The sequence below is a fragment of the Peribacillus sp. NJ4 genome (genome assembly GCF_030348345.1).
Taxonomy (GTDB): Bacteria; Bacillota; Bacilli; order Bacillales; family DSM-1321; genus Peribacillus.
Map to the genome: position 1 here is coordinate 113,957 of NZ_JAUCFQ010000006.1, position 57,671 is coordinate 171,627.

General features: G+C 42.3%; 40 protein-coding genes and 6 rRNA genes (2 of these 46 running past the window's edge). 30 read left to right on the forward strand and 16 right to left on the reverse strand.

The annotated features are described in order from the left end of the window. The 5 genes from QUF94_RS26700 to QUF94_RS26720 all read left to right on the forward strand — a co-directional run. Positions 1–57: the final stretch of an ABC transporter ATP-binding protein gene (locus tag QUF94_RS26700; protein ID WP_289318704.1), read on the forward strand. 1,053 nt of this gene lie to the left of the window's left edge; only the last 57 of its 1,110 coding nucleotides appear in the window; its start codon lies beyond the left edge, outside the window; its stop codon occupies positions 55–57. After that, a complete protein-coding gene (locus QUF94_RS26705; protein ID WP_289318705.1) occupies positions 47–850 on the forward strand; it encodes an ABC transporter permease in 804 nt (267 codons plus the stop codon). The genes QUF94_RS26700 and QUF94_RS26705 overlap by 11 nt, the downstream gene beginning before the upstream one ends. A gap of 1 nt (position 851) precedes the next feature. Continuing rightward, entirely contained in the window at positions 852–1,655 is an 804-nt protein-coding gene (locus QUF94_RS26710) for an ABC transporter permease (RefSeq protein WP_289318706.1), read from the forward strand. Further along, positions 1,652–2,725: an ABC transporter substrate-binding protein gene (locus tag QUF94_RS26715; RefSeq protein ID WP_289318707.1), complete on the forward strand. Its 1,074-nt coding sequence runs from the start codon at positions 1,652–1,654 to the stop codon at positions 2,723–2,725. Before QUF94_RS26710 ends, QUF94_RS26715 begins: the two co-directional genes overlap by 4 nt. 315 nt (positions 2,726–3,040) lie before the next feature. Beyond that, entirely contained in the window at positions 3,041–3,931 is an 891-nt protein-coding gene (locus QUF94_RS26720; RefSeq protein ID WP_289318708.1) for a peptidylprolyl isomerase, read from the forward strand. A gap of 57 nt (positions 3,932–3,988) precedes the next feature. Here QUF94_RS26720 and QUF94_RS26725 read toward each other — a convergent pair whose 3' ends face one another. After that, complete coding sequence (locus tag QUF94_RS26725) at positions 3,989–4,513, reverse strand: YtxH domain-containing protein (RefSeq protein WP_289318709.1); 525 nt, start codon at positions 4,511–4,513, stop codon at positions 3,989–3,991. 167 nt (positions 4,514–4,680) lie between these two features. Between QUF94_RS26725 and QUF94_RS26730 the strand changes: the two genes are divergently transcribed. Further along, positions 4,681–5,145 carry a MarR family winged helix-turn-helix transcriptional regulator gene (locus QUF94_RS26730; RefSeq protein ID WP_289318710.1) on the forward strand — a complete coding sequence of 155 codons (465 nt, stop codon included), beginning with the start codon at positions 4,681–4,683 and terminating at the stop codon, positions 5,143–5,145. Further along, positions 5,146–8,262 (forward strand): MMPL family transporter, encoded by a 3,117-nt coding sequence (locus QUF94_RS26735; protein WP_289318711.1) that lies wholly within the window; start codon positions 5,146–5,148, stop codon positions 8,260–8,262. 116 nt (positions 8,263–8,378) lie between these two features. Here QUF94_RS26735 and QUF94_RS26740 read toward each other — a convergent pair whose 3' ends face one another. The 4 genes from QUF94_RS26740 to nagA form a co-directional block, all read right to left on the reverse strand. Next, entirely contained in the window at positions 8,379–9,101 is a 723-nt protein-coding gene (locus QUF94_RS26740; protein WP_289318712.1) for an SIS domain-containing protein, read from the reverse strand. Positions 9,102–9,184: 83 nt separating this feature from the next. After that, positions 9,185–9,907 carry a GntR family transcriptional regulator gene (locus QUF94_RS26745; RefSeq protein WP_289318713.1) on the reverse strand — a complete coding sequence of 241 codons (723 nt, stop codon included), beginning with the start codon at positions 9,905–9,907 and terminating at the stop codon, positions 9,185–9,187. A 15-nt stretch (positions 9,908–9,922) separates the two neighbouring features. After that, positions 9,923–10,657 carry a glucosamine-6-phosphate deaminase gene (nagB, locus tag QUF94_RS26750; protein WP_289318714.1) on the reverse strand — a complete coding sequence of 245 codons (735 nt, stop codon included), beginning with the start codon at positions 10,655–10,657 and terminating at the stop codon, positions 9,923–9,925. After that, positions 10,657–11,835, reverse strand: coding sequence for an N-acetylglucosamine-6-phosphate deacetylase (gene nagA, locus QUF94_RS26755; RefSeq protein WP_289318715.1), 1,179 nt, complete (start codon positions 11,833–11,835; stop codon positions 10,657–10,659). Before nagA ends, nagB begins: the two co-directional genes overlap by 1 nt. A gap of 305 nt (positions 11,836–12,140) precedes the next feature. Here nagA and nagE point away from each other — a divergent pair, with 305 nt between their 5' ends. Further along, complete coding sequence (gene nagE, locus QUF94_RS26760) at positions 12,141–14,051, forward strand: N-acetylglucosamine-specific PTS transporter subunit IIBC (protein WP_289318716.1); 1,911 nt, start codon at positions 12,141–12,143, stop codon at positions 14,049–14,051. 349 nt (positions 14,052–14,400) lie between these two features. Here nagE and QUF94_RS26765 read toward each other — a convergent pair whose 3' ends face one another. Genes QUF94_RS26765 through QUF94_RS26780 form a run of 4 tightly spaced genes read right to left on the reverse strand, consistent with a single transcriptional unit; the run spans position 14,401 to position 18,251 of the window. Further along, the gene (locus QUF94_RS26765; protein ID WP_289318717.1) at positions 14,401–15,222 is read right to left on the reverse strand and encodes an ABC transporter ATP-binding protein; all 822 of its coding nucleotides are present in this window, start codon (positions 15,220–15,222) and stop codon (positions 14,401–14,403) included. Positions 15,223–15,237: 15 nt separating this feature from the next. Beyond that, positions 15,238–16,260, reverse strand: coding sequence for a FecCD family ABC transporter permease (locus QUF94_RS26770; protein WP_289318718.1), 1,023 nt, complete (start codon positions 16,258–16,260; stop codon positions 15,238–15,240). Next, the gene (locus QUF94_RS26775) at positions 16,253–17,260 is read right to left on the reverse strand and encodes a FecCD family ABC transporter permease (RefSeq protein ID WP_289318719.1); all 1,008 of its coding nucleotides are present in this window, start codon (positions 17,258–17,260) and stop codon (positions 16,253–16,255) included. Before QUF94_RS26775 ends, QUF94_RS26770 begins: the two co-directional genes overlap by 8 nt. Before the next feature lie 22 nt (positions 17,261–17,282). Then, complete coding sequence (locus tag QUF94_RS26780) at positions 17,283–18,251, reverse strand: iron-hydroxamate ABC transporter substrate-binding protein (RefSeq protein ID WP_289318720.1); 969 nt, start codon at positions 18,249–18,251, stop codon at positions 17,283–17,285. A 487-nt stretch (positions 18,252–18,738) separates the two neighbouring features. Between QUF94_RS26780 and QUF94_RS26785 the strand changes: the two genes are divergently transcribed. The 3 genes from QUF94_RS26785 to QUF94_RS26795 all read left to right on the forward strand — a co-directional run bounded on the left by QUF94_RS26785 (position 18,739) and on the right by QUF94_RS26795 (position 21,459). Beyond that, the gene (locus QUF94_RS26785) at positions 18,739–19,608 is read left to right on the forward strand and encodes an alpha/beta hydrolase (protein ID WP_289318721.1); all 870 of its coding nucleotides are present in this window, start codon (positions 18,739–18,741) and stop codon (positions 19,606–19,608) included. 190 nt (positions 19,609–19,798) lie between these two features. Further along, the gene (locus tag QUF94_RS26790) at positions 19,799–20,008 is read left to right on the forward strand and encodes an MbtH family NRPS accessory protein (protein WP_289318722.1); all 210 of its coding nucleotides are present in this window, start codon (positions 19,799–19,801) and stop codon (positions 20,006–20,008) included. Then, positions 20,005–21,459 (forward strand): DHA2 family efflux MFS transporter permease subunit, encoded by a 1,455-nt coding sequence (locus QUF94_RS26795; RefSeq protein WP_353957644.1) that lies wholly within the window; start codon positions 20,005–20,007, stop codon positions 21,457–21,459. The genes QUF94_RS26790 and QUF94_RS26795 overlap by 4 nt, the downstream gene beginning before the upstream one ends. A 161-nt stretch (positions 21,460–21,620) precedes the next feature. Here QUF94_RS26795 and QUF94_RS26800 read toward each other — a convergent pair whose 3' ends face one another. Continuing rightward, positions 21,621–23,354, reverse strand: a complete 1,734-nt coding sequence (locus QUF94_RS26800; protein WP_289318723.1) for an AAA family ATPase — start codon at positions 23,352–23,354, stop codon at positions 21,621–21,623. 243 nt (positions 23,355–23,597) lie between these two features. On the opposite strand from QUF94_RS26800, the gene def reads away from it, so the two are divergent. Further along, complete coding sequence (def, locus tag QUF94_RS26805) at positions 23,598–24,176, forward strand: peptide deformylase (RefSeq protein WP_061461156.1); 579 nt, start codon at positions 23,598–23,600, stop codon at positions 24,174–24,176. A gap of 42 nt (positions 24,177–24,218) precedes the next feature. Here def and QUF94_RS26810 read toward each other — a convergent pair whose 3' ends face one another. Further along, a complete protein-coding gene (locus QUF94_RS26810) occupies positions 24,219–24,920 on the reverse strand; it encodes an SGNH/GDSL hydrolase family protein (RefSeq protein ID WP_289318724.1) in 702 nt (233 codons plus the stop codon). A gap of 116 nt (positions 24,921–25,036) precedes the next feature. Then, complete coding sequence (locus tag QUF94_RS26815) at positions 25,037–26,551, reverse strand: MDR family MFS transporter (RefSeq protein WP_289318725.1); 1,515 nt, start codon at positions 26,549–26,551, stop codon at positions 25,037–25,039. A 134-nt stretch (positions 26,552–26,685) separates the two neighbouring features. Between QUF94_RS26815 and QUF94_RS26820 the strand changes: the two genes are divergently transcribed. From QUF94_RS26820 to QUF94_RS26835, 4 genes are all read left to right on the forward strand, one after another. Then, positions 26,686–27,165 carry a MarR family winged helix-turn-helix transcriptional regulator gene (locus QUF94_RS26820; protein WP_289318726.1) on the forward strand — a complete coding sequence of 160 codons (480 nt, stop codon included), beginning with the start codon at positions 26,686–26,688 and terminating at the stop codon, positions 27,163–27,165. 189 nt (positions 27,166–27,354) lie between these two features. Continuing rightward, entirely contained in the window at positions 27,355–28,200 is an 846-nt protein-coding gene (efeO, locus tag QUF94_RS26825; protein WP_289318727.1) for an iron uptake system protein EfeO, read from the forward strand. Continuing rightward, positions 28,201–29,487: an iron uptake transporter deferrochelatase/peroxidase subunit gene (gene efeB, locus QUF94_RS26830; protein ID WP_289318728.1), complete on the forward strand. Its 1,287-nt coding sequence runs from the start codon at positions 28,201–28,203 to the stop codon at positions 29,485–29,487. It begins immediately after the preceding gene. A gap of 86 nt (positions 29,488–29,573) precedes the next feature. Further along, the gene (locus QUF94_RS26835; RefSeq protein WP_289318729.1) at positions 29,574–31,328 is read left to right on the forward strand and encodes an FTR1 family protein; all 1,755 of its coding nucleotides are present in this window, start codon (positions 29,574–29,576) and stop codon (positions 31,326–31,328) included. 42 nt (positions 31,329–31,370) lie between these two features. Here the strand turns inward: QUF94_RS26835 and QUF94_RS26840 are convergent, their stop codons facing one another. Then, positions 31,371–31,796 carry a DUF4395 domain-containing protein gene (locus QUF94_RS26840; protein ID WP_289318730.1) on the reverse strand — a complete coding sequence of 142 codons (426 nt, stop codon included), beginning with the start codon at positions 31,794–31,796 and terminating at the stop codon, positions 31,371–31,373. A gap of 374 nt (positions 31,797–32,170) precedes the next feature. Here QUF94_RS26840 and QUF94_RS26845 point away from each other — a divergent pair, with 374 nt between their 5' ends. The 5 genes from QUF94_RS26845 to QUF94_RS26865 all read left to right on the forward strand — a co-directional run bounded on the left by QUF94_RS26845 (position 32,171) and on the right by QUF94_RS26865 (position 39,663). Then, positions 32,171–32,737, forward strand: coding sequence for a MerR family transcriptional regulator (locus QUF94_RS26845; RefSeq protein ID WP_289318731.1), 567 nt, complete (start codon positions 32,171–32,173; stop codon positions 32,735–32,737). A gap of 187 nt (positions 32,738–32,924) precedes the next feature. Next, positions 32,925–34,223, forward strand: coding sequence for a hemolysin family protein (locus QUF94_RS26850; protein ID WP_289318732.1), 1,299 nt, complete (start codon positions 32,925–32,927; stop codon positions 34,221–34,223). Between the two features lie 340 nt (positions 34,224–34,563). Beyond that, positions 34,564–37,365 carry a response regulator gene (locus tag QUF94_RS26855; protein ID WP_289318733.1) on the forward strand — a complete coding sequence of 934 codons (2,802 nt, stop codon included), beginning with the start codon at positions 34,564–34,566 and terminating at the stop codon, positions 37,363–37,365. A gap of 36 nt (positions 37,366–37,401) precedes the next feature. Further along, the gene (locus tag QUF94_RS26860; RefSeq protein WP_289318734.1) at positions 37,402–38,235 is read left to right on the forward strand and encodes a CheR family methyltransferase; all 834 of its coding nucleotides are present in this window, start codon (positions 37,402–37,404) and stop codon (positions 38,233–38,235) included. Positions 38,236–38,520: 285 nt separating this feature from the next. Then, positions 38,521–39,663, forward strand: coding sequence for a PP2C family protein-serine/threonine phosphatase (locus QUF94_RS26865; protein WP_289318735.1), 1,143 nt, complete (start codon positions 38,521–38,523; stop codon positions 39,661–39,663). 116 nt (positions 39,664–39,779) lie between these two features. Here QUF94_RS26865 and QUF94_RS26870 read toward each other — a convergent pair whose 3' ends face one another. Both QUF94_RS26870 and QUF94_RS26875 read right to left on the reverse strand, forming a co-directional pair. Further along, positions 39,780–39,950 carry a CsbD family protein gene (locus QUF94_RS26870; RefSeq protein WP_289318736.1) on the reverse strand — a complete coding sequence of 57 codons (171 nt, stop codon included), beginning with the start codon at positions 39,948–39,950 and terminating at the stop codon, positions 39,780–39,782. Positions 39,951–40,032: 82 nt separating this feature from the next. Further along, positions 40,033–40,791, reverse strand: a complete 759-nt coding sequence (locus tag QUF94_RS26875) for an alpha/beta hydrolase (protein WP_289318737.1) — start codon at positions 40,789–40,791, stop codon at positions 40,033–40,035. Positions 40,792–41,589: 798 nt separating this feature from the next. On the opposite strand from QUF94_RS26875, the gene QUF94_RS26880 reads away from it, so the two are divergent. The 7 genes from QUF94_RS26880 to QUF94_RS26910 all read left to right on the forward strand — a co-directional run bounded on the left by QUF94_RS26880 (position 41,590) and on the right by QUF94_RS26910 (position 52,960). Continuing rightward, a 16S ribosomal RNA gene (locus tag QUF94_RS26880) occupies positions 41,590–43,140 on the forward strand. Between the two features lie 175 nt (positions 43,141–43,315). Continuing rightward, positions 43,316–46,248, forward strand: a 23S ribosomal RNA gene (locus QUF94_RS26885). A 64-nt stretch (positions 46,249–46,312) separates the two neighbouring features. Further along, positions 46,313–46,428: ribosomal RNA gene (rrf, locus tag QUF94_RS26890) — 5S ribosomal RNA — on the forward strand. Between the two features lie 551 nt (positions 46,429–46,979). Beyond that, positions 46,980–48,530: ribosomal RNA gene (locus tag QUF94_RS26895) — 16S ribosomal RNA — on the forward strand. A 175-nt stretch (positions 48,531–48,705) separates the two neighbouring features. Next, positions 48,706–51,638, forward strand: a 23S ribosomal RNA gene (locus tag QUF94_RS26900). Between the two features lie 64 nt (positions 51,639–51,702). Continuing rightward, positions 51,703–51,818, forward strand: a 5S ribosomal RNA gene (rrf, locus tag QUF94_RS26905). Together the 16S, 23S and 5S rRNA genes form the textbook arrangement of a ribosomal RNA operon. Before the next feature lie 302 nt (positions 51,819–52,120). After that, positions 52,121–52,960, forward strand: a complete 840-nt coding sequence (locus tag QUF94_RS26910; RefSeq protein WP_289318738.1) for a tyrosine-type recombinase/integrase — start codon at positions 52,121–52,123, stop codon at positions 52,958–52,960. 303 nt (positions 52,961–53,263) lie between these two features. On the opposite strand, the gene QUF94_RS26915 is transcribed toward QUF94_RS26910, so the two are convergent. After that, the gene (locus QUF94_RS26915) at positions 53,264–56,392 is read right to left on the reverse strand and encodes an efflux RND transporter permease subunit (RefSeq protein WP_289318739.1); all 3,129 of its coding nucleotides are present in this window, start codon (positions 56,390–56,392) and stop codon (positions 53,264–53,266) included. Positions 56,393–56,582: 190 nt separating this feature from the next. Between QUF94_RS26915 and QUF94_RS26920 the strand changes: the two genes are divergently transcribed. After that, positions 56,583–57,461, forward strand: a complete 879-nt coding sequence (locus QUF94_RS26920) for a TetR/AcrR family transcriptional regulator (RefSeq protein ID WP_289318740.1) — start codon at positions 56,583–56,585, stop codon at positions 57,459–57,461. A gap of 171 nt (positions 57,462–57,632) precedes the next feature. Continuing rightward, positions 57,633–57,671 carry the start of a diacylglycerol/lipid kinase family protein gene (locus QUF94_RS26925; protein WP_289318741.1) on the forward strand. It continues 855 nt past the right edge of the window, so 39 of the gene's 894 nt are visible here — the first part of the coding sequence; its start codon is at positions 57,633–57,635; its stop codon lies beyond the right edge, outside the window.

Consider the following 57,671-nt stretch of genomic DNA (forward strand, 5'->3'; position numbering starts at 1 on the left):
GAAGAATTCGATAAGCGTTTGGAAGCGTATCATGATGGGGAAAGTCATGCAGAATAAAATATCCCGGAATATTTACTTCATACCCTATGTCTTATGGATTGCTTTATTCGTGATTGCACCCATTTTGTTAATCCTTTACTATTCCTTCTTTGACATTGAAGGCAATCTATCTTTGATTAACTATCAAAAGTTCTTTACGCCAGTATATTTAAAAATGACTTTAAGTTCATTTTGGTATGCTTTCCTGATTACGGGAATATCCCTTTTAGTGGCTTACCCGACAGCATATCTATTAACGAAAACCAAGCATAAGCAGTTGTGGCTTTTGCTGATTATCGTACCTTCTTGGATCAATTTACTTTTGAAAGCTTATGCCTTCATTGGTATTTTTGGCACGTATGGTGTGGCGAATGGTTTTCTGGAGGCTATAGGGATTGGAAAGCAGCAGATTCTCTTTACGGATTTCAGCTTCATCTTCGTTTCGGTTTATATTTTCATCCCGTTTATGATTTTACCGATATTCAATGCGCTTGATAAAATGAATCCAACCCTTTTGGATGCGGCCAACGACTTGGGAGCGTCCCGATGGATGACATTCCGCCGCGTCATTTTTCCATTGACGTTAGATGGTGTGAAGACGGGATGCCAGGTAGTCTTCATCCCGGCACTTTCATTGTTCATGCTTACAAGGCTGATTGCCGGTAACCGCGTCATTACGCTTGGTACGGCTATCGAGCAGCACTTCCTTGTGACACAGGATTGGGGCATGGGTTCCACTATCGCGGTATTTTTGATTATTATAATGTTCCTGATTATGTTTGTGACGGGTAACCGAAAGCAGGGTGTGTAAATTGGGCAATAAATTATCACCAATATCAAAAGCGTTTCTCGTGTTGATTTTTCTCATACTCTATGCACCGATTTTCTTTTTAGTCTTTTACTCTTTTAACAGCGGTGGAACGATGTATGATTTTAAAGGGTTCACGATGGAGTGGTACAAAGAGCTATTCCAAGATACAAGGCTGTTGATCATTGTATTGAATACACTTGTGATCGCTTTATTATCTGCACTGATCGCCACTATCATAGGGGTGATAGGGGCCATTGGAATTCGGTCCTTTACGAGCAGTAAAGCTAGGAATACGGTATTGTCATTGAATAATGTATTGATTGTCAGTCCCGATGTCATCATTGGTGCCTCCTTCCTGATTTTATTCACAATGGCCGGGATCAAGCTTGGATTCTACTCGGTACTGTTGTCGCATATCGCTTTCAGCATCCCGATCGTTGTGCTGCTGGTCCTTCCGAAACTTCAGGAAATGAGCCCTACCTTAATTGATGCGGCCCGAGATTTAGGGGCAAGCCGGTGGGATGTATTGACGAAGGTCATCCTGCCATACATCTTACCAGGTATCTTTGCTGGTTTTTTTATGGCATTGACTTATTCCCTTGATGATTTTGCGGTTACGTTCTTTGTGACCGGTAATGGCTTTTCCACTCTATCTGTGGAAATCTATTCATTGGCCCGCCGTGGAATTTCATTGAATATCAATGCCCTATCGACACTGCTATTCGTCGTGACACTACTGTTGGTTGTCGTTTATTACTATATAACTCAACGTGTAAGGCAAACGGGAATGGGGGGGAAACGATGAAAAGGCTGGTCCAAATGTTTTTGATCATTTCCCTCGTATCCGCTTTGCTGCTATATGCGATTTCCAGATTGAATTCATCGCAGGGGTTTACTAGCAGCAATACGCTTACCATCTATAATTGGGGCGATTACATCGATACGGATTTAATCGACCGTTTTGAAGAAGAAACAGGTATAAAGGTCATTTATGAGACGTTCGATTCCAATGAGGCAATGATGACGAAAATCGAACAGGGCGGTACGACTTATGATATTGCCATTCCGTCTGAGTATATGATCGATAAGATGAGGCAAGAGGACTTACTGGTTCCCTTGGATCATTCCAAGCTACCAAATTTGAAAAATATCGATGAGCGATTCATCAATCTGCCATTCGATCCGGAGAATAAATATTCCGTGCCGTATTTTTGGGGAACGGTTGGAATTGTTTACAACTCCAAGATGCTCGGTGGCAAAGAGATAACGGCTTGGGCGGATTTATGGGATAAAGATTTAAAAAATGAAATCCTTTTGACGGATGGGGCTAGAGAAGTGATAGGCATGGGACTGAACTCTTTGAACTATTCATTGAATGATATAGATGAAGAACACCTTCAAGAGGCAAAGTCCAAGCTTGATGCACTCACCCCGAATATTAAAGCGATCGTTGGAGATGAAAGCCGCATGCTATTGGAAGCCCAGGAAGCGGCGATTGGTCTTGTTTGGTCTGGAGTGGCCTCTGAAATAATGGCTGAAAATGAAGATCTCGAATACGTAGTTCCAAAAGAGGGGTCCAATTTATGGTTTGATAATATGGTCATCCCGAAAACAACCAAAAATGTCGATGCGGCTCACCAGTTCATCAACTTCATGCTGGACCCGAAAGTTGCAGCACAGAATGCTGAATATGTAAGCTACTCGACACCTAATAAGGAAGCGTTGAAATATATGCCTGAAGAAGTGGTGAAGGATGAACGTTTCTATCCATCACCGGAAATGACAAAGAAACTGGAAGTATACGAAAACCTTGGCAAGAAAAACTTGGCCCATTACAATGAACTCTTCCTTGAATTTAAGATGCATCGTAAATAAAACGAAAAAGCATGGTGTAAAGGAATTCCCCTTACACCATGCTTTTTTCTGGTTTTGACGAGATTTTCTCCCACAGCTTCACCTCTGTAACCTATATGGTCAAAGTCAATATAACGGTATAATTTAGATTGATACTGTATAGCAATGTAAGTTGGTAGCAGGTCAGTTTTGTTAATAATACTCTAAAATTTCAGTAGGGATATAAATATGTTAGTATAATGATTGAATTGATGCATACTGCAGGTGGAATTAAAATCTTAAGGATTAATTAATATTCCCAAGCTATGATAATAGAAAAAATAAGGGAGACTATTCATGAAACTATTAAGAAGCACGAAGGCATATGTTTGGGCAGGGAGCATTTTAATCATTGCCGGGATCATGGTTTTTGCGATGATTTCGTCCACGGATAAGACAATGGCAAGTATCGATGGTGAGAAAATCAATAAGGATGAGCTGTATGACGCGCTTGTTGCAGGGTACGGAGCAGATACTTTAGACCTGTTAATTACGAATAAATTGGTTGAATTGGAAGCGGAAAAAGAAGGAATTAAAATTAAGGATGAAGAAATCCAGAAAGAAATCGATACGATGGTTGAGTCCTACGGTGATGAAAAGGCATTAAAAGAGCAATTGGAAGCAAGCGGTTCGTCCATGGAAGCCTTGAAAAAGGACATCGTGGTTTATCTGCAAACGAAAAAACTGATTGAACCGAGAATTACCGTGACAGACGATGAAATCAGTACGTATTTTGAGGATAATAAAGATACATTTGCACAAGCGGAACAAGTGGAGGCTAGTCATATTTTAGTCGAAGACGAAAAAACGGCTAAAAAAGTTGCGAAGGAAATTGCAGACGGCGGTGATTTCGCTAAATTGGCAGCTAAATATTCCACTGATACAGAAACGGCAGATAAGGGTGGAAGCTTGGGGTATTTTGGGAAAGGTGATATGGTGGATGAGTTTGAAGATGTTGCCTTTGATCTTGATATCGATAAAGTCAGTGATCCAGTCAAATCCGATTATGGTTACCACATCATAAAGGTAACCGGTAAGAAGGAAGCAAAAAAAGCTAATTTAGAAGACAGTAAAGAAGTGATCAAGGAAACACTGATTTCTGAAAGATTACAAGAGGAATATCCCGTTTGGTTAGCTGAAGTGAAAAAGGACCATGAGATAACGAATAAACTAGAGGGTTCTGAGTAAGGTTATTAAATGATATAAAAAAAGCTGGGGCATATTGCCTCAGCTTTTTTTTAAATATTAAAAGTTGGATGAAATGGATTTTTTATTGGATAAACCTGATTTGGTAACGACTTCATCACTCTCTTTTTCACCTTTTTTATTATCGGATTTCAATGATTGTGATGGCGTTTCTTTCAGTTGTTTACCGGCAACGACCACTTTTGAACTGATGTCTTTTAATTCACTTGTTGCGTCCTTAGCTGTACCAAGGGCATTAGTGGAGATATCCTTTACTTCGGAAACATTACCCACCACGTCTTCATTGACAGTTTCATATAAGGTTTCAACGTCGTTGATGGCTTCTTTAATCGTCTCTGTTGCCCCTTTGACTCCTGATACCATCTGTTCCTTCATTTCGCCGGGATTTTCCTTGACCTGTTCAATCATATTCATGGAGTTGTCTTTTAAAAGGACGGCTGAACGCTTCACTTTATTTCTTGTGTTGGAGTCAAGCAAGGTTAACGCACCACCAACAAGTCCCCCGATTAGAATCCCTTTTAATAGTTTGCTATTCGTTTGAGTTTCGATAGTTGTTTGAGTCATTTATATTTCCTCCTTAAGTATAGTAGATTGTTTGCTTACTTTGGTTTTCCCTTATTTACCATAAGTTAAACTGGAAATAATAAACTTTCATGGGATTGACGAAATAAATAAAACAATAGTAAGCTACATATAGTTAAATGACTGAACTACTTTTGTGAGGTGTAACGATGACTAATGAAAAAGTTTCCGAATTGATTGATCGATATATGAAAGTCTCCTTCTATGTAAATAAGATGGGGGAACTTTTAATAAAAGATCAGATTTGTGATGTGCTGACGAACGAACAATACTATACTTTACGGTTCATTGAACAACAACGGTTATGTACTTCGACGGAAATCAGTGATGCCTTTTATATTAATAAGAGTGCCGTCACTTCCAATATCAACAGGCTGGAAGGCAAAGGATTGATAGAACGGGAACAGGACCTGGTTGACCGGAGGGTCTTTCACTTGAAGCTTTCCAAAGAGGGGAAAGCATTGTTACAGGAAACGGAAAATAAGATTCATAAATTGGTAGAGAGCATCATGACGAAATTCGATTATGAAGAGATCGTTAGATTCCTTGATACATATGAGAAGCTGGCACAAATTTTCATTCAAATGAAGAATGAGGAATGGGAGGAAATATAAATGAGGGGAATCATAAAGGGAAGATGGCTGGTCATTATCGCTTGGGTTGCAATTACGGCAGGTTTATTGTTTGCGGCACCGAATATGGCGGACCTTGTCCGGAATAAGGGACAGCTGGATGTACCGGCAGAGTATTCCTCTGGGATGGCCAATGAGCTAATGAAAGAGATCCAGGATAAGGATGAGTCACAAGTGGCTCTCGTATTTCATGGTGATAAGAAGTTGTCTTCCTCGGAATTGAAAGAGATTGAAATAGCGATCCAAAAGCTTGAAAAGAATAAAGCGGAGCTTGGCATCAAAGAGGTCATGACCCATTTTAATGAGCCCTCGCTAAAAGGCCAGTTGGTCTCGGAAAATGAAACCACGGTTTTGACATCCATCACGATGGTCAAGGGTGACCGAGAAGCTAAGGAAGTGATCGATTCCCTTTATAAAGAGTTGAAGGAAGTGGATGTCGAGCATTATTACACAAGCAGCTGGATGATCGATGAAGACCTTAATGCCAATTCCCAAGAAGGGCTGAAGAAAACTGAAGGCATCACGGTTGTCTTCATTCTGGCGGTATTGCTGATAGTCTTCCGTTCAGTGGTGACACCGATCATTCCGTTGGTAACAGTCGGCTTCACATATTTATGTTCACAATCCATCGTCTCATTCCTGGTGGATAAATGGGACTTTCCGATTTCGTCTTACACCCAAATATTCCTGGTTGGTATTTTATTTGGAATCGGGACTGATTATTGCATCCTGCTGCTTAGTCGCTTCAAGGAGGAGCTATCGTCACAGGAGTCCTTACCTGAAGCGATTATGGAAACATACCGAACTGCCGGTAAGACTGTATTCTTCAGTGGGCTGACCGTAATGATTGGCTTTGCGGCAATAGGTTTTTCTACTTTTAAGCTCTATCAATCTGCGGCGGCCGTTGCCATAGGGGTTTTCATTTTAATGATCGCCCTTTATACGATCGTTCCATTTTTCATGGCGGTTCTTGGCAAAAAGCTATTCTGGCCGGCAAAAGGGAAGCTTGCGCATAGTGAAAGTAAACTATGGGGAATGCTCGGTAACTTCTCCTTGAACCGCCCATTGTTGGCGCTAATGATCGTTGCAATCGTCTGTGTTCCTTTTTTGGTTATGTATGATGGGAAAATTTCTTATAACTCCCTTGAAGAAGCGGGTGATGATGTTCCTTCCATCATGGCATTTAATATCATTTCCGATGAATTCGGTCCCGGACAATCGATGCCAACACAGATTGTCATAAAAAATGACGAACGGATGGACTCGGAAGAATACGTCGCACTTGCTGAAAAAATCAGCCAGGAAGTCGTCAAGGTGGATGAAGTCGATGTAGTTCGTTCCATGACCCGTCCGGCAGGTGAACCGATTAAGGACTTATTTGTCGCGAATCAAGCCGAAACTTTGGAAAAGGGTATCGGGGAAGGAAATGAAGGCATTAAACAAATAAGTGATGGGTTAAAAACGGCAGGCAGTGAGCTTTCCGATTCAGGGCCGCGCTTGAAGCAAGCGACGGACGGTATAGGGGGTCTCATATCCGGGACCAATGAATTAAAAAGTGGCGTAGGTCAGGTCGAGAAGGCGTTAACAAGCATTGAAGCAGGCATACGCGATGGGTCTTCAGGGACTGGGGAGATAAAAAACGGACTGAATGAGGTCAAGGCAAACCTGGAGAAGCTCGCCACCGGAAGCGGACAACTCCTCGAAGGCTATAAACAATCAGCTAATGGGTTAAGTGAGCTGACAGGGGGATACAAAGAGATTCAAACTAACCTTACGGGCGTATCACAAAGCCTTGCTGGTTTAAATACTTCCTTTGAACAAATGGAAGCCACTCATCCAGAATTACAGGCTGATCAGTCCTATCAAACGATCAAGCAAACCGTACAAGGGGCACAGGGTGGCTTGGAGCCCATGGCAGCAGGCCTTTCCGAACTCAATAGGAGTCTTGGTACAGTGTCCGGCGGTTTGAATACGGCGAACCAAAGTATGGAAAATATCGTAAAGGGTCAAACCTCTCTTGGGGAGGGCCTGAACCAATTGATTTCAGGTGTTGACACTTTACAAAGAGGTCTAAGCACCATGGCCAATGGTCAGGGGGAAGTCATAAATAATCTGTCAGGATTTAAAGGAGGACTTACCAGCTTAAGTAACGGGCAGCAAGAACTCCTTAATGGTTTTTCAAGCCTCGGCGGGCAACTTACTGATTTGACAGATGGATTGAATGAAAGTGCGGATGGACTGAATGAAGTCCATGATGGACTATCATCTGCACAAGGTTATTTATCAGGGCTGGCAAAAACGGATAAAACGGTAACAGGTATGTACATTCCAAAAGAAGTAGTGGAAAGCGAAGAATTCAAGGAAGCATTGAACGCGTATTTATCTGAAGATGGTAAGATCATGACCATGGATGTGGTATTCAAGGCGAATCCATATTCCAATGAAGCAATCGAGCAAATCGATTCGATTGAAGCAACCGTTGAAAGAGTAACGAAAGATACAAAGCTAGAAAATGCGCAAGTGGCGATAGGCGGTATCACAAGTACGCATCATGACTTGGGAATGATGTCTGAGGAGGATTTCTCACGGACGGTCGTTTTGATGCTGTCGGGTATCGCAATCATTCTCTTTTTCATGCTCCGATCCCTGGTCATGCCGATCTATTTGATTGTGTCGCTCGTTTTGACTTATTATACAGCGGCAGCCATTACAGAGTTGATTTTTGTTAATATTCTCGGTTATGCAGGCATCGGCTGGGCCGTTCCTTTCTTTGCATTCGTCATCTTGATTGCTCTTGGCATTGACTATAGCATTTTCTTGATGGATCGCTTTAACGAATGGAAAGATAAGCCGGTCAAGGAAGCAATGTTACTATCCATGAGGAAAATGGGAACGGTGATCATCTCGGCAGCCGTAATTCTTGGCGGAACTTTTGCTGCCATGATGCCAGCAGGGGTATTATCGCTATTGGAGATTGCCACTTTAATATTGGTGGGGCTTGCTTTATATGCGTTTGTCATATTGCCACTGTTTATTCCAGTGATGGTTGCGACGTTTGGAAATGCGAATTGGTGGCCGTTTTTAAAAAATAAGGAATAAAGGGAAGTACCCTTAAACTAAAGAAGGCATCCGCATGGATGCCTTCTTTAATATTTCATCATGACTGCTTTATGAGGAACATAAAAGCTTATGTATTCCTTTTTGACTAAGCCGATTCACAATTGGGGGATTCTTGTTTTATATTTCGCGATTATCTTTTGATTGTGTTCATCTGCCCCTTCGATATTACTGCTTAGGAATACGGGAGGGGTCTCCCCCGATTCAATAATCGTTTGGATGACTTGCGTAAAAATCATATTGAGGAGAACGGCCCCGATTACGGTCGATCCAGAACCAAAAGATATATTATTTGATTTCAGTAATGTGTCACCTTTGGAAATATGATTATCTATGACCAAATCAACGACATCGTGAAGATAATGCTTCTGTGTATGCCGTGAAAGACAACTTTTTGCATATTCCGGTGATGTTAGTCCAATGACAAAGGCCCCTTTTTCTTTTGCGATTGTCGCGACATCAATGGGAACGGGATTCACGCCAGATGATGAAATGACGATACAGACATCACCAGGACGGATATCCTCATCATGCATGAATTTCTCTGCTAGGTCATTTTGCCGTTCAAGTTGGGAGGACCTTGATGCACCTTTAAAAAGCATCAAATCTTCAACGAAAATAGGACGAATCGCGGCTAACCCACCTGCCCGGTAGAATACTTCTTCCGTCAAAATATGAGAGTGTCCGCTTCCGAATAAATGGATGACTCCATCCGACATCACTGCTTTTGAGATATGTTCCACGGATTTCTTAATTGAATGCTTTTCCTCTTCTCCCACAATTGTGAGTAACGCCTGCACTTCTTCAAAGTATGAGTTCATATATGTGCAACCTCCGATTTACCTTTGGCATTAAAGACTTTAGTAATGAAATTTGCCCTTTTTGTATATCCAAAACATTCAAGTTATCTGGTTATGGTGATAGTGAACTTATACCTGTCCGCACGATAAGCCGATTTAACATATTCAAGGGGAGTTCCATCTATTAGGAACGTATTCCTTTGAATGAATAATATGGGTGAGTGCTTTGGAATCGCTAAATGGGTGACTTCTAATTCAGATGCAATCGAGGATTCCAATGTTTGTGTAGCATAGTCTATTTTAAGTTTTGCGTAATTCTCCACATATTGGTAAAGGGAATGGTTAATGATTTCTTCCGTTAACCCTTTAATTAAATTAGCAGACATGTACACGGTCTCGAGTGCCATTGGAACATCATCAGCCAACCGAATGCGTTTTATTTCATAAACGGGTGCATGAAGGGAAATGAGCAATTCACTGGCAATTTTCTTATCAGCCGGAATGATTTCAAAACTCAGCAGCTTACTGCTTGGATTTAATCCCCTGGCCTTCATATCCTCTGTAAAACTGGTCAATCCATTGAGCTGCTGCTCCAACTTTTTATCGGCAACAAAGGTTCCCCTGCCTTTTTGACGGTATAAGTATCCGTCATTAACCAAGTTATTTATGGCTTGCCGGACGGTCATTCGGCTAATTTCGAACTGCTCCGCATATTCACGTTCAGATGGAAGGGCATTGTGCGCTTGGAACTCACCGTTTTCTATTTGTCTTTTTATTTGTTCTTCGATTTGAAAATAAATCGGAAGAGGTGAGTTTTTATCAATCATCGACTTTCGCTCCTTTTAGGGAATTATCACTCCGGATAACGCTTTTTGGTCTACGATAATTGTAACACTATTATGTTTTTTTAGGATAGATGCAGGGAATTCCTCTGAAATGTCACCGTGTATCAATTTCTTTAAGGTTTCGGCTTTTTCTTCACCGGATATCAGCAGCAGAATTTCTTTACTCTTCATGATTGTTGAAATGCCCATCGTAACGGCATGTGTGGGAACTTCGTCTATGGAGTCGAAATAACGTGCATTCGCCTGGCGCGTTGAATCTTCAAGTGTCACTACATGTGTACCGGATGTGAAAGAAGTTCCAGGTTCATTAAAACCAATATGGCCATTTTGCCCAATACCAAGTATCTGAAGGTCGATCCCTCCCACGGAATCAATCATTTCGTCATACCGTTTACATTCTCCAGAGTTGTCATCGGCTGTGCCATTCGGAAGGTGAGTGCGCTCTTTATTTATATTGATGTGAGTGAATAAGGAGTCATCCATATAATAATGATAACTGTTTGGATCATTTGGACTTAAGCCGATATACTCATCAAGATTGAAAGACGTTACATTTTCATAAGAAGTATCATTGCGCACGTGATCTTCAATCATATTATCGTACATCCCTTTAGGGGTACCGCCTGTTGCAAGGCCCAATTTGATATCCGGATTTCCTTTGACTTTTCCGATTACTATTTCAGCTGCTGTCCGGCTCATTTCTGCATAGTCCTGCACTTTAATGATATTCATTATACATTCTCCTTTTTAAAAGCTAAATTACCTCGACAGAACGTCATTTCAACGTCCAATCGGTCATTCAATATTACAAAATCGGCGTCTTTGCCGACTTGGATGCTTCCTTTTCTGTCAAAAATCCGAAGCTGCTTGGCAGGGTTTTCTGCCGTCATTTTTATAATGTCAGTCATGGAACAATCGGTATATTTTAAGGTGTTTTTAATGGCATCGTTCATTTTCAATATACTGCCGGCTAGTGTACCGTTTGAAAGCGTTGCTTTCGTTTCGTTAACATACACAGGCTGACCACCTAAATCATAGGTACCTTTTTCGAGCCATTTGGCACGAAGCGAGTCCGTTATCAAAATCATGCGTTCACTGGTAATTTGGTTATATGCCAGCTTCACCATTTCCGGCCTGCAGTGAATGCCGTCAGCAATAAGTTCAACATATAGCTCGTCTCGAAGATAAGCAGCTCCCAAAACACCAGGTTCGCGGTGATGGAGTCCCCGCATCCCGTTATAAAGATGTGTAACGTGGGTAGTCCCTGCTTGGATTGCTTCATCAATTTGGTCATATGTTGCATCTGAATGTCCAATGGAAGCGACGACGCCAGTTTTCCTTAAGTGAGCGGCAAGATCTAATCCGTTTGGTTGTTCAGGAGCAAGCGTTACAAGCTTGATTTGATTTCCGGCCATTTCCTGCCATCTTTTAAATAAAGTGACATCAGGGTCAATGATATGCTCTTCAGGCTGTGCTCCTTTACGAACCGGTGAAATGAAAGGACCTTCTAAATGAATCCCAACTATTTCAGCGTGTTCTTGTGTTTGACTTTCGATATATTCACCAGCATTAAGAAGTGCTGATTCAATGGCTTGGGTAGATTGAGTCATTGTAGTGGCCAGAAAACTGGTGGTCCCTTCTTTGGGAAGAGTCTCTGCCATTGTGGATAATGCTTCATGTGTGGCATCCATTGCATCGGAATTGGATGCTCCGTGAATATGAATGTCAATCGCACCGGGAATTACCTGATAATCCGGCGAAAGAGTAATTACCTTGGCATTATCGTCCTGTTTGTATTGGCTGACTGGACCAACTTCGGCAATTTTTCCATCCACGACTTTAATATACCCATTTTGGTATGTTTCCTTTTCGCTATGGACTGTTAGATTATTAATAATGAATGTTTTCATACATAATCTCCTTTATGAAAGTAAAACTTAATGAATGAGTCATGTCTCATATATTTTGCCCTCATTTTATCGTTTTTATTAAAGGTTGTCTAGACCAGTTAGGGTTTATCATGAATAAAAAAGATATTTTCGCTTTATTTTCGAAGAAAATAGTATGTTTCCAAGTAAATTGGTATAGACATCTATATATTTTATGTGCTAGTATAAGCCAAAGAAAAGTTATTATATTGATAAAATGAAAACGCTTTATACGTCTTTTCGTTCTGCTGAATTAAAAGAAGTTAGGAACAAGGGAGATGAGTTCGATGTTAAATTTTTTACAAAAGATTGGGAAGGCTTTAATGTTACCGATTGCTGTTTTGCCAGCAGCGGCTTTATTGCTCCGTTTAGGGCAACCTGATTTACTTGATATTCCATTTATGGCTGCCTCGGGACAAGCTATTTTTGATAACCTTGCCTTATTGTTCGCTTTAGGTATAGCGATTGGATTATCCAAAGATGGAAGCGGTGCTGCGGCATTGGCAGGTCTTGTTGGTTACTTTGTTTTAACGAATGGTACAAAAGCGATTAATGAAGATATTAACATGGCTGTTTTAGGCGGTATTATATCGGGTATAGTTGCCGCTCTTCTATATAATAGATACTCCGACATAAGACTCCCAGAATGGCTTGGATTCTTTTCAGGGAAACGATTCGTCCCGATTATCACTTCGCTTGCGATGATTATACTTGCGGGAATATTCGGTTTTGTTTGGCCGCCGATTCAAGACGTAATCAATAGTGTTGGAGACTGGATTACAGGTGCAGGGGCATTGGGTGCCGGAGTATTCGGCGTATTGAATCGCTTATTGCTTCCAGTAGGATTGCATCATGTCTTGAATAGTATGGTTTGGTTCGTTTTTGGTGAATACAATGGAGCGACAGGTGATATAAATCGTTTCTTCGCAGGGGACCCGACAGCTGGTCCCTTCATGACCGGCTTTTTCCCGATCATGATGTTCGGTCTTCCAGCAGCAGCATTAGCAATGATCGCAGCTGCTAAGAAAGAGAAACGTAAATTGGTGACGGGGATGCTTGTTGGGTTAGCTTTCACTTCTTTCTTAACAGGAATCACTGAACCGATTGAATTTCTGTTCATGTTCATCGCACCAGTATTATATGTAATACATGCCCTTTTAACCGGTGTCTCTCTGGCACTCGCCGTTATATTGGATATCCATCATGGTTTTGGATTCTCCGCAGGAGCCATTGATTATTTCTTGAACTTTGGTATTGCACAAAAACCACTTTGGTTAATACCAATTGGATTGGTTTACGCGGCAGTTTACTTCGTGATTTTCTATTTTGTCATCAAGATCATGGATTTAAAAACACCTGGCCGTGAAGACGATGAAGAAGATGTGGAAGAAGAAACTATTGTGAAAACAGGGGATAAATATACCGATATGGGATCGCTTTTCATTCAAGATCTTGGCGGTAAGGAGAATATAAAGCTAATTGATAACTGTGCAACACGCTTACGTTTACAAGTTGCCGATTCAGGTAATGTGAATGAAGCCGCCTTAAAAAGGCATGGTGCGCGTGGTGTCATGAAGTTGAATAAATCAAGTGTGCAAGTCATTGTTGGAACGAATGTTGAATTCGTTGCAAATGCAATGAAACAACTTGTCAAGAATGGCGTCGACCCAAACCAAGTGAAAACAGGTCCATCTGCACAAGTGGCAGAGGAAAGAGTGGAAGAAAACCAAGCTTTGGGTGCGAATGACTTTGTCCTTCCGATTGAAGGAACCGTTTTACCGATAGAAGAAGTTCCCGATCAAGTGTTTGCGATGAAAATGATGGGGGATGGCTTTGCTATCGAGCCAGTCAATGGGAAACTAGTATCCCCAATCGATGGGGAAGTGCTAAGTATCTTCCCGACAAATCATGCACTGGGATTGAAAATGGATAATGGTCTGGAAATTCTGATCCATGTTGGCTTAGATACAGTTAAATTAAATGGAGAAGGGTTTACATCTCTTGTGCAAGAAGGTCAAAGGATAACAAAAGGAACACCTCTTTTGGAAATTGATTTAGAGTTCATAAAACGGAATGCCCCATCAACGGTCACTCCTATTATATTCACTAACTTACCTGAGGGAACGGCAGTGAAATTGCAAAAGTCAGGGATGCAGAAACAAAATACAGCAGATATCATCCAGTTGGAAAAACTATAAAAAAAGGGGTGCCGACTTGTCGACATCCCTTCAGACTGTAGACAAACTCGACGAAAAGCGAGTTTGCCTGCAGTTTTTTTTATGGCTTGTACAATTTGGATGTTGATTTCCGCTCAAGAAACTCGCTTTCCGCGGGCGGTCGTGAGCCTCCTCGGCTTGCGCCTGCGGGGTCTCCCCTAGACGCGCTTTCCCCGCAGGAGTCTCGCACCTTCCTCTCCAATCAACTATGTTATAAAATTTAGATGGAAACCATACCTGAGAAGTTGGAGGTGTTGGTTTGGGTCAGTTGATTTGGGAATATCATTTGATGAAATATACGTTTTCCGAACCACTTTTAGAAGCACAACTTTTAATTGGATGAAACGGCTTCTTGATAAACTTCTTGCTGTGATAAATTGTCATAACCAAAACAAACGGGAGCCCCATTGGCAGGATCTATCATGACCCTTGCATTAATACGAAAGACTTCTTCTAAAACGGCTGGTGTAATGATTTCTCCCGGGGTTCCGATTTTAACGATTTCTCCTTCCTTCATCGTTATGATTTCTTGTGAAAACCGAGACGCATGATTGATATCATGCAGTACCATCACGATGGTTTTTTTTTGTTCCTTGTTAAGTCTCTCAACAATTTGTAAAACTTCCAGTTGATGAGCCATATCAAGGTAGGTGGTAGGTTCATCTAGTAATAAAATCTCCGTTTGCTGTGCTAAAGCCATTGCTAGCCAAACCTTTTGTCTTTGACCACCGGAAAGATTTGCGATCTGCCGGTTTCGAAAAGAAAGGGTTTTTGTGATATCCATGGCCCATTCAATCGTTTCTTTATCTTCTTTCGTTAGTTTATTTACATTATTGCGGTGCGGATACCTTCCATATGAAATAAGTTCCTCTACCTTCAATTGTGCTGGTGCAACCGGGTTTTGGGGAAGTAAAGCCAAGTGCTTGGCAATCTGTTTGGTATGGATCTTATGTAATTCCTGACCTTGCAAATAAACGCTTCCGCTCTTTTGTTTTAGAATACGGCCTATTGTTTTCAGTAATGTGGATTTTCCACATCCATTCGGACCGATGATGGTCGTGACCAGCCCCTTTTTTATTTCCAAATTCAAGTCTTTGAATACCGTGAATTTCTCGTAATTCGTTTCCAGATTTTCCATACGGAGAATACTCACTTATCATCTCTCCTTCTATGCTTTTGCTTTAATTAATAAATAGAGAAAATATGGGACACCAATAATTGAAATGACTATCCCAACTGGCAATTCAGCGGGTGCAAAAACGGTTTTTGCGATAAAGTCGGATAGGATGACTAGTAATGCGCCGACTGCCCCGGATACGGGGATGACTTGATTGTGATGGATTCCTACAAGATGCTTGGATATGTGGGGAGCCATTAAACCTACAAATCCAATATTGCCCGATACGGAAACACAGGCGCCCACTAATCCAATGCTACAGAGCAAGAGGATGATTGTTTCCCTTTCCACTGAAATCCCCAAACTTTTTATACTCGATTCTTCCAATTGATACAAATCCAGTAAATACGCTTTTTTCTTAATGATGGGGATCAAGATTATCATCCAAGGTAACATGGAAGCGATGTATTTCCAATTAGCATCATAGATCGTTCCTGAGAGCCAAACCGTTGCCATTTCGAAATCCGTGGAATTCATTTTTAATGATAAGTATAAGGAAAGGGCTCCAAAAGCTGAGCCAATGGCGATACCGGTCAATAAAAGCCGACCCGTATCGAGTGTCCCATTTTTCCACGAAAAAAGGAAAATCAATAGGGCGGCCAAAAGACCGCCAACCAACCCGAACAACGGTAAGCTCATAATGGAGAACCAATCCGGACTGCCGTTATGACCTTGATAGAAAAACATGAAGATGACAATGGCCGTACCAGCCCCGGCATTAATACCCAAGATCCCAGAATCGGCCAATCCATTTTTCGTCACGCCTTGGATGACGGCTCCGGCAATTCCTAAACTCAGTCCCACCAAACCGGCGATTACAATGCGGGGGAGCCTGAAATCAAAGATGACCAAATCATAATCGGACATTGGATTCACCCTGAATAAAGTCTGAAAAACAGCTTTGACGGTCATGTCGAATGTACCGGTTATTAAGCTAAAATAACTTGAAACAACGATTAAACATAAAATGATTGTCATCGTAATGGAGAATCGCCATCGTGAATTCTTATCCATTCTTTTCTCCTCCTCTAGTTCTGATTAAGTACAGGAAGAAAGGGATGCCAATCAAGGAAGTAACGACTCCTATGGGGGTTTCGAATGGGTAATTGACAAACCTGCTCAATACATCGCACAGAGCTAAAAAAACGGCACCGATTACACCTGCACATGGAATGACCCACTTATAATCTATCCCAATTAAAAAACGGGTAATGTGAGGAATGATAAGCCCAACAAAGCCGATTTTCCCTACTAGGGCAACGGCAATTCCCGTTAAACATATGACGGAAAGGAGGGCCGCTGCTTTTACCAGCTTTGTGCGTTGACCTAAATTGATTGAAATTTCATCGCCTAAAGATAAAATGGTAATCGACTTAGAAATGCATAGAGCAAGAATGATTCCCACCATCCCACAAGGAATCGCCAATTTTAGTACATTGGGATCGATCTGGTGCAACTTGGAGTTATACCAAAAACTTACATTTTGGGAAATTTGGAAATAGGATGCTATGGCAGCCGAAATACTGCTTAGAAATGTCCCGATGACGGTTCCGATTATGGCCAATCGAACGGGGGATAATCCATTTGGAAGCAGCGATCCAAAACCAAATACAATCCCGGCCCCCAATGCAGAACCAATCATGGAAAAGAGGATCATTTGGAAAGAAGACATACCCGGAGCAAAAACCATACAAAGTGTAATCATGAAAGCTGAGCCATCAGTCACTCCCATAATTGAAGGGGATGCAAGATAATTTCTTGTCATCCCCTGCATGAGTGCTCCTGATATGGCTAGAAATGCCCCAACGAGGAGGGCACCCAAAACTCTAGGCAAGCGAGAAGCCATAATGATGGTATGGTCGACGTTACTAGAGTCATAGTGGAAAATCGCATTCCATACCGTTATGGAATCTATATTTTTGGCACCGTATAAAATGGACAAAACGATCGATATACAAATTAATAGAGGTGCCATACAAAGAATTATTATTGGTAATGAATTTGTTTTTGCCATATCATTCAACGCACCTTACTGTTTATTTAGCTAATTTTTCCGTGGCGGTCTTCAGGAAAGCCGTTTTACTCCAAGCCGTTCCGCCTTGAGCAAGAGGATCAACCGAATTAACAAACACTTTATTATCTTTTACTGCCGTGATGCTCTTCCAGATCGGGTTATTTTGCAGTTCTTTTAAAGCTTCAGGCTTTTGGGCATTTTCACTTTCCGTGAATTGTAAGAAGATATAGTCCGGGTCCAGTTCCGCAAATTTTTCTAGTGAAATCATTTCTTGTGCTTTAATTGGCTTTATTTCTTCAGGGATAGTCAAGCCTAAATCTTTATATATAACTGGGTTGAAATACACATCCTCAGGATAAAGGAAGAGGCTGCCGTTCCTGATTCTCACTACTAAAGCCTTTTTATCCTTCAGTTTTTCACCAATTTCCAGTTTTGCTTTTGCGGCATCATCATTATATTTTGTAATGATTTTTTCTGCTTGATCCTTTTTACCTGAAAGGCTGGCCATTAACCGCAGGTTGTCTTCCCAGTTTGTCGAAATATGTGAATAAGGGAATGTTGGCGCCACTTTTTCCAACTTTTCTGTCACATTAGCTGGAGATTTAGAAGACCACATGATGACATCAGGTTTCATATCCAGAAGGGTTTCATAGTTCGGTTGCATTTTTTCACCGATCGACTTAGCACCTTCGAGGTCTTTCGCTAAATATTCAGGTATTTCCCCACCAACAGTAACAACACCAGAAGGTTTAATCCCTAATATCGCTGCATCTTCCATTGATTCCAAACTTGCAGTTACAATATTGGTCACCTTGGCTGGAATTGTATATTCTTTATTCAGGTAGGATATGGTCTGTGTTTCTTTTTTAGCGGAATCCGTCACTTTGCTTTTTTCTGAAGCATCGCTTGAAGTCTTTTCGGCATTGCCGCAAGCGCCGAGTCCTAAACTGAATACTGTTGCCATACCAAGTACGAATAATTTCTTTTTCATTTGTCGATTCCCCTTTTTAGATTTATAGAATATAAATTTATCGCTTCTTCACGGTTCCCACAGATAAATCTTTATTTGTTAAGATCGATTTTTTCACTTCCTTTACCAGCTAGGTTGCAAAATAAAGATACAATATTTTTATGTAGTAGTTGATAACGATTATCATTATCACTTTGACATGCTTAAATATATAATTAATTTTCTTTTATTTCAAGAATAATTTTCCAAAGTAATGTTTTGGGATATTTCAAAAGGGCATGAAAACCAGGGTGAAAAGGGAAGGGAAAGCTCTTTTTTGTAAAATGATAGGAAAAAATTATCGGTGTATAGTTGATATATTTATTGAGAAAGATTATCATTATCAATGTCATGGTAATCTTTCTCAATTACATTCTTTTAAACTAGGCTGATATTAAGAGATTAAATCACTTGAGAAGTGAAAAATAAATAAAATTACTAGTATTAGAGGTTGGGGGAATTCATTTAGATGATGCATAAAAAAGTGGACAAAGGCGTAATGGATAAAACTACTGCCAGTACAGAGGTTACGATCAAAGGAACCCAACAGTTTCTCATGGAGTCGAGTACTGGGAAACGTGAATACCAAATCTTTGTATCAAAGCCATTGGAAGAGCCGCCACCCTCGGGATATCCAGTCATTTATTTGCTGGATGCCAATTCTGTATTTGGAACGATGGTTGAGGCGGTACGATTGCAATCTCGCCGGCCGGAAAAGTCAGGGGTGGTTCCCGCCATCATTGTGGGTATTGGGTATGCCACCAATGCACCATTTTCTTCTGAACGTTATTATGACTTCACTCTGCCCGTTGCGGTTAGCGCGTTACCTGTAAGACCAGACGGAAGTCCATGGCCTTCGCATGGAGGAGCGGAAAACTTTCTGAAATTCATAGAAGAGGATTTAAAACCGGAAATCGGTAAAAGATTTAAGGTCGATCACAATAGCCAAACGCTCTTCGGGCATTCCCTTGGCGGCCTTTTCACTTTATATGTTCTTTTTGAAAATCCGTATGCTTTCCAAACATATATAGCTGGGAGCCCATCTCTTCATTGGAACAAAAAGTGGTTCCGTGAGGAGGAGGATAGGTTTCTTTTCCGATTGAATCAAGGAAATGGTGATATTTCCTTATTGCTTGGCGTGGGGGAGCTGGAAGGCACCCATAAAAGCGGCATGAACGAAAATGCTTTGGAATTATCAAAACGATTATCTTTGAAGGATAGCGGAGTCAATGTTCAATTCAAGGAGTTTGAAGAGGAAGGGCATCTTTCAGTCTTGCCACCTTTGATTAACAGGGCCTTACGTTTTGCTTTGAAGAGAAATGTGCCTGGTAAGGAATAGGTCTTTCTCAGTAAATCCATGGAAGGCACTTGACCATTAAGTTATAAATATATATCATTACCTGTAGATTATAGTTGATAATGATTATCATTATTAGTTGAAGATGCAGCGTGCTGAAATTGGCTAGGAGATTGCTAACAAACATTCACTATCAAGAATTTGAAAAAATTATGAAGGAGGACAATAACTGATGACCAACCGTTTCGTGAATGAAAATGGCATCTACAATGAATTTATAAATGAAGAAGGTCGGCATTCCCTTTGGCCCGCCTTTTTGGTTATTCCAGAAGGCTGGTCCGTGATATATCGAGAGGATTGCTGGAAATACATCAACAAAAAATGGATGGATTTGCTGCCCAATAGTTTAAAACTAGTTGCCAGCAGTGATGGAACACAGTGAAATCCAAGATACAGTTAGACCCTAAAATAGTAGTGAGCATCGTTTATGTCATAGCGATGTTCATGGTTTCGATGGACGGGACGATTGTCAATGTGATCCTGCCAACGATCAGTAATGAATTTAACCTTGATCCCTCTTCAGCCAGTGGCATTAATGTTGGATATTTAGTAAGCCTGGCTGTATTCCTTCCGGTAGCTGGTTGGCTTGGGGATCGTTTTGGAACCAAGAAAATCTTCTTGATGGCATTGGGTGTCTTTACGGCAGCCTCCTTTTTATGCGGATTCGCTAATAATCTTCAAACCTTGAACTTGTTCAGGGTTTTGCAGGGGGCAGGAGGCGGGATCCTGACACCAGTTGGAATGGCCATATTATTTAGAACGTTCTCTGTTGAAGAACGCCCAAAGGTTTCCCGTTCCCTTGTGCTCCCCATTGCATTCGCACCAGCTGTTGGTCCGATTGTTGGCGGATTCCTTGCGGAGCAGCTGTCTTGGCGTTGGGCATTTTATATAAATGTCCCTTTCGGAATTATGGTCCTGTTATTCGGTGTATGGTTTTTAAAAGAACATAAAGAGCCAACTGCTGGCAGGCTGGACCTTCCAGGATTTTTAATGTCAGCTGCAGGCTTTTCCATGTTGATGTATGCAATGAGCTTAGGACCATCTAAAGGATGGGACTCCCCAGTGATTATGTATACAGGTTGTATCGGTGTAATTCTTGTTTGCTCATTTATTCTATTGGAGCTGCGTGTTAACGAACCGATGCTTGATTTGCGTTTATTATCCGATCGATTGTTTCGGACATTGGGCATCATTTCATTATTTTCAATGGCGGGCTTATTGGGGATGCTCTTCGTGTTCCCGTTAATGTATCAAAGTTCGCTTCATGCTTCGGCTTTAGAAAGCGGGCTGACGACTTTCCCGGAAGCTATAGGTTTGATGGTGGCCTCCCGGATGATGCCTTGGACTACGAAGAAACTGGGCATACATCAGGTGATCCGGATAGGGTTGCTTGGTACAATCATCATTTATACATTGATTAGCATTGTCGGGCCGACAGCCAACCCCTGGTTTCTTCGTGCCTTATTATTTAGCGTCGGTATATGTTTGGGACATACTGTTGTGGCCGTACAGTTTTCCACTTTCACCAATATCAACTCGGCTTCGATGGGAATGGCGGCTACATTGTTCAATGTCCAAAACCGGATTGGCTCTGCCATTGGTGTAGCCATCCTAGCCAGCATTCTGGGGGCAGTGGGAACTAGCTCGATAGGAACAAATGGGGAGCAGCATGTTAATTTAACTTCCTATCAATTTGCTCTCCTCGGTTCTGTGGCTTTGCTCGTCATAGCCCTATTATTTGCGATGCGTTTGAAAAAGGATGATTTTAAGGCCAAGATACCGAAACAGCATATGGCTAAATCCCTAGATGTAAAACAGGTGAGAAGCGGATAACGGTGATTTTGCCAGTGACCTCCCTTTCATTTTTCTAGCGGGAAAGGGACTGCCTACATAATATTAATTAAAGATTGGCTTTGCGGCTCACTACCATATATAAAAAAAGAGCCTGTTCGATTCGAACAGGCTCTAAACATAATATTAGTCTTTTAAACACGTTATGCATTCGAGCATATGGTGTTTATTTCTGAAGCATCAACGATACGCTGAACTTCTGATCCCTCGAGTGTCTCTTTTTTCAATAACTCTTCAACAAGCTCTTCATACTGTTGGCGATTCGAATCAATCAACATTTCCGTTTCCTGAATCGCTTTAGTGAATAATTCCTGCATCCTTTGCTCTCTCTCGCCTTTATTAAAGGTGAGGGTAAATCCGTCTTGAAGCATTCCGGTATCGACCATTTGTTCAAGTAGATGTTTTGCCTGTTGGACATCTCCGCCTACACCGATGCTGTGTTCCCCTAAATACATTCTTTCAGCTACACCACCTGCTAAGATCATTTTGACTTGATCAAGCAATTCACTGGCGGTTGCCAGATGGAGTTCTTTTGGTATAGGCGCTACATATCCAAGGGCTTCCCCACGAGGAATGATGGTCGCCTTTCGAACGGAACCTGGCTTTGTCAGAGCTGCAATCAGGGCATGTCCACTTTCATGGATGGCCACACGCCGCTTCGTATCCATATCATTCAAGGTACGTGATGTGGCTCCAAGAATCGTCCGGTCAATGGCATAGTCAATATCCTGTTTACGAATCATTTCCTGTTCATTCCTCAGGGCATGACGTGAGGCTGTATCGAATAGAGAACTTAAGTCAGCACCGGAGAAGCCGGAAGTACTTTCAGCCAATTCATCCAATGATGAAAGTACATCTGTTGCCAGACGCTTTCCCTTCGTATGGATATTGATGATTTCCTTTCTTCCTTGGGTATCTGGAAGTGGAACTTGGAAAGAGAAATCTATCCTGCCCGGACGTAGAAATGCCTCATCGAGCATATCTTTCCGGTTGGTCGCTGCAATGAATAAAATGCCTTCGTTTGGATGGCCTCCATCCAATTGCACAAGCAGTTCAGTTAACGTTTTTTCGCCTTCTTCGCCGCCATGAGCTTTCCTTTTACCAGCCAACGCGTCCACTTCATCGATGAAAATGACAGCCGGCGATTGCTTACGTGCATTTTGGAAAAGGCTGCGGACACGGGCTGCACCGACTCCAACAAACATTTCGTTGAAGGCTGAACCGCTCGTCGAGAAGAAATTTGCACCAAGCTCTTTTGCGATTGCCTGTGCAAGCAACGTTTTCCCCGTTCCAGGGGGGCCGTATAATAAAATGCCTTGAGGCGGCTTAATTCCAATTTTAGCTGAACGTTCAGGTTCCTTTAGTGTAGTTAGTGTCTGTAGGATTTCCTGTTTGATTTCGGTTTGCAAACCGCCTACATCATCCATGGTTATCTCTGGTAGAGGCTTAGGGCTGGAAAGGCTTTGTTTCTTGCTGCCGACCCGTAATCCGCCTTTTGATCTTTTCTGTATAATTACAGCGGTTGCGACGAGAGCCGCCATTAATCCGCCTAAAATCCATAATGCTGATTTATTAGTTGATGAAAAAGAATATTGAACATTATAAGTTTCGACAAGTTTATTGATCATTTGACTGTTGGGAGGGATATTAGAAACGTATTCTCCATCTGGTGTGGAGATGTGAAGAGTGCCATTCTTTTTTTCTTCAATGGTGACAAGGGCTCCATTTTGAGCTTTAATCGTCTTTTCTACGGAAGAAAAAGGAATGACCATATCCTTTGACTGAGTAACAACATACCAACTGATTCCAGCAATTATCACAATGAAAGCCGTCAGGAACGGCAGTAACTTCGAAACTAATTTAGAGTTAGAGTTCAATATTTCATCTCCTTTAAGAGTATATATCTAGTATAAAATTTTTAAACGTGTAATCTATAGGTCTTTATACCCTAAAATTTAGGTAAATAATGTTAAAATCTAAAAATACCATTTATTATGGAAATTCAAAGGATAAAGTCCGATGTTTATCTAACCTGCATATTAGACTTTTTAAATGCGAAATGCTAAAGTGAAATGGTCTAAGTCATGAAAAAATAAAATGGTAGAAGAGTGTGAAGTTCTATGAGTAAATTTATAAAAGACTATATGATTACGATGAAGGATATCGTTAGAGAAGGAGATCCAATTCTGCGTCAGGTAACGGATGAAGTCAGCCTGCCGATTTCGGATGAAGATCGTGAAACGTTGGAATGCATGATGCAATACCTGAAAAATAGCCAGGACCCAAAACTCCAAAAGAAGTACAATTTGCGTGAAGGCGTTGGGTTGTCTGCCAATCAGATAGGCTTGAATAAACGCATGTTCGTCATGTATTTTCCAGACGAAAAGGGGAAGCTGTTTGAATATGCCCTTGTGAATCCGAAAATTATCAGTCATTCTGCCACAATGATCTATTTGCCTCAAAGTGAAGGCTGCCTTTCTGTCGACCGTGATATTAAAGGATATGTACCGCGTTATGAACGGGTTAAAATTAAAGCGGTGGATGGTAATGGTGAGGAAATAGAGATGCGGCTGAAGGGCTTTGCTGCAATCGTGTTTCAACATGAGTTAGATCATTTAAACGGGATGATGTTTTATGACCGGATCAATACCGAGAACCCTTTCAAGCTCCCGGAAAACGTGGAAGTGAAAAGTCTGTAAAACCCAAAAAGGCAAAGCGCCATGCTTTGCCTTTTTACTGTTTTAAGGCTGAGGAAGTATTTCCTCTGCCATATGCTTCTGTAAATCACTGAATATGGCCATGCTCATTTGCTGGTACCCTTCGGAAGTGAGGTGGATGCCATCATCGCTAATCAAGCGATCCAAGTCGCCGGAGGATTTAATATAGGAACGGACATCGATCAAAGGCACCTTTAGTTCCTCTGCAAGGTTTTTCAATTGGCGATTATACATCCCATGCCAATGTTCAATACCACCGACATGTGAAACGAAATGCCCGATCGAATGACCGAACTTATCCGCGATAGCTCTGTAATACCTGGCAGGATCCAGCGGTGGGAGAGTTAAAAGGAAAGGTGTTACATGCTTGTCCTGAACCTGCTTGACAAGTTGTGTGATATTTTCCAGATAGCGTTCGATTGGAACGATAGGCTCATGGTCACCTTCTGGATTCTTGGCTACTTCGTCCCAATGGAAGTTACAGTCGTTTCCACCGACCTCTATTAATACGATATCGGGATTTTCCGACATGACGTCTTTCTCGATCCGGCTAACCAACAGGTCGGAGTTGTCATTGAAAACCCCTTTATTCAATACTTCCACGAATGGCAAAGATTCTGTTAGCTTAGCTAAAGAGTTCGGATAATTTTCTTTAATAATGCGAAGCCGGCCCTTAACATAAGAAATGCCTCTGGTTAAACTGTCTCCAAAACATACGATCTTCAAACTTCTCACCTCGGTATGTGAATGTGTTACTTATATTTTAGTAGTGGAATGATTTTTCGGCAAACTTTACTTCCTATATAGAAAAACAAAAAGCACTGGAATTCCAGCGCTTTTATTTATTGTAATGATTCCTCTTTCGATGGTGTTTCCACTCTTGTTTTTCCCATAAAGAACACAGTGATCGCTGCAAGACCGATCGGAATGAGAGCCAAGGTGAATATCAATGATATCGAATCGGACATCGCATGAACGATTTTATCCAATATAAAGTCCGGAATCTCGGCACGTGCGTCCGATTGGAAGAGCTGTCGTGGGTCCTCCATCAACCCGGCTGTATCCGGACCCCTTTGCATTCCTTTAAACGCATCCGTCATTTTACTTGTGAATACATTGTTCTGAATCGCTCCATAAATCGTTACACCGAGTGTCATCCCAAAAGAACGGAGGAATGAGTTTGTTGAGTTGGCCGACCCCCGGAATCTAGGTTCCAAGTTGTGAATGGACGCAATAGGCAAAAGGGAGAAGGAAAAGCCCATGCCAAATCCAGTCAAAATCATGTACAAAGTTAATAAAGTCCTGCTGGTATCAGGGGTGATAGTCCCTAATAAAAGCATTCCTGCAAAATAACAGATGACGGAAATCGTCATTAAGTTGCGAAAGCTTGTCTTTGTATTGAATATCCCGCCAACTGCACTGCCGAATACAGAACCAAGCATCATGGGAGTTAGGATCAATCCGGCATTTGTTGCGGAACCACCGTAAACTGCCTGCACGAAAATCGGAATATAGACGGTTAAAATAATGAATGTACCGCCATAAAGAATGGCTAAAATCTGAGAAGTGGCAAATAATCGCCTTTTAAATAGCCATAATGAAATAATTGGATCTTTAGCTCTTTTTTCGAAAAAGAAAAATGAAACGAAGAAAACCACAAAACTGGCAAACATACCTATGATAGGAGAGGAACTCCAGCCATACTCCCCGCCCAGTTCGAGAGCGAACATTAAGCTGATAACCGCAATGACGAGAGTTGCTGCGCCACCCCAATCAATTTTTTGCTCTTGGGTGTTGGGTGACTCCTTGTAATAATTCCAGATGAAAAATAAAGAAATGATCCCAATCGGAACATTGACGTAGAAAATCCAGTGCCAGCTGGAGTATTCAGTAATATATGCACCTAAAAGTGGTCCCAATACGCTTGATGCCCCAAATACAGCGCCGAATAGGCCCGTTAATTTTCCGCGTTTTTCAGGTGGGAAAATATCAAAAATGATCGTAAAGGCTATAGGCATCAAAGCGCCTCCGCCTATCCCTTGGATTGCACGGAAGATACTTAACTGCACGATGCTCTGAGCCATGCCACATAAAGCGGAACCGATTAAAAAGACTATAAGTCCAAAAATGAAAAACCTCTTTCTTCCATACATGTCGGAAAGCTTTCCGAATATCGGCATACTTGCCATCGTGGCGACCATATAGGCAGATGTCACCCATACAAACTTATCGAATCCGCCTAAATCAGAAACGATCGTTCCCATTGCAGTCGCAACAATCGTATTGTCCATTGCTGACATCAAGATACCCAATAGTAAACCGGCAACAATGAATTTTTGTTTTTTTTGAACGTTCATTTAATTTATTTTCCTCCTTCGCATCAACCAGCTCATGAATTTCCTTTACATGGTTGAAGGGTAAACGTTAAGATGAAACAAAACATTTATCTTGAAAATCAAGATAAATTTAAGTGTAAAAGGGGTGGCATTTTATGTCAAGCGATAATAGGGTGAATGCAGCACTGTTAGAGAGTTTAACACACAGATTGCAGCGGTATGGAATGAGATCCGTTTTATTTCAACAAAATATGGCCCATAAAATAGGGGTGTCCCATACGGACTTAAAGAGTGCTGAAATATTGAATGAAACAGGACCGATTACCGCTGGTGAATTATCCAAAATTACAGGATTGAGCACGGGATCGGTTACAGCACTGATCAATCGCCTTGAGAAATCCGGTTATGTTAAAAGAGAACGAGATCATTTGGACGGAAGACGGGTAATGATTGCACCGATACCCAAAAGGCAGGAACAGATTAAATCCCACTATCAATCGCTCTCTATGGCGACCAAGGAGTTATGCTCCGCTTATAATGAGCAAGAGCTAATATTGATCAATCAATTTGTGGAGGATATCACAAAAATCATGGACAAAGAAAATGACAAGTTAATGAGTGAGCGTGAAAGGTAGCTGATATGTAGGCTGCCTTTTTTATTTTTAGCCAGCTGGGAGCTACTTATCCTACGAAAGCAAAAGGGATATAGTTGAATTTTTATAAAGAGAATGAATTTGTCACGTTTCCATTAAAATATATATTGATAATGATTATCAGTATCTGCTAATATGAATCTACAAATCATTTCAAAGGGAGAATACAAAATGAAGAAAGCAAAGGCGTCATTAGCAGTCTTACTATCAACCAGCCTATTATTTGGCTGTGCGCAGGAAAAGGAAGAAGCCAAGCCGGCCGACGATAACGCCAAAGAAGCTAGTGCGAGTAAGCTTGATAATGTATCTAGCGAGTACCGGGAATATGCGATTGGTGAAATAGAAGAGTTCGTGAACGCAACGGAAGAATTCACTACGGCCGTATCTTCTGGTGATATTGAAAAAGCGAAGGAGATATACGCACCAGCCCGCATGCATTATGAGAGAGCGGAACCCATCGCTGAAGTATTTGGGGATCTTGATCCCAAAATCGATGCGCGTGAAGGGGATGTCAAAGATGCAGAATGGGGCGGTTATCATCGGATTGAAATGGGGCTATGGCAAGAAAATACAACAAAGGGATACGAAAAGTATGCAGATCAATTAATGAGTGATGTCAATTTGCTTCGAGCCAAAGTTGAAACGGTTAAGGTAACACCTGATTTGTTGATCACGGGTGCGGTGGATTTATTGAATGAAGTTTCTACCAGTAAGGTTACAGGAGAAGAGGACCGATACTCCCATACCGATTTATATGATTTCGTTGCAAATGTTGAAGGTGCAGAAAAGATCTATGAACTGCTTACTCCAGCGCTAAAAGAAAAGGATGCGAAGCTTGCTGCAGAAATCCAACAACGTTTTGACGATGTATACGGTTTGCTTGAAAAGCATAAAGATGGGAATGGCTACATCTCATATACGGATTTAAAAGAATCTGAAGTCAAAGAGTTAAGCCAAGCAATTGATGCATTAGCTGAACCACTTTCACAAATAGGGATTGTAACGGAGGAATCATAATTGAAAGAACATACGCCGAAAGATGAAACCGGGCTTTTTACAAAAAAGGTAAGTCGTCGAAATGTGTTGAAAACGGCAGGGGTCGGTGGAATCGGAGTCGTGATAGGAGCATCTGGATTTGGAGGGCTGCTTTCTCTTTCTGAACAAAAGGCAAAGGGACAAACTAAGGATATTGTTCCTTTTTATGGAGCGCATCAAGCTGGTATCACCACTGAAGCGCAGGATAACCTTTATTTCGCATCATTGGAAGTAACCACAGAAAAAAGGTCCGACTTAATCCAGTTGTTTAAAGATTGGACAGAGGCTGCGGCTCAGATGACAGCGGGAAATTTGATTGGTGAAGCATCTCTTAATACGAGTATGCCACCAAAAGATACGGGGGAAGCGAAAGAATTATCACCTTCCAATTTAACGATCACTTTTGGAGTGGGTCCGACCCTATTTTCGAAGGATGGCAAAGATCGATTTGGCTTGAAATCGAAAAGACCTGCTGAATTAAAGGACCTGCCCAAATTCCCTTTAGATGCGTTAGAAGATGAATGGAGCGGCGGGGATATTTGTATTCAAGCATGTGCAGATGATCTTCAAGTGGCTTTTCATGCCGTTCGGAACTTAGTGAGAATCGGAAGAGGCAAAACGATCATTCATTGGGCACAGACAGGGTTTCAACGTACTAAGCAAGCCGATACACAAAAAACGACACCGCGGAACTTATTCGGGTTTAAGGATGGGACTGTCAATCCGGATACGAATAATGACAGTGAAATGAATGAGCATGTCTGGGTGAAGGCTGAGGACGGACCTGACTGGCTTGTTGGAGGCAGTTACATGGTGGTGCGCCGAATCCAGATGTACATTGAAGTTTGGGACCGCACAATATTGAAAGAACAAGAAAATACGTTTGGCCGCCATCGAGACAGTGGAGCTCCACTAGGAATGAAGAATGAGTTTGATAGCGTTGATTTGGAAGCTAAAGACCCAAATGGAAATCGGATCATTCCAGAAGATTCGCATATGAGTCTATCCAGGGGGGACGGAAAAGCAAAGATACTGCGGCGTCCCTATTCATATGCAGATGGAATGGATCCCAAAACAGGAAGCTTCAATGCCGGCCTGCTATTCATTTGTTATCAGCGAAACCCAAGTAAACAATTCATTCCCATACAGGAGCGACTGGCGAAAAATGATAAGCTCAACGAATATATCGTTCACAGGGGCAGTGCCATGTTCGCTTGTTTACCAGGCGTGAAAAAGGGTGGCTATATTGGGGATTCCCTTTTTGGCTAAATTGAATTACAAATGAGGACATGAAAATCGCCAGCATGGATATTATCCGGTTGGCGATTTTAGTTCATGAATAAGGAGGGACCAGTATGACCGTTTCTAGATGGAAGAGTGGGATATTGGTTTTAGTCGTCAGTCTTTTATTTCTTTCGACTGATATAAAGATCGTTTCGGCGGGTGAAAACCATGATCAGCTCTTTGTTTATATCGGCGATAGTTTAATGAAGGTAAAATCAGGCGACCTTGAGGAAGTATCGAAAAATATTGATCTATTCGAGCAAGATTGGAAAACGATAAAAACGGACAGCGAGAGTGCGAGGAAAGTCGACGAGAAGCTATCCGCTGTAAAAAGTGCTGTGAGCGACCAAGCCTCCACAGATGAAATCAAAAAGCGATTATCGGCATTATCAAGTACTCTTGTTATTTATGATACAAACGAAAACCCTGTTGATAATACGGACTTTGAAAAACGGTTACAAGCGATACTTCCATTAATAGATAAGTTGGAGGCTTTGATAACTGAAGGTGACTTTGATCAAGCTAAAGTTCAATATACCAATCTCCTGAATCAATGGACCGATGCAGAGGTCATTGTCAGGGAGAAAAGTGTTGCTACATATGGTGAGTTTGAAACGAAAATGGCCTTTGTGCGGATAGCGATTACCCAAGACCCACCTGATCCGGAAAAAGCCCAAAAAAATCTAACTGAATTGAAGGGTCTAATCGAGGATTTCCTTGCTGGTAAAGTTGAAGTAGGAAGCCAGAAGAACACATATTCACTTGGGGATGTAACAGAACTTTTACAAGGAAGTGCAACGGATATTGAAAAGGATGAAATCGATTCTGCCGTTGATAAGCTAAATGAAATCTTAACAATTTGGCCTAATGTAGAAGGGGAGGTTTCCACAAGGGACAGCAAGCTTTACAGCGATATGGAAACGAAAGTCCCGACCGCAATCAGCCTATTGCAATCGAAAAATGTAAAGGCGGATGAAGCAAAGGGAATCGTATCCGATTTAAACACAAGGTTACTCCCTTTAATTGAGGATACGGGTTATACAACATGGGATGCAGCTCTGATCCTTTTACGGGAAGGGTTGGAAGCACTCTTGATTGTAGCTACATTGCTGTCTTTCCTAAAGAAAATCGGGCAAGCGGACAAACAAAAATGGATTTGGACAGGAGTTGGTGCGGGTTTAGTTGCCAGTTCCATATTGGCGGTCATAATCAATATCGTTTTCTCCCAGATCACGGCTGCGTCAAGCCGGGAATATATTGAGGGAATCACTGGAATAATAGCAGTATCTATGATGTTGACAATTGGCCTTTGGCTTCATAGTAAATCGAATGTTCATGCATGGAACCGGTATATCGGCAAGCAAATGAACCAAGCCATTGCGACGGGAAGCATCATCTCTTTCGCTTTAATCAGTTTTCTGTCGATATTCCGTGAAGGTGCGGAGACCATTATCTTTTATGCTGGAATGGCTCCTTATATGGAATTAAAGCAGCTGTTGAGCGGAATTATCCTTGCCTTTCTCATTTTAGTGGTAATTGGTTTCATCATGCTGCGCTACAGTGTGAAATTACCGATGACCCTATTCTTTAAAGTGGCAACGATACTCATATATGCCTTGGCTTTCAAGATTCTTGGAGTCTCTATCCATTCACTTCAGGTTTCGCAAGTTATACAGACAAATACGATCAGCACCTTCCCGTTTGTAGAAACGATAGGTCTTTATCCAACAATGGAAACGCTTGTGCCGCAAGCTGTTTTAATTTTATTGATCGCATTGGCCACCATTTGGGTTAAAAAGAGTAATTCCTTACGTGCAACCGAATAATAAAATGGGACTGACGCAAGTCAGTCCCATTATGTTCACTTTTTAGCGAAGAGATCGGCGATAGGAATATTGCTTCCATTGATAAAGGATAAAGCAGCCGATGCAGAATCCTAGAATGGCTATAAGAGATGCCATTCCGACCATCAAAGTGAATATATAACCGATAACTTTCCAACCCAGTAAAAAAGAAGTCAATCCAAGTCCTAAGCAAACGACCGCGATGGCCTGGTTGAATTGTTGCTGTGAATGATCTTCAGGAATATAATCGGAGGGCTTCTTTTTCAGAAAGAGCTTTGCGAGACGCATGACTGGATTGAAATTAAAGAAAAGACCTAAAAGTCCCGCTGCTAAAGGAATCGCTAAGATCCATATTTGTCCCGTTAATAAGGTAGTGGCTACGCTTAACAAAATGACCCATTGATTCGTACGTACTAAGGGACGGGGAATAGATCGAATTTCACTCGTCATCTAATACCAACCTTCCTGATATGTTTTATTACAGTTTATCTTTATTTTAATTAGTTGTGAAGAGGGATGCTAATTAAACCAAGTGAAGATCCAAAGACGCTTCTTATTTATAATTATTTTAATTTAGTATTGATTATAATATCAAAGTAATATAATATGTATAACAAGAAGTTAAAGTGAGGTGGACAGTATATATGGTAGCAAAAGTCTGTGAAACATGCGGAACACCAATAAAAAAGCTGAAGCATTCTTCCCTATGCCAATGCGGTCCTAAGATATTGAGCAATCAATTCTCAGTTAAAACAAAAAAATGGAATCGATGATTAAATCATAAATTAAACCGATTATTCAATTAATCGGTTTTTGTTTTTCCAATGAAGGGTAATGATGAGAATATCCTTTCTCCAATAATATATATTTTTCATTTCTATAAAAATGATGTACGATTAGAGAATAGAATAAAACGTCATGGTGGAACAGGCATACTTTTAGTTTGCCTAAACCATCACGTGACGGTTTGGAGGGGTTATATTGGGAACGAGACTTTAAAAATTGGCGAGTTGGCGGAAATGGCGAATGTTACGAAACGGACCGTTGATTATTATACGAACTTAGGCCTGCTTAAAGCAGAACGTTCCGCCTCTAATTACCGTTATTATACAGTCGGTGAACTTGAGAGGCTCCGCCGTATCGAGGGATATAAAAGAGAGAACCTTTCATTGGAAGACATAAAAGAAATATTTAAACAGGACATGGAGGCCTCATCAGCAATTGAGGAAACGGGTCTTCAACTGAAGCACAAAATGGATGGCCTGAATGAGGACCTTCAGGAAGTCATCAACTTGATCAAAAAGGATGAAAAAAATGAGCTCCTTCTAAAAAAACAGATATCCCGTGAAAGCATGGCCTTGATCCAATCATTACTAGTGTTGCTGGTATGATTGAAATTTATTCCCTATAGTTTTATTCACAAAGGTGCATATTAACGATATAGGCTAAATGGTTTTTGGTTCATGTCAGAAATCGCTTTTTGAAACGAAAATAACCATTTATACAGGAGGTGCTTGGGATTAAACCGTGTATGTCTAATCAAAAGGATAGGCACTATACATGGTGAACCCGCACATATTGGAGATTTTTATAAAATTATTAGCAGTAGCTGTATTAATAGCATTAACCGCATTTTTCGTTGCATCGGAATTTGCAATCGTGAAAGTCAGAGGTTCCCGAATCAATCAGTTGATTGAAGAAGGGCATAGAAATGCATTGGCAGCCAAGAAAGTGACATCCCATATCGATGAGTACTTATCGGCCTGTCAATTGGGAATTACAGTAACCGCCTTAGGTTTAGGGGTGTTGGGTGAACCGACAGTAGAAGCGATCTTAAAACCATTGTTCCATAAATGGGGATTAGAGGAATCTGTAGGTCACATTATCTCTTTCGTAATTGCATTCGGTTCTGTAACATTCCTTCATGTTGTAGTCGGGGAATTGGCACCAAAAACAGTTGCGATTCAAAAGGCAGAAGAGGTTACCTTGCTTTTTTCAAAGCCGTTAATTCTTTTTTACCGTATTTTGTACCCATTTATTTGGTTACTGAATGGTTCTGCCCGTCTCCTAACAGGCATATTTGGATTAAAGCCTGCTTCTGAGTCTGAAATGGCCCATTCTGAAGAAGAACTGCGCATCATTTTATCGGAAAGCTATAAAAGCGGTGAGATTAACCAATCGGAATATAAATATGTGAACCAGATATTTGAATTTGATGAGCGTATTGCCAATGAAATTATGGTTCCGCGTACGGAAATGACAGTTATCGAAAAGGGCATGCCATTATTAGAAGTTGTTGAGCTAATTCAAGAAGAACAATACACAAGGTACCCGGTCATAGACGGTGATAAAGATAATGTCGTGGGAATGGTCAATATCAAGCGACTTTATACAGCTACGATTACAGAAGAAAATGTAACAGCATTGACGGTGGATTCCTTTGTGACACCAGTCATCCGCGTTCTTGAAACGATTGCCATTCATGATCTGCTGCTGAAAATGCAGAAAGAACGGATTCATATGGCCGTTTTGACTGATGAATATGGTGGAACTGCAGGTCTTGTTACGGTGGAAGACATCCTTGAAGAAATCGTCGGGGAAATCCGGGATGAGTTTGATCAGGATGAACGTCCGCTTATTCAAAAAATTGATGAGGGACATTATGTATTCGACGCAAAAACATTGGTTGAAGATGTCAATGATACCCTTGCAATCGATTTGCCAGAGGAAGATATCGATACATTGGGAGGGTGGTTCCTGACAGGCAGGTTTGAGATTGCCGTCGGGGATAAAATTGATTACGCCGGATATGAATTTACTGTAAAGGAAATGGACGGCCACCATGTTTTATATGTGGAAGTGAAGAAAATAAAATAATAAGGATTACCATAAGAGCCGAAGGTGGAAACTTTCGGCTTTTATTATGTATTAATACTGATAAAAAAAGCTTCGCGGTTCGAATAATGGCCTTTGGTTTTCAAAACAATGGAAAAGGCAGACTGCTACTTAATTGGAAAATGTATTCATTTAAATTAACACTGTAGGTAAGCATTTTAGATTGGGAAATGTTAAAATTGATTTTGAGTAATGAATCTATCCATATATCATTTTAGGACATAAGGACAATTCTTAAAAAGCTAATGATAGTATTAAGATTTATTTTGCAATGCCGTTTATTTCGGGCTGTTATAAATAAGTATTGAAGGTGGGCGGAAAAATGGGTTTTAAGAAGAAGCAAATGTTGGGGTTTGGTTTAATCTTGCTTTTCTTGGCTATTTTACTTTCTTTCATGATGGTCACGCTTAACAATTTAAAGAGCAGCATGACTGAAATAGTTGAAAATCGTTATGAAAAAGTTCAAGATTCGATGGAAATCCGTCAGCTTTTTTCAAGGTCGGACCGTGAGATTCTGTTTGCAGCTAATGACGCAAACAAAGAAGAAAGAGCAGAGAGCCTAGAAATCATCAATGAGAATCATAGTTTGATTGAATCAAAAATTGCTGGTTTATCAGGTGCGCTAAATAAGGTGAAAGCAAAGCAATTATTGAAAGAGTTCGAGACTCAATATGCTTCTTACTCCATAACGGAGGCTGAGATCATCCAAAAGATAAAATCGGGAAACTCTTCGGATGATCTTTCAAGCCTGATGGACGACCAGAGGGAAAAACGTACGAAAGTCATCAGTACGATGGATGACTTTAAGGATTACCAAGAAGGTGTCATGAAAGATACCTTAAATAATTCAAAACAAATCTATGAGGATATGATCGGTTTTGTGATTTTCGCGGTTATTCTCAGCATTTTGGTTATTTCCGTAACGGTTGTTTGGATGATTCGCAGTACATCGGAAGATTTGCAATCCATTACCAAGGTCATTAAAAATATTGATTTTAAAAATTTATCGGTCGTACCAAGAATTCCGGTTCGGACTAATGATGAAATTGGTGATATCGCGAGATCGTTCAATGATATGGCGGAATCGCTTGAAGCCTATAATCAAAAAGAGAAAGACTTCACTGAAAAGATCAGTGAACAGAACTGGATCCAGACCCGGGTTGCAGATATAGCTACCATGTACCAGCGCATTGTTGATGTGGAAGTTCTTGCTGACCGGTTCATTACCAGGCTTGCACCGATGATGGGAGCTTCACTTGGAGTTTTTTACGTCAAACGGGGTGAGGGCGAGGATATGCGTTTTGTTAAACTTGCCAGCTTTGCGGGAGATGGCGAAGACTCAGGCAGACGTGAATTCCGTTTGGGCGAAGGTTTGATCGGACAATGCGCCCTTGAAAAGAAATCGAAGGTCATTGAAGATATCCCTGAAGATTTCCAATTGGTTACAACAGGATTAGGGGAAGTAAGCCCGAAAAGCATTGCCATCGCGCCAGTCGTTTTTGAGGATGAAGTTGTGGCGATGGTTGAACTGGCAAGCTTGGAGACCTTTACGAAGTTGCAAAAACATTTCCTGAACCAGGTTCTTGATACTCTGGGCATCACGATTAATAATGTTGAGGGTCGGATGGAAATAGAGCGTTTATTGAAAGATTCACAGGCACAGACCGAAGAGTTACAGGCTCAATCGGAAGAATTGCAATCACAGTCAGAGGAAATGCAAGCCCAATCAGAGGAACTGCAAACACAGGCTGAAGAGTTGAGAATGATCAATGAACAATTAGAAGAGAGAAATCGTGAAACTGAAGAAAAATCGAAAGAGCTTCAAGTCGCAAAATTAAATCTTGAAAAACAAGCGGAAGAATTGAAGTTAAGTTCTAAATATAAATCGGAGTTCATGGCAAATATGTCCCATGAATTGCGGACACCGCTCAATAGTATTTTGATTTTATCAGAAATGCTTTCCGATCCAAATGATAGTAAATTAAATGAAGAGCAACAGGAATTCGCTCGTGTCATTAACTCATCAGGCCAAGATTTATTAACGTTGATCAATGACATTTTGGATTTATCGAAAGTTGAAGTCGGAAAGCTCGAAGTGGTCTTTGACGAAATGAATATGAGTGAACTTCCAGAGTTATTACACCGTAACTTCGATCATGTAGCGAAGAAAAAGAACATTGACTTTAAAATAGAAAAAGATAAAAATGTACCGGATATTTTCTTTACGGATGAACAGCGCTTCCAGCAAATTTTGAAAAACCTACTATCCAATGCATTTAAATTCACAGAAAAGGGTTCTGTGTCTGTCCAAATCAAAAAAGCTGATGAAGAAAATGTAGCACAATGGATACAGACAAAAGGAGCTAGCAATTGGGTTGAAATTAAGGTGACGGATACGGGCATCGGAATTTCAAAAGATAAGCAAAAACTTATCTTCGAAGCGTTCCAGCAAGGTGATGGAGCTACAATGAGAAAATATGGCGGTACAGGACTTGGGCTATCGATTTGCCGGGAGTTTGCCAAACTTCTAGGAGGATGGGTCATCGTAGATAGTGAAGAAGGGCAAGGCAGTACCTTTACTTTCTTTATTCCGAGCATGCCGGAGGGCTTCAAAAATGCAGGCGAAGCATTAGCTGCTTCTCCAGAAGTGGCAGCAGCCAGCCACGATGATTCTGCCGCACCATTTGACGGTCAGGAAGAACCGGATGTAGTAATAATGGATGAAGAAAATCAGAATAAGGCAAAACCATTCTGCAATAAAAGAGTACTGGTCGTCGATGATGACCACCGTAATATATTTGCACTGAAAAATGCCCTGAAGCATGAGGGGATGGAAATCCTTACAGCTGAAAACGGGTACGAATGTTTGGAACTCCTTGAAAAAGGAAACGATATAGATGTAATATTGATGGATATCATGATGCCAGGCATGGACGGTTACGAAACGATGACCAGAATTCGTGAGCAAAGTAAATTCGAGAATCTTCCAATCATCGCGCTAACGGCCAAAGCGATGAAAGGCGATAGGGAAAAATGCCTGAAGGCTGGCGCTTCCGATTATGTCAGCAAGCCATTAAAATTAGATCAGCTGTTATCCGTCCTAAGAGTATGGTTGACTAATTAATTGAATGATTGATAGTACGGATGAGGAAGGTTTTGCATGAAGGATACTTTAACGATTGAAGAAAGAGAAGATATAGAAATCGAATTATTGTTAGAGGCCATTTATTCCGTTTCTGGGTTTGACTTTCGCAAGTATATGCGTTCTTCTATAAAAAGAAGAGTTGAAAATAGAATGAGGCTGGACCATATTCGCAGGATTAGCGGAATGATAGAAATGGTTTTATATGAAAAAGGGTATGTCGAGAAGCTTTTGAAAGATTTTTCAATAAATGTCACTGAAATGTTTCGCGATCCGGATTTCTTTAAAGCTTTTCGTTTAAATATCGTTCCGCTCCTGAAAAACCTTCCCGAAATCAGAATTTGGCATGCGGGCTGTTCGACCGGTGAAGAAGCCTTTTCCATGGCGATCATCCTCAAGGAAGAAGGACTTTATGATAAGGCGAGGATTTATGCCACTGATATGAATGATGAAGTCCTCCGTCATGCGGAAAAAGGGATATTACCTTTAAATAGAATGCAGTCTTATACGAAAAACTATCTGCATGCAGGAGGTAACCAAGAATTTTCGGAGTATTACACGACCGATTATCAAAATGCCTATCTTGATTCGAGTCTCCTTAAAAACATTGTGTTTTTCCAGCATAATTTAGTTACTGATGGTTCATTCAATGAGTTTCATATCATCATGTGCCGGAACGTGATGATTTACTTTACTGGTGAATTACAGACCTATGTCAATCAGTTGTTTTATGACAGTCTTAGCAAAGACGGTTTCCTTGCAGTTGGTAGTAAGGAAACCCTTCATACATCATCCTTTTCGGAAGATTATGAGGAATTTGACTCAAAGGAACGGATTTACCGGAAATTGTAAAAAGAAAGAGTTCGCATATTTGCGGACTCTTTCTTTTTACTTTAGAGCATATAATATATTTTTCACTTTTTTTGCATTTCTATGTTTAAGGTGTCTGAGGAAGGGGTATAAATAATGAGTTGGTCTCCATGCAGGACGGCTTAGTGGTTTATTATTATTAAAAGAGACCGAACTTCGTTATAATATAATGGTAAAATCCCTGTTATGGGAGCTTTAATCAAGTACTGATCCATATAATAAAGATAAATGTTGCCGCTCGATATAAGCCAAAAGGGGAATGAAAGAATGACGATTTTAATCGTAGATGATAACCAGGTTAACCTTTTCGTTATAGAGAAAATTCTAAAGCGAGCTGGCTATACGGATTTTCTGTCATTAACTTCAGCTGTTGAGATGTTTGAATATTTACAGGTGGATAGTCCGCAACCTAAAGAGACTTCAGTTGATATCATTCTGCTTGATATCATGATGCCGGAGATCGATGGGATAGAGGCGTGCAGGAGACTTCAAAGCATTCCTCACCTTAAAGATATACCCGTTATTTTTGTGACCGCTCTTGAAGATTCAAACAAGGTGGCCGAGGCACTTGATGTGGGCGGGATTGATTATATAATGAAGCCTATCAATAAAATAGATTTACTTGCGCGAATTCGTGTGGGGTTAAGACTTAAATATGAAAAAGATTGGCATAAAATGCAGGATGAAAAAATTCGCAACGAATTGGATCTCTCCATGCAGGTCCAAAGCAGTTTATTAAGTGAGCCCATTATAAATGACCACTTAACTATTAGAGCATCATACTTACCTGCGAATAAATTAGCAGGGGATATGTACTATTGGCACCGCATTGATGAAAATCGGTATGGGATCATCCTATTGGATATGATGGGGCATGGCATATCCGCCTCACTTGTTTGTATGTTCATTTCCTCCGTTTTGAGAGATGCGATCAGGACACATACGGATCCAGTGGCAGTAATAAACGAAATGAATCGCTGGATGAGTACCCTTAATAAAGAAGAAAACCAAGTGCATTATTATTTTACCGCGATTTATATGATCATTGATACAGAGCAAAAGACAGTGGAATATGTGAATGCCGGACATCCTCCAGGCTTCGCTTCATTAGATGATGGAAAAGTGGTCTCACTTTCAAAAGGGACATGTCCTGTCGGTTTTTTCACCGAGATGAAAATAGAGAAATCCATCATTCATTATGAAGAGAAGATTCAGCTTATGCTATTTACGGATGGAGTCATGGAAGCTATAGATCGAGAAGGGACGGAAGGGCTCGACCAAATACAAGAAGCGGTCTCAACGAGATGGTTTGATTGCAAAGAAACTCCCCCTATTGATTTATTGATGTCCCCGGAAATGCAGCAAGATCAACCTGATGATATGTGTGTCGTGGTTATTCAAGCAAATTAAATAGAGAAGGGGCGGCAGATTATCTGCCGCCTCTTCTCTATTTAAAGGGGGTCAATTTTATTGAATTGAAATGTTCAAATTAGAGTATTGAGTGAATGAAGTATCCAGCATTGCAATTAACGGTTATTTTTCAGTTTACCAATGCCATCTTGGAGATTGCCTTTTAATTTATCGACTTTACCTTCTGCTTGTAAGTGAGGATCATTTTTCGCGTTTCCGACCTGGTCTTTCGTTTCACCTTTAACTTTATTTACAGTGCTTTTTAGTTTGTCTGATAAACCGCTCATTATGTTACCTCCTTTTTCTTTATATACTATATATACCCATGGAGTGTAGGGGTAAACATAATTTATATGGAGGAAAAGGAGTTTAAGAAGCGATTATTGCCCTTTTACTTAACTTTTGAATGAACTGATATGACCGTTCAATGATATGATCTTTGTCATGATCCAACGAGGCCACATGATATGAATTTTCAAGGGGCGCCATCTCCTTATCAACGGACATGACAGTTTCGTAAATCTGATAGGAGCAAGAGTCTGGTACAACGTGATCTTCTGGAGAATGGAAGAGAAGTATGGGGCACGAAACCTCTATAAGTTTTTGACTGGTATGTTCCATTATATCAAGCAATTGATTAATAGCTTTTGACGGAACTTGATTATATGTGATTTCTTTAGTTGTATCGTCTTTTATGTCAGGCTTACCTTCAGGAATGAAGCGTGGAACCGATTGGTTCCGATATATTTCATATTCAGGAACTTCGAGAGCGGCATTTATGGTGAGAATTCCATCACAAGCCATCTTTGTCGCCAAATCCAGGACAAGGGCGCCTCCCATTGATTGTCCAATAGCGAATACATGGGTGCATGTACGCTTTAATTTTGCATAGGCCATTTCTACATCTTTTATCCATTCCTGATAATGTATCGTTTCCATCTCATATTCATCCGTTCCGTGGCCTGCCAGTCTAGGAGCGAAGACAGTAAAGCCTTTTGCAGCGAATTTTTCACCTAAATACCTTACGCTTTGTGGTGTTCCATTAAAACCATGGCAAATAAGAATGCCAATGGAATTGCCGGGTATGAAAAAAGATTCCGCACCTGGTATTACCATTGCTGCTGTCATATTCCCATCTCCTTTATTCAATAGCTAAGTTTTATTTAAAGTTAGCATGTAAAAGTATAAAATTAACTATTCCGATTATATTACTTGGTTATATAATAGCATAATGGAAATTGTGAAGTCAACTTGGTTATATTCCATTCTACATTCCATTAAGATGCAGTTTATAAAAAAGGATATAAAGATACAAAAGATATGTATTCGACCTATTGGTATGTAAGGTCACAGTATAGATGGTTGCAGAGAAATAAACTGCTTAAAGGTTTTAGATGAAGGAGCTAGCAAGGGCCCTATTTCATACTTTGCGTCCCAGCAGATTGGCATTACTCAATCAACAACAGTCAATGATGTATGGTTACAACTCTTCCTATTATATAAGTAATGTCTTGGAATTGTTGATAAACTGAAGATGCTAATAAACTGTGCAGGATATTAAAATAAGAAATAAAGAAAAAGCGTTGACTTTAAAGTGAAATTGGATTAATATAAATAAGCACCAACTAAGACAAACGAACAACTTCATCCGCTTTTGGTAGATTCCAAAAGAAAAATAATAACTATTGACTTCTTACTATGAAAATGATAAGATGAAATGGTCGCTGAAAAACACAGCGATTTAAAATAAGTTTAAAACTTCGCAGAAGTTGACAACTAATCAATAAGATGTTATGATGAATAAACAAGCCGTTCGAAAGAACGATTGTGAAATTGCTCTTTGAAAACTGAACAAAACAAAGCGCCAACGTTAAATTTTAAGTGAGCACACACTATCAAAAAAGCAAAATGAGCAAGTCAAACATTTCTTCGGAGAGTTTGATCCTGGCTCAGGACGAACGCTGGCGGCGTGCCTAATACATGCAAGTCGAGCGAATCGATGGGAGCTTGCTCCCTGAGATTAGCGGCGGACGGGTGAGTAACACGTGGGCAACCTGCCTATAAGACTGGGATAACTTCGGGAAACCGGAGCTAATACCGGATACGTTCTTTTCTCGCATGAGAGAAGATGGAAAGACGGTTTCGGCTGTCACTTATAGATGGGCCCGCGGCGCATTAGCTAGTTGGTGAGGTAATGGCTCACCAAGGCGACGATGCGTAGCCGACCTGAGAGGGTGATCGGCCACACTGGGACTGAGACACGGCCCAGACTCCTACGGGAGGCAGCAGTAGGGAATCTTCCGCAATGGACGAAAGTCTGACGGAGCAACGCCGCGTGAACGAAGAAGGCCTTCGGGTCGTAAAGTTCTGTTGTTAGGGAAGAACAAGTACCAGAGTAACTGCTGGTACCTTGACGGTACCTAACCAGAAAGCCACGGCTAACTACGTGCCAGCAGCCGCGGTAATACGTAGGTGGCAAGCGTTGTCCGGAATTATTGGGCGTAAAGCGCGCGCAGGTGGTTCCTTAAGTCTGATGTGAAAGCCCACGGCTCAACCGTGGAGGGTCATTGGAAACTGGGGAACTTGAGTGCAGAAGAGGAAAGTGGAATTCCAAGTGTAGCGGTGAAATGCGTAGAGATTTGGAGGAACACCAGTGGCGAAGGCGACTTTCTGGTCTGTAACTGACACTGAGGCGCGAAAGCGTGGGGAGCAAACAGGATTAGATACCCTGGTAGTCCACGCCGTAAACGATGAGTGCTAAGTGTTAGAGGGTTTCCGCCCTTTAGTGCTGCAGCTAACGCATTAAGCACTCCGCCTGGGGAGTACGGCCGCAAGGCTGAAACTCAAAGGAATTGACGGGGGCCCGCACAAGCGGTGGAGCATGTGGTTTAATTCGAAGCAACGCGAAGAACCTTACCAGGTCTTGACATCCTCTGACAACCCTAGAGATAGGGCTTTCCCCTTCGGGGGACAGAGTGACAGGTGGTGCATGGTTGTCGTCAGCTCGTGTCGTGAGATGTTGGGTTAAGTCCCGCAACGAGCGCAACCCTTGATCTTAGTTGCCAGCATTCAGTTGGGCACTCTAAGGTGACTGCCGGTGACAAACCGGAGGAAGGTGGGGATGACGTCAAATCATCATGCCCCTTATGACCTGGGCTACACACGTGCTACAATGGATGGTACAAAGGGCTGCAAACCTGCGAAGGTAAGCGAATCCCATAAAGCCATTCTCAGTTCGGATTGTAGGCTGCAACTCGCCTACATGAAGCCGGAATCGCTAGTAATCGCGGATCAGCATGCCGCGGTGAATACGTTCCCGGGCCTTGTACACACCGCCCGTCACACCACGAGAGTTTGTAACACCCGAAGTCGGTGAGGTAACCTTTATGGAGCCAGCCGCCTAAGGTGGGACAGATGATTGGGGTGAAGTCGTAACAAGGTAGCCGTATCGGAAGGTGCGGCTGGATCACCTCCTTTCTAAGGATAATTACGAGAGCGCTTTTGTTTTGTTCAGTTTTGAATGAGTAATTCATTCAGATAGGGAAGAAAAACATCACGATGTGATGGATTCTTTCTGCTTTGTTCCTTGAAAACTAGATAATAGATAGAAGGCAATTAATTTTTTTCAAAGCATCTGTAAGATCTTTTTAACGGTTAAGTTAGAAAGGGCGCACGGTGGATGCCTTGGCACTAGGAGCCGATGAAGGACGGGACTAACACCGATATGCTTCGGGGAGCTGTAAGTAAGCTTTGATCCGGAGATTTCCGAATGGGGAAACCCACTGTTCGTAATGGAACAGTATCTTTACCTGAATACATAGGGTACTGAAGGCAGACCCGGGGAACTGAAACATCTAAGTACCCGGAGGAAGAGAAAGCAAATGCGATTTCCTGAGTAGCGGCGAGCGAAACGGAATTAGCCCAAACCAAGAGGCTTGCCTCTTGGGGTTGTAGGACACTCAACATGGAGTTACAAAGGAACGGGGTAAATGAAGTGATCTGGAAAGGTCCGTCAAAGAAGGTAAAAACCCTGTAGTTGAAACTTCGTTCCCTCCTGAGTGGATCCTGAGTACGGCGGGACACGAGAAATCCCGTCGGAAGCAGGGAGGACCATCTCCCAAGGCTAAATACTCCCTAGTGACCGATAGTGAACCAGTACCGTGAGGGAAAGGTGAAAAGCACCCCGGAAGGGGAGTGAAATAGATCCTGAAACCGTGTGCCTACAAGTAGTCAAAGCCCGTTAATGGGTAATGGCGTGCCTTTTGTAGAATGAACCGGCGAGTTACGATTTCATGCGAGGTTAAGTTGATAAGACGGAGCCGCAGCGAAAGCGAGTCTGAATAGGGCGAATGAGTATGAGGTCGTAGACCCGAAACCAGGTGATCTACCCATGTCCAGGGTGAAGTTCAGGTAACACTGAATGGAGGCCCGAACCCACGCACGTTGAAAAGTGCGGGGATGAGGTGTGGGTAGCGGAGAAATTCCAATCGAACCTGGAGATAGCTGGTTCTCTCCGAAATAGCTTTAGGGCTAGCCTCAAGATGAGAGTATTGGAGGTAGAGCACTGATTGGACTAGGGGCCCCCAACGGGTTACCGAATTCAGTCAAACTCCGAATGCCAAATACTTATTCTTGGGAGTCAGACTGCGAGTGATAAGATCCGTAGTCGAAAGGGAAACAGCCCAGACCACCAGCTAAGGTCCCAAAGTATACGTTAAGTGGAAAAGGATGTGGAGTTGCTTAGACAACCAGGATGTTGGCTCAGAAGCAGCCACCATTTAAAGAGTGCGTAATAGCTCACTGGTCGAGTGACTCCGCGCCGAAAATGTACCGGGGCTAAACGTATCACCGAAGCTGTGGATTGACACCATTAGGTGTCGATGGTAGGAGAGCGTTCTAAGGGCGTTGAAGTCAGACCGGAAGGACTGGTGGAGCGCTTAGAAGTGAGAATGCCGGTATGAGTAGCGAAAGAAGGGTGAGAATCCCTTCCACCGAATGCCTAAGGTTTCCTGAGGAAGGCTCGTCCGCTCAGGGTTAGTCGGGACCTAAGCCGAGGCCGAAAGGCGTAGGCGATGGACAACAGGTTGATATTCCTGTACCACCTATACATCGTTTGAACGATGGGGGGACGCAGAAGGATAGGGTAAGCGCGCTGTTGGATATGCGCGTCCAAGCAGTTAGGCCGGAAACGAGGCAAATCCCGTTTCCATTAAGGCGGAGCTGTGATGGCGAGGGAAATATAGTACCGAAGTTCCTGATTCCACGCTGCCAAGAAAAGCCTCTAGTGAGATGTAAGGTGCCCGTACCGCAAACCGACACAGGTAGGCGAGGAGAGAATCCTAAGGTGTGCGAGAGAACTCTCGTTAAGGAACTCGGCAAAATGACCCCGTAACTTCGGGAGAAGGGGTGCTTTTTAGGGTGAATAGCCCGGAAAAGCCGCAGTGAATAGGCCCAGGCGACTGTTTAGCAAAAACACAGGTCTCTGCGAAGCCGCAAGGCGAAGTATAGGGGCTGACACCTGCCCGGTGCTGGAAGGTTAAGGGGAGAGGTTAGCGCAAGCGAAGCTTTGAACCGAAGCCCCAGTAAACGGCGGCCGTAACTATAACGGTCCTAAGGTAGCGAAATTCCTTGTCGGGTAAGTTCCGACCCGCACGAAAGGTGTAACGATCTGGGCACTGTCTCAACGAGAGACTCGGTGAAATTATAGTACCTGTGAAGATGCAGGTTACCCGCGACAGGACGGAAAGACCCCGTGGAGCTTTACTGCAGCCTGATATTGAATTTTGGTACAGCTTGTACAGGATAGGTAGGAGCCTGAGAAGCCGGAGCGCTAGCTTCGGTGGAGGCGTTGGTGGGATACTACCCTGGCTGTATTGAAATTCTAACCCGCGCCCCTTATCGGGGTGGGAGACAGTGTCAGGTGGGCAGTTTGACTGGGGCGGTCGCCTCCTAAAGAGTAACGGAGGCGCCCAAAGGTTCCCTCAGAATGGTTGGAAATCATTCGTAGAGTGTAAAGGCACAAGGGAGCTTGACTGCGAGACCTACAAGTCGAGCAGGGACGAAAGTCGGGCTTAGTGATCCGGTGGTTCCGCATGGAAGGGCCATCGCTCAACGGATAAAAGCTACCCCGGGGATAACAGGCTTATCTCCCCCAAGAGTCCACATCGACGGGGAGGTTTGGCACCTCGATGTCGGCTCATCGCATCCTGGGGCTGTAGTCGGTCCCAAGGGTTGGGCTGTTCGCCCATTAAAGCGGTACGCGAGCTGGGTTCAGAACGTCGTGAGACAGTTCGGTCCCTATCCGTCGCGGGCGCAGGAAATTTGAGAGGAGCTGTCCTTAGTACGAGAGGACCGGGATGGACGCACCGCTGGTGTACCAGTTGTCTTGCCAAAGGCATAGCTGGGTAGCTACGTGCGGACGGGATAAGTGCTGAAAGCATCTAAGCATGAAGCCCCCCTCAAGATGAGATTTCCCATGGCGCAAGCTAGTAAGATCCCTGAAAGATGATCAGGTTGATAGGTCAGAGGTGGAAGCGTGGCGACATGTGGAGCTGACTGATACTAATAGATCGAGGACTTAACCAACGCTTTTTAAAAAATGAAATACCTTCTTATTATCTAGTTTTGAAGGAACAACGTTCCTTTATTGTTTGGTGGCGATAGCGAAGAGGTCACACCCGTTCCCATTCCGAACACGGCAGTTAAGCTCTTCAGCGCCGATGGTAGTTGGGGGTTTCCCCCTGTGAGAGTAGGACGCCGCCAAGCCATTTCAAAGACCAGCCATCCGGCTGGTCTTTTTTGCATTTATAAGGACGTGTACAATATATGAAGACTTATAAGGTTTTTTTAGGATACCTTGGAGTTCTGTCTGAATTATATTTATTAAAGTCGTGTTTTTTATCCTTAAGCCAACGGGGATTAGATGGATATAGACCCTTCATTCAGAAAAGGAATTATTTATTTTGAAATGTGTTGACTTTAAAGTGAAATTGGATTAATATAAATAAGCACCAACTAAGACAAACGAACAACTTCATCCGCTTTTGGTAATCTACCAAAAGAAAAATAATAACTATTGACTTCTTACTATGAAAATGATAAGATGAAATGGTCGCTGAAAAACACAGCGATTTAAAATAAGTTTAAAACTTCGCAGAAGTTGACAACTAATCAATAAGATGTTATGATGAATAAACAAGCCGTTCGAAAGAACGATTGTGAAATTGCTCTTTGAAAACTGAACAAAACAAAGCGCCAACGTTAAATTTTAAGTGAGCACACACTATCAAAAAAGCAAAATGAGCAAGTCAAACATTTCTTCGGAGAGTTTGATCCTGGCTCAGGACGAACGCTGGCGGCGTGCCTAATACATGCAAGTCGAGCGAATCGATGGGAGCTTGCTCCCTGAGATTAGCGGCGGACGGGTGAGTAACACGTGGGCAACCTGCCTATAAGACTGGGATAACTTCGGGAAACCGGAGCTAATACCGGATACGTTCTTTTCTCGCATGAGAGAAGATGGAAAGACGGTTTCGGCTGTCACTTATAGATGGGCCCGCGGCGCATTAGCTAGTTGGTGAGGTAATGGCTCACCAAGGCGACGATGCGTAGCCGACCTGAGAGGGTGATCGGCCACACTGGGACTGAGACACGGCCCAGACTCCTACGGGAGGCAGCAGTAGGGAATCTTCCGCAATGGACGAAAGTCTGACGGAGCAACGCCGCGTGAACGAAGAAGGCCTTCGGGTCGTAAAGTTCTGTTGTTAGGGAAGAACAAGTACCAGAGTAACTGCTGGTACCTTGACGGTACCTAACCAGAAAGCCACGGCTAACTACGTGCCAGCAGCCGCGGTAATACGTAGGTGGCAAGCGTTGTCCGGAATTATTGGGCGTAAAGCGCGCGCAGGTGGTTCCTTAAGTCTGATGTGAAAGCCCACGGCTCAACCGTGGAGGGTCATTGGAAACTGGGGAACTTGAGTGCAGAAGAGGAAAGTGGAATTCCAAGTGTAGCGGTGAAATGCGTAGAGATTTGGAGGAACACCAGTGGCGAAGGCGACTTTCTGGTCTGTAACTGACACTGAGGCGCGAAAGCGTGGGGAGCAAACAGGATTAGATACCCTGGTAGTCCACGCCGTAAACGATGAGTGCTAAGTGTTAGAGGGTTTCCGCCCTTTAGTGCTGCAGCTAACGCATTAAGCACTCCGCCTGGGGAGTACGGCCGCAAGGCTGAAACTCAAAGGAATTGACGGGGGCCCGCACAAGCGGTGGAGCATGTGGTTTAATTCGAAGCAACGCGAAGAACCTTACCAGGTCTTGACATCCTCTGACAACCCTAGAGATAGGGCTTTCCCCTTCGGGGGACAGAGTGACAGGTGGTGCATGGTTGTCGTCAGCTCGTGTCGTGAGATGTTGGGTTAAGTCCCGCAACGAGCGCAACCCTTGATCTTAGTTGCCAGCATTCAGTTGGGCACTCTAAGGTGACTGCCGGTGACAAACCGGAGGAAGGTGGGGATGACGTCAAATCATCATGCCCCTTATGACCTGGGCTACACACGTGCTACAATGGATGGTACAAAGGGCTGCAAACCTGCGAAGGTAAGCGAATCCCATAAAGCCATTCTCAGTTCGGATTGTAGGCTGCAACTCGCCTACATGAAGCCGGAATCGCTAGTAATCGCGGATCAGCATGCCGCGGTGAATACGTTCCCGGGCCTTGTACACACCGCCCGTCACACCACGAGAGTTTGTAACACCCGAAGTCGGTGAGGTAACCTTTATGGAGCCAGCCGCCTAAGGTGGGACAGATGATTGGGGTGAAGTCGTAACAAGGTAGCCGTATCGGAAGGTGCGGCTGGATCACCTCCTTTCTAAGGATAATTACGAGAGCGCTTTTGTTTTGTTCAGTTTTGAATGAGTAATTCATTCAGATAGGGAAGAAAAACATCACGATGTGATGGATTCTTTCTGCTTTGTTCCTTGAAAACTAGATAATAGATAGAAGGCAATTAATTTTTTTCAAAGCATCTGTAAGATCTTTTTAACGGTTAAGTTAGAAAGGGCGCACGGTGGATGCCTTGGCACTAGGAGCCGATGAAGGACGGGACTAACACCGATATGCTTCGGGGAGCTGTAAGTAAGCTTTGATCCGGAGATTTCCGAATGGGGAAACCCACTGTTCGTAATGGAACAGTATCTTTACCTGAATACATAGGGTACTGAAGGCAGACCCGGGGAACTGAAACATCTAAGTACCCGGAGGAAGAGAAAGCAAATGCGATTTCCTGAGTAGCGGCGAGCGAAACGGAATTAGCCCAAACCAAGAGGCTTGCCTCTTGGGGTTGTAGGACACTCAACATGGAGTTACAAAGGAACGGGGTAAATGAAGTGATCTGGAAAGGTCCGTCAAAGAAGGTAAAAACCCTGTAGTTGAAACTTCGTTCCCTCCTGAGTGGATCCTGAGTACGGCGGGACACGAGAAATCCCGTCGGAAGCAGGGAGGACCATCTCCCAAGGCTAAATACTCCCTAGTGACCGATAGTGAACCAGTACCGTGAGGGAAAGGTGAAAAGCACCCCGGAAGGGGAGTGAAATAGATCCTGAAACCGTGTGCCTACAAGTAGTCAAAGCCCGTTAATGGGTAATGGCGTGCCTTTTGTAGAATGAACCGGCGAGTTACGATTTCATGCGAGGTTAAGTTGATAAGACGGAGCCGCAGCGAAAGCGAGTCTGAATAGGGCGAATGAGTATGAGGTCGTAGACCCGAAACCAGGTGATCTACCCATGTCCAGGGTGAAGTTCAGGTAACACTGAATGGAGGCCCGAACCCACGCACGTTGAAAAGTGCGGGGATGAGGTGTGGGTAGCGGAGAAATTCCAATCGAACCTGGAGATAGCTGGTTCTCTCCGAAATAGCTTTAGGGCTAGCCTCAAGATGAGAGTATTGGAGGTAGAGCACTGATTGGACTAGGGGCCCCCAACGGGTTACCGAATTCAGTCAAACTCCGAATGCCAAATACTTATTCTTGGGAGTCAGACTGCGAGTGATAAGATCCGTAGTCGAAAGGGAAACAGCCCAGACCACCAGCTAAGGTCCCAAAGTATACGTTAAGTGGAAAAGGATGTGGAGTTGCTTAGACAACCAGGATGTTGGCTCAGAAGCAGCCACCATTTAAAGAGTGCGTAATAGCTCACTGGTCGAGTGACTCCGCGCCGAAAATGTACCGGGGCTAAACGTATCACCGAAGCTGTGGATTGACACCATTAGGTGTCGATGGTAGGAGAGCGTTCTAAGGGCGTTGAAGTCAGACCGGAAGGACTGGTGGAGCGCTTAGAAGTGAGAATGCCGGTATGAGTAGCGAAAGAAGGGTGAGAATCCCTTCCACCGAATGCCTAAGGTTTCCTGAGGAAGGCTCGTCCGCTCAGGGTTAGTCGGGACCTAAGCCGAGGCCGAAAGGCGTAGGCGATGGACAACAGGTTGATATTCCTGTACCACCTATACATCGTTTGAACGATGGGGGGACGCAGAAGGATAGGGTAAGCGCGCTGTTGGATATGCGCGTCCAAGCAGTTAGGCCGGAAACGAGGCAAATCCCGTTTCCATTAAGGCGGAGCTGTGATGGCGAGGGAAATATAGTACCGAAGTTCCTGATTCCACGCTGCCAAGAAAAGCCTCTAGTGAGATGTAAGGTGCCCGTACCGCAAACCGACACAGGTAGGCGAGGAGAGAATCCTAAGGTGTGCGAGAGAACTCTCGTTAAGGAACTCGGCAAAATGACCCCGTAACTTCGGGAGAAGGGGTGCTTTTTAGGGTGAATAGCCCGGAAAAGCCGCAGTGAATAGGCCCAGGCGACTGTTTAGCAAAAACACAGGTCTCTGCGAAGCCGCAAGGCGAAGTATAGGGGCTGACACCTGCCCGGTGCTGGAAGGTTAAGGGGAGAGGTTAGCGCAAGCGAAGCTTTGAACCGAAGCCCCAGTAAACGGCGGCCGTAACTATAACGGTCCTAAGGTAGCGAAATTCCTTGTCGGGTAAGTTCCGACCCGCACGAAAGGTGTAACGATCTGGGCACTGTCTCAACGAGAGACTCGGTGAAATTATAGTACCTGTGAAGATGCAGGTTACCCGCGACAGGACGGAAAGACCCCGTGGAGCTTTACTGCAGCCTGATATTGAATTTTGGTACAGCTTGTACAGGATAGGTAGGAGCCTGAGAAGCCGGAGCGCTAGCTTCGGTGGAGGCGTTGGTGGGATACTACCCTGGCTGTATTGAAATTCTAACCCGCGCCCCTTATCGGGGTGGGAGACAGTGTCAGGTGGGCAGTTTGACTGGGGCGGTCGCCTCCTAAAGAGTAACGGAGGCGCCCAAAGGTTCCCTCAGAATGGTTGGAAATCATTCGTAGAGTGTAAAGGCACAAGGGAGCTTGACTGCGAGACCTACAAGTCGAGCAGGGACGAAAGTCGGGCTTAGTGATCCGGTGGTTCCGCATGGAAGGGCCATCGCTCAACGGATAAAAGCTACCCCGGGGATAACAGGCTTATCTCCCCCAAGAGTCCACATCGACGGGGAGGTTTGGCACCTCGATGTCGGCTCATCGCATCCTGGGGCTGTAGTCGGTCCCAAGGGTTGGGCTGTTCGCCCATTAAAGCGGTACGCGAGCTGGGTTCAGAACGTCGTGAGACAGTTCGGTCCCTATCCGTCGCGGGCGCAGGAAATTTGAGAGGAGCTGTCCTTAGTACGAGAGGACCGGGATGGACGCACCGCTGGTGTACCAGTTGTCTTGCCAAAGGCATAGCTGGGTAGCTACGTGCGGACGGGATAAGTGCTGAAAGCATCTAAGCATGAAGCCCCCCTCAAGATGAGATTTCCCATGGCGCAAGCTAGTAAGATCCCTGAAAGATGATCAGGTTGATAGGTCAGAGGTGGAAGCGTGGCGACATGTGGAGCTGACTGATACTAATAGATCGAGGACTTAACCAACGCTTTTTAAAAAATGAAATACCTTCTTATTATCTAGTTTTGAAGGAACAACGTTCCTTTATTGTTTGGTGGCGATAGCGAAGAGGTCACACCCGTTCCCATTCCGAACACGGCAGTTAAGCTCTTCAGCGCCGATGGTAGTTGGGGGTTTCCCCCTGTGAGAGTAGGACGCCGCCAAGCCATTTTAAAGATCAGCCATCCGGCTGGTCTTTTTTACGGTTGCTATTCCTTCAGTATCATATTATTTAAACTGTTAATAGGTAGAGACCCGTAAAGAGCATAAAGAAAGTAATATAGTATATGGATAGTAAATATGGTAGAACATACTATAAATGCATCCCTATTATTTATAACCAAATAATTTCTACTTTCTATCTGTATAATCCATATCTGTTTAAGACAAAGGGACAGAATTCTTCGTTTCTGTAGGGATATATGTTAAACTTAACGTAGTTCTGAAACTGTCATTGGGGGAATAGCCGATGGATACCTCTGCTAAAGATGAAATGATTTTTTCGTTTGCTGAATGGTTGAGAGACCAAGGTAAATCAGCTAATACGATCAAAACGTATACTGGTGTCCTTTCACAGTTTTGTGACCAGACACAAAAGATATTGATGGAGATTCATTCTGAAGATGTTCAGGATTATCTTGATTATTTAGAAAATTGCAAGAAAAGTCCAGGGACAATCGAAAAACACTATATCGCTCTAAATGTTTTCTTTAAATTTTTAGGTAAACCACAAGTAATGCTTTCTGTGGAACGTAAGGTTAAAGAGCACAAGCTTGAGGTACCTGAAACTTTAAGCATGAAAGAGCAGCAAATCCTGTTAAGAGATATAGAAGCAGAAGGAAATCTAAGGAACATTGCCATCGTCTACCTTTTGTTACATACTGGTATCCGTGTATCTGAATTATGTGACTTAAATGGTCGGGACGTCATCATGGAAACAGAGCGAAATTATATACTTGTCAGGAACGCAAAAGGTGAAATCGATAGATCCGTTCCCCTTACACTATCGTCTATACAACATGTGAAAAATTATCTTTATTCTTTAAAAGAAAAGGCAGATCCGTTATTCATCTCAAGTTATAATCAAAGGATCACTCCGAGGTCAGTTCAATATATATTAAAAAAATACAATGTGCATCCTCATAAACTTCGCCATACCTTTTGCCAAAGGTTAGTGGATAATGGAATAGATATACAAACGATATCCAAGCTTGCCGGTCATAAAGATTTAAACGTAACAAAGCGTTATTTAAAAGAAAAATCGCTGGATCTGGAAAATGCAATCGACCAGACCTTCACCAAACACTAAACTATAGAAATTAAAAAGGAAGGCTAGTTCTTTCCTTTTTTTGTTTATATAAAAATATGGTGTTAAAAACAAATGAATTTCCTTGGAAATGACGAATGGGACAGTTTTGCCTTATCAGGCGGGGTAGGGTTAAAGAAGGAATTGAAGCCCGTCTAAAGAGTCCCAGAAGCATTATGAGCTTAAGGAAGTTGTATTTAATAAGATAATGAAAATGAATGTGGAAAGAAAGGTTCAAGGTATTCTTGTTGGATTGCGAGCAGAAAGGGCATCCCCATAAAGGGATGCCCTCTTTCTGTTTCTTCTTTATTTACTTGTTTTTTTCTTCTTTTTACCTTTTTTCATGATAACTTCATATACAACAGGTACTATTACAAGTGTTAGCAATGTAGAACTCACCAGTCCGCCGATGACGGTAATTCCAAGACCCTGTGATATTAATCCACTGCCTTCTGCACCGATGGCCAATGGTATTAAAGCGCCGATTGTGGCTAGGGCAGTCATCAGGATTGGACGTAGGCGGGTGGTTCCTGCTTCGAGTAAAGCTTCCCGGGTAGATAAGCCTGATTCTTCATTTTTGATAACGCGGTCGACCAATACGATGGCATTGGTTACGACGATACCAATAAGCATCAGGACACCCATCATTGCGGAAACGCTAATGGTCTCACCTGCAACGAATAGGCCTGCCAATGCCCCAATTACCGTGAATGGTAATGAGAAAAGAATGGCTATTGGCGCTAAACCACCATGGAAAGTAACGACTAGGACAAAGTAAACGATAGCAATGGCTGCTAACATAGCGATTCCAAGTTGAGTGAATGACTCTTGGATATCTTCCGTTACTCCGCCGTAGTCTACAGAGACGCTTGCAGGTAGGTCTAATTTGTCAACTTCCTTTTGTACTTCAGCTGTTACTGCTGCTACATCATCCGATTTGATTGTTGCAGACACGTCGGCATAAATTTTTCCATCGCGACGGCTAATTGTATCGGACGCTTTGCCCTCTTCGATTTTCACAAGCTCTTTCAATGGGATTTCCATTCCCATTGGAGAAGGAATTTTCGTATTTTCTAGATCTTTTTTATCTTCGAATGTCGTTTTTTCCGTTTCAACATATACTTTGACTTCTTCTCCATCTTTCTTAATTGTAGTTAAAGCATCATCTTTATTCGCATTAGCAATGGACATACCAATTTGTGCAGCTGTCAGTCCGAGATCACTTAGCTTTTCCTGATCTGCAACTAGAGTATATTGCTCATAAGCATCGGAAAGACTTGTATCAACATCTTTTAAATCTTTATTTTTCTTCATGATATTTTGAATATCATCGATTACCGGTTCAATGTCTTTTTGTGTATTTCCGTAAACAAATAGAGTGGTTTCGTTGCTTGCTGTTGACGTGAATTCTTGTTGTTTCCATGTTCCAGGTGAATCAAGGTCAGTTAAATCTTTTATGACCTTTTCTTTTTTGTCCCCGAAATCTTCGGTGTCTTCATCGTAGAGTACATAGAGGAGAGCTGAGTTACTCGATCCACCCATCATGCCGCCCATCATGTTTTCCCCTAGTGTGTATTGAACGGTCTTCACATCATCTTTATCCATGAAATATTTTTCTACTTTTTCTGTTTGCTTTTCAATATCCTCTTTTAATTCACCAGGTGCTGGGGTGTAAGTAACGATAATCGTTTTTTCTTCATCTGCAGGCATGAAGCTGACACCGATGCTTGGAATTAGGAATAAGCTCCCGACCAATAATACAATGGCAGTACCGAAAGTGATTAACTTATGGTTTAATGACCAATCCAGTGCTTTTCGGTAGAATACCGATAGTTTACTTGGTTTTTCTTCATGTGATTTTAATTCCTTTTTAGATAGTCCCTTTTTAAATAATGAGTCTGCCATGGCTGGAACAAGTGTGATGGCGATTATTAATGAAGCGACTAATGCAAACACCATTGTTAAGGCGAATGGCATGAATAGTTCCCCGACAGGTCCTGTAACGCTTGCTAAAGGCAGGTATACGGCTACAGTAACGATTGTCGATGAAAGGATAGGGATGAACATTTCCTTAGTGGCTGATCGTATTAATTCGCCGCCTGTTAATTGTTCGCCTTTTAAAGCCATTCTCCTGTAAATATTTTCAATGACGACAATGGAGTCATCGACGACTCGGCCAATGGCAACGGTCATGGCCCCCAGTGTCATGACATTCAATGAAATATCCATTTGTTTGAGCACCAAAAGGGCTGCTAACAGGGATAGTGGAATCGAAATGACGGAAATGAGAGTCGTTTTAAAGTTCCTAAGGAACAACATGATAACAATGACGGCAAACAGACAGCCGAAGAGTGCCTTGCTGATCATGGTTTCAACAGAATCTTTGATCGGTTTGGCTTGATCAAGCGTAGTATGTACACTTACGCCTTTAAATTCTTCTTTGAAATTCGAAACTTCTTTATTTACTTCGTCAACGATCGCAACTGTATCGGCATCAGGCGATCTTGTAACCTGGATTCCAATCGATTCGCTACCATTTGTTCTTGATATCGATTCAGCCTTACCTGTGATTTTAACATCGGCAATGTCTGATAATTTGACATTTTGCAGTTGGGCAGTAGCCGGTGCCATTTCAGGAGATAATTGATTGGTTTCAGGTACCGTTTGTGTTGGCGTTCCTGCTTTAGAGCCACCCGTTAAAGGTATCTTTATATTTTTCAAGTCTTTTAATGTGGAGATGTTTCCATCCACAACGATCGTTTTTTCTTTATCATCAAAGTTATATATACCAAGTGGCATGTTGACGTTTGCGGCCTGGATAACCTTCTTTACGGTCTCTTCATCGAGCCCGTATTGAGCCATCTTTTCTTGATCGAATATAAGACTGCCTTCATTTACTTGTTGTCCGGAAATTGATACGGATGTTACGCCGTCAACTCCTTCAAGTTTAGGTACTAACACTTCTTCGACATTTTTAGTAAGGGCAGGTAAATCCGACTCCTTATCTGTTACACTAAGTGCAACAACAGGAAAAGCGTTTAATTCCAATTTGGATACGCTTGGGTCATCCACTCCTTCAGGCAGTTCTAATTTCTCTAATGCTTCTTTAACTTCTTTTACAGCGTCATCCATATTAGTATCATAATCGTATTGTAATTGGATGGAAGACACATTAGCCATGGAAGACGAACTGACTAATTCGACTCCTGATAAATTCGTGACTTTCTGCTCTATCTGGTCTGTGAGTTTATCTGCTACTTCTTCAGGTGCAGCTCCGGGGTATACAGTGGAGATGCTTATTAAAGGAGTCGAGATGTTTGGAATGGTTTCTTGTTTCATGTTTAAACCGGAGTATAAACCCGCTGCAACGATGATGATCGTAAGTAACCAGATTGCCAATTTATTCTTTAAGGAAAATTTAATTATTGAATTCAAACTTGTACCCTCCATACTTAAAATTGTGACTAGTCGGTCATAAACTCAAATATATAGTATATGGATTATGAATGCAACAGATAATATTCGTGAGTTTTATCGTTGTGATTCCAAGGGTTTTGGGATACAATTTGGAGGAAATGACTGAGCGGTCATAAGTGAACAATCTTTAAGAGATAGGATGAATTTGATGAATGAAAAACATAAGATGATTATAGATAAGTCTGTAGAGCTTTTCGCGGAGAAAGGCTATCATGCTACATCCGTTCAGGAAATTGCTGAAAAATGTGGGATAGCAAAGGGGTCTTTTTATAATTATTTTAAATCGAAGGAAGAATTATTAGTCTCCATTTTTAAATATTATTATGAAGCGTTGACGGACTCTTTACTTGACCTTGAGCTGGATGCTTCATTATCAAGTAAAGATAAGTTTTTAAGGCAAATCACTGTTCACATTGAGCATGTGACGGGAAATACCAACTTAATCAAAATGATGATGCAGGAACAAATGATTCATATCAGCAAAGAACTAGATAGATTTTTACATTATATCCATGAAGAGGGCATGATTTGGTTCAAGCGTAAAATCATTGAGTTATACCCGGGACTTTCGGCTGACCTTCTACCGGATTGCACAATAATGTTAGATTCACTTTTCAAAGGATATATTGGAATATTAATCAGGAAAAAAAATGCTTTCGAAGTGGAATTGTTACCTAAATTCATTTTGAACCGGATGGATTCGATTATCGCAAGCATGCAAATCATGGATGATCCATTATTGAAACAATTTCCCTTACACGGATGCTCACTGACGGATTTGAGCCCAAAAGAGGAAATCCATTCAATCATAAGCAGGATGCTTGAAGTGGAAACACGTAAAGAAGAGGGAATGGAAACAAATAAAAATACGGAAGCTCTAAAGGCAATCCAAGAAGAGTTTTCGAAAGTTAGGCCAAGTCCCATTATCTTGGAAAGTCTTTTGTTATTTTTGGAAAAAAATGAAAAGAGAAGTCACTTGTGTACAAAGCTTATCTTGACGATGAAGGAATATTTGACGAATATATGAAGGCTTTACTGAAAAGGGGCGTATAGCCTCTTTTTACTTTTGATATGACTTAGATTTCAAGCCATATGTATTTTTCCATTTAATAATGATTGAGTTTCAAAAGCGGGGGTATAGGAAAAAGTATAAGTAGCAGGAAGAAGATAATTCTTTCATTAATATGGGGGCTAAATCATGAGATGGAAAAAGGGAATGCTGATTTATAACATAAAT

Bases quoted from the DNA above. Each gene is read 5' to 3' on its own strand.
- QUF94_RS26705 (WP_289318705.1), top strand. From the start codon at position 47: ATGCAGAATAAAATATCCCGGAATATTTACTTCATACCCTATGTCTTA.
- QUF94_RS26715 (WP_289318707.1), top strand. From the start codon at position 1,652: ATGAAAAGGCTGGTCCAAATGTTTTTGATCATTTCCCTCGTATCCGCT.
- QUF94_RS26720 (WP_289318708.1), top strand. From the start codon at position 3,041: ATGAAACTATTAAGAAGCACGAAGGCATATGTTTGGGCAGGGAGCATT.
- QUF94_RS26725 (WP_289318709.1), bottom strand. From the start codon at position 4,513: ATGACTCAAACAACTATCGAAACTCAAACGAATAGCAAACTATTAAAA.
- QUF94_RS26730 (WP_289318710.1), top strand. From the start codon at position 4,681: ATGACTAATGAAAAAGTTTCCGAATTGATTGATCGATATATGAAAGTC.
- QUF94_RS26735 (WP_289318711.1), top strand. From the start codon at position 5,146: ATGAGGGGAATCATAAAGGGAAGATGGCTGGTCATTATCGCTTGGGTT.
- QUF94_RS26740 (WP_289318712.1), bottom strand. From the start codon at position 9,101: ATGAACTCATACTTTGAAGAAGTGCAGGCGTTACTCACAATTGTGGGA.
- QUF94_RS26745 (WP_289318713.1), bottom strand. From the start codon at position 9,907: ATGATTGATAAAAACTCACCTCTTCCGATTTATTTTCAAATCGAAGAA.
- nagB (WP_289318714.1), bottom strand. From the start codon at position 10,657: ATGAATATCATTAAAGTGCAGGACTATGCAGAAATGAGCCGGACAGCA.
- nagA (WP_289318715.1), bottom strand. From the start codon at position 11,835: ATGAAAACATTCATTATTAATAATCTAACAGTCCATAGCGAAAAGGAA.
- nagE (WP_289318716.1), top strand. From the start codon at position 12,141: ATGTTAAATTTTTTACAAAAGATTGGGAAGGCTTTAATGTTACCGATT.
- QUF94_RS26770 (WP_289318718.1), bottom strand. From the start codon at position 16,260: ATGGATAAGAATTCACGATGGCGATTCTCCATTACGATGACAATCATT.
- QUF94_RS26775 (WP_289318719.1), bottom strand. From the start codon at position 17,260: ATGGCAAAAACAAATTCATTACCAATAATAATTCTTTGTATGGCACCT.
- QUF94_RS26780 (WP_289318720.1), bottom strand. From the start codon at position 18,251: ATGAAAAAGAAATTATTCGTACTTGGTATGGCAACAGTATTCAGTTTA.
- QUF94_RS26785 (WP_289318721.1), top strand. From the start codon at position 18,739: ATGATGCATAAAAAAGTGGACAAAGGCGTAATGGATAAAACTACTGCC.
- QUF94_RS26790 (WP_289318722.1), top strand. From the start codon at position 19,799: ATGACCAACCGTTTCGTGAATGAAAATGGCATCTACAATGAATTTATA.
- def (WP_061461156.1), top strand. From the start codon at position 23,598: ATGAGTAAATTTATAAAAGACTATATGATTACGATGAAGGATATCGTT.
- QUF94_RS26815 (WP_289318725.1), bottom strand. From the start codon at position 26,551: ATGAACGTTCAAAAAAAACAAAAATTCATTGTTGCCGGTTTACTATTG.
- QUF94_RS26820 (WP_289318726.1), top strand. From the start codon at position 26,686: ATGTCAAGCGATAATAGGGTGAATGCAGCACTGTTAGAGAGTTTAACA.
- efeO (WP_289318727.1), top strand. From the start codon at position 27,355: ATGAAGAAAGCAAAGGCGTCATTAGCAGTCTTACTATCAACCAGCCTA.
- QUF94_RS26835 (WP_289318729.1), top strand. From the start codon at position 29,574: ATGACCGTTTCTAGATGGAAGAGTGGGATATTGGTTTTAGTCGTCAGT.
- QUF94_RS26840 (WP_289318730.1), bottom strand. From the start codon at position 31,796: ATGACGAGTGAAATTCGATCTATTCCCCGTCCCTTAGTACGTACGAAT.
- QUF94_RS26845 (WP_289318731.1), top strand. From the start codon at position 32,171: ATGAAGGGTAATGATGAGAATATCCTTTCTCCAATAATATATATTTTT.
- QUF94_RS26855 (WP_289318733.1), top strand. From the start codon at position 34,564: ATGGGTTTTAAGAAGAAGCAAATGTTGGGGTTTGGTTTAATCTTGCTT.
- QUF94_RS26860 (WP_289318734.1), top strand. From the start codon at position 37,402: ATGAAGGATACTTTAACGATTGAAGAAAGAGAAGATATAGAAATCGAA.
- QUF94_RS26865 (WP_289318735.1), top strand. From the start codon at position 38,521: ATGACGATTTTAATCGTAGATGATAACCAGGTTAACCTTTTCGTTATA.
- QUF94_RS26870 (WP_289318736.1), bottom strand. From the start codon at position 39,950: ATGAGCGGTTTATCAGACAAACTAAAAAGCACTGTAAATAAAGTTAAA.
- QUF94_RS26875 (WP_289318737.1), bottom strand. From the start codon at position 40,791: ATGACAGCAGCAATGGTAATACCAGGTGCGGAATCTTTTTTCATACCC.
- QUF94_RS26910 (WP_289318738.1), top strand. From the start codon at position 52,121: ATGGATACCTCTGCTAAAGATGAAATGATTTTTTCGTTTGCTGAATGG.
- QUF94_RS26920 (WP_289318740.1), top strand. From the start codon at position 56,583: ATGAATGAAAAACATAAGATGATTATAGATAAGTCTGTAGAGCTTTTC.